Below are 56,784 nucleotides of genomic sequence, written 5' to 3'. Positions count from 1 at the left end.
AAATAGGCCGCGGCCACCGCACCGGACAACGCATCGAGATCTGCCGTAGCCACCGCACCTCCTTGTGTGGCGCATTCACGGTAACACCGGAAAGCAACCCCGCGGCCGCCCGCGCGGGCCGTTGCGCAATCCGGCCAGAGCCTTCGCGAAACGGATCGCCGCAGGTCAACGCCCTGCCTACGGTGACGCGCAGCACAGCCGCCGCATCGGCCCGAGGAGGTTCCGCCGACGATGACTCCCTTCATGCTCTCGGTTCAAGGACTGCTGGACGGCGAGGCGACGCCGGAACCGGCGACCGAACCGGCCCGTCCGGAGAAGGTGGCCGCCGCCGCCGACACCCAGGTGCTCGTGCGGTCGCTCGCCGAGCAGCTCGTCAGCGAGGCGAACGCGGTGCTCGGGCCCAGCCGCGAGCCGCTGACGCTGGTCGACGAGACCGGCCCCGGCGCGCTCGCCTTCACCGTGGGCCGGGCCGACCGCACGGCCCGGGTGCAGACGGTCGTCTCCGGCCGCACCGCCACAGCAGAACTGATCATCGGCGGCAGGCCCACCGGCGCCAGCCGGCGTCTCGCCGGCGAGGACGAGGTCCAGGCGCTGCTGCTCAGCCTCATCGCACACTCCTGAAAGGCCATCCCATGCAGTACGAACTGCGCTACCAGGTGATCGAACCCCGGCGGCAGACCTACCAGAACGTCGCGGACCGGCTCGGCGACCAGCCAGCCAGCCGCTACCTCGAGGGAACGCTCGACGTCGAGCCCCGCGAGAACTTCCACTACCGGCCGACCTGGGCCCGGGACCGCGAGCTCTACGACCCGCGCTACACCGCCCTGCGGCTCACCGATCCGTACGACTTCCTCGACCCGCGGCAGTACTACTACACCCCGTACGTGACGAACCGGGCGAACGCGCACGAAGAGTTCGGCAAGACGATCGGGTACCTCGAGAAGCGCGATCTGCTCAGCCGGCTGCCTCGGCAATGGCACCATCTCGTCGCCGAGGTCGTCGTGCCACTGCGCCACTTCGAGTCCGGCGCGCAGCTCGTCAGCGTCGCCGGCGCGCGGTTCGCCTACGGCACTTCGATCGAGCAGTGCTGCACCTATGCCGCGTTCGACCGGATCGGCAACGCGCAAATGCTTTCCCGACTCGGTCTCGCGCAGGGCAGCGGCACCGCGGACATCCTGCGCACCGCGAAGAACGCCTGGCTCGAAGCCGCACACCTCCAGCCCCTGCGCCGGCTGGTCGAAGAGGTCATGGCGCTCGGCGACTGGGCGGAAGCGTTGCTCGCGGTCGATGCCGTGGACAAGCTCGTCTACCCGCTTCTCTACGCCGGCCTCGACGAGGCCGCGCTGCTCGGCGGCGCGGGCGCCTACAGCCTGGTCGCGCAGCACTTCACCACCTGGTACGCCGACCAGCGGAAATGGCTCGACGCGCTGCGCGCCGCGTGGACCCGCGACCCCGACCACGGCACCGCCAACCAGGAAGTCCTCGAGCGCATCGGGCAGACCTGGGGAGCGCGCGCCGCGGAGGCCGTCGCACCGATCGAAGCGATCGTGCGCGAGCTCGAAGGGCAGGCGGCGTGAGCGCCCGGCCGGTCGGCATCGACCTCCAGGAATCGGAGGAGAACCGGGCCTTGATCGACGCGATCAAGCAGGACAACCCTGAGCTCACCCTGCGCCATCTGCCCGGCCTGGTGAAACTGTCCGCCCCCGGCGAGATCGTGATCAACCGGGAAACGGTCGAGGAGAAGCTCGGCCGCGAATGGGAAACCGGAGAGTTCCAGCTCGCCATCGTGTCCTACGCCGGCAATTTCTCCGAATGGGACGACGACCGAATCCTCGTGAAGTGGGAGCACTGACATGTCCGTTCAGCAGGACCAGCCCGTCGCCAAGAAGCCGCGCAAGCTGCCGCTCAAGGAGCGCTACTCGCTGCTCACCCGCGACCTGGACTGGGAGCCGTCCTACGTCGACAAGGCCGACCTTTACCCCTACACCAGCTACGAGGGCATCAAGATCCACGATTGGGACGGCTGGGAAGACCCCTTCCGGCTCACCGTCGACGCGTACTACAAGTACCAGGCGGAGAAGGACAAGCGGCTGTACGCGGTCCTCGATTCCTTCGCGCAAAGCCAGGGCCACCTCAGCCTCTCGGACGCGTCGTACCTGAATTCGATCAAGCTGTTCATCCAGGGCGTGACCCCGCTCGAATACGCCGCGCACCGTCATTTCGCCTATCTGGCGCGCTATCTCGAAGGCCCCGCTCCGCGCTTCGCGGCGCTGTGCCAGAGCGTGGACGAACTGCGGCATTGCCAGACGCAGATCCACACGATCAGCAACTACAACAAGTACTACGGCGGCTTCCATTCCTGGTCGAAGATGCACGACCGGGTCTGGTACCTCTCGGTCCCGAAGTCGCTGTTCGACGACGCGATGACGGCCGGCCCGTTCGAATTCCTGATCTCGATCTCGTTCAGCTTCGAATATCTGCTCACGAACCTGCTGTTCGTGCCGTTCATGAGCGGCGCGAGCTTCAACGGCGACATGCCGACGATGTCGTTCGGCTTTTCCGCGCAGTCCGACGAGAGCCGGCACATGACCCTCGGCCTGGAGGCGATCAAGTTCCTCCTGGAACAGGACGAGGACAACGTCCCGATCATCCAGGACTGGATCGACAAGTGGTTCTGGCGCGCGTACCGGATGTCCGCGCTGGTCGCCGGGATGATGGACTACATGCTGCCGAAACCGGTGATGAGCTGGCGGGAGGCGTTCGAGCTGTACTTCGAGGAGCAGATGCTCGGCGGCCTGTTCCCGGACCTGGAGTACTACGGCATCAAACCGCCGCGGCACGTGCGGGACGCGATCGCGGAAAAGGGCAAGCTCTCGCACGAGGTCTACCGGATCCTGCACAATTTCTCCTTCGCCGCGTCCTTCACCACGCAAACGCCGGACGAGAAGCACCTGGCGTGGCTTTCCGAGCAGTATCCGGACACTTTCGACCAGTACTACCGCCCGACGTGGGAGAAGCACGCCCGGATCGAAGCCGGGGGCGGCCGCGTTTTCTTCCAGGGCCTCCCGCAGCTGTGCCAGGTCTGCCAGATCCCGATGGCGTTCACCGAACCCGGCGACCCGGCCCGGATTTCCTTCCGCCGCTCGACTTTCCGCGACGAAACGTTCCACACCTGCAGCGACGGCTGCCAGTGGATCTTCGAGCGGGAGCCGGAGAAGTTCGTGCAGGCGTGGCTGCCCGTGCACCAGATCTACCAGGGCAACTGCGGCGGGCCGAGCGTGCCGGAAGTCCTCGAGTGGTACGGGATCCAGGAGGGCGACAACGGCGAGTACCAGGGTTCGCTCGACCACCAGCACTGGCTGAAGTGGCATTCGGACCACCCGACCGACCAGACCGGAGCGTGAAACCGTGGCTGTCAAAGCGCTGTACGACTACGACTTCCCTTCCGCGGACCGGGCCGAGGTCTTCGGCGACGACCAGCTCGTCTACGTCCACTGGATCGGCAACCCGCTGTTCTGCTCCGCCGCGTGCTTCCGGGTGCCGAAAGCCATGCCGTTCCGGGAGTTCCTGACCGGCGTCGTGCACCCGTGGGCGGCCACCGACCCCGAGTTCGACCCCGCGACCGTGACCGGCTGGCAGCTGTTCGACGCACCGCTGGCCGATCGTCCGGACGCGCCGCTGACCGAACTCGGGATCGGCCACAAAGCACTGCTGAAGTTCCAGACCGAGTGAGGCGTGCGATGACCGAGAGCTACACCGTGACGGTCGAACCGCTCGGCAGCGAGATCAGCTGCCGAGCGGACCAGACCATCCTCGACGCCTGCCTGCGCGAGGGAATCTGGCTGCCGCACGCCTGCACGCACGGCACCTGCGGCACCTGCAAGGCGGAAATCCTGGACGGCGAGGCAGACCTGGGCGACGCGTCGCCGTACGCGCTCCTGGAGAGCGAACGCGACGAAGGCGCCGCGCTGATCTGCGTCGCCACGCCGCGCAGCGACCTGGTGATCGAAGGCGAGGTCGACGTCGAGGACGGGATCGAGATCCACCCGGTCCGCGACTACGCCGGCACCCTCGAGGTGCTGGAGGACGTCGCGCCCGGCGTTCGCCGCCTGGTCATCGCGCTGGACACGCCGATGGCGTTCAACGCGGGCCAGTACGTCCAGCTGACCCTGCCCGGCGGCGGCACCCGGCCGTACTCGATCGCCAGCCCGCCGTCCCAGGCAGACCGGATCGAACTCCAGGTCAAGCGGACGGACGGCGGCGCCGCCACCGCCGGCTGGATCTTCGCCGGCCTGGCCGTCGGCGACCGGATCGCGGTGGCCGGACCGTACGGCCGGTTCTGCTTCAACCCGGCCCGCGAGGAACCGGTGCTTCTCCTCGGCACCGGCACCGGCCTGGCCCCGCTCGCCGCGATCGTGCGGACCATCCTGGACCTCGAGGAACAGCAGGGCTGGGAACGCCCGGTCGTCCTCTACCACGGCACGTCGACGGTGGAGGGTCTCTACGACCGCGCCTGGTACGAGGAACTGGCCGAGACCCGCGACTGGTTCGACTACCGGCCCGCGGTCTCGCAGGAGGACTGCGGCGGCCGACGCGGCCGAGTACCCGCGCTGATGGCGGCGGACTTCCCCCGCGCGTCCGGGCATGTCGCGTACGTCTGCGGCAGCCCGGCGATGGTCGAGGACACCATGAAAGCGCTGATGAAGGCTCGCCTGTTCCCTCGCTACATCTACCGGGAGGACTTCTTCGACGCCGCCGACCGCGCCAGCGGCGCCAACGTCGTGCGGAGCCCGCTGATCCGCCGTTGAACACCTGGCGGTGGCTCCGCTGGTCCCGCCGAGGCGATCGAGCGGGGTCAGTCCCCGGAGAGGGGGCCGCGGCGCGGGCGACGCAACTGGAACGTTTCGAACTTTTGGAGGCCGCCCGGTGCGGTGACGTTGTAGTAGGTCACGGTCATCGTGGTGTAGCCGTCGGCACCGCCCGGGTCTACCTCGAACGCGCCGAAGCCGTACGCGTGCGCGACATCGCGGACGGCGGACCATTTCGCGTCGCTGTCGTTGACATAGATCATCGACCGTTTTCCTGCCGCGTCCGGCGGAGTGAGGCCGACGATCACGTTGCACTGCGGCGGGTCGTAGAACACCGTGTTGGACGGCAGCGACGTGCCACCGCCTCCCAGAACCATGTGCACGGTGCCCTTGGTCGTGTCGATCACCGTGGTGTTGGTGTCCGCGGTGATCGGTGTGAGGGTCTGGTTCCGCACCTGGCCGCGGATCGGATGCGAACGCTCGTAGTGGTGTTCGTGTCCGCAGACCACGAGATCGACGCCGTATTTGTCGAACAGCGGGACAAATTCCTGCCGGATGCCCAGATCCGCGCCGTTGAATTTCTTCGCGGTGCTGATCACGCACTGGTGCATGCACACGACGATCCAGTCGATGTCCCGGTTTGCCCGCGCCGCGGCCAGTTCCTTGTCCAGCCACGCCTTTTGTTCGCCCTTGGAGTACCCGCGAATGTAGGTGTTGCCGCCGTCCTGGTAGCACACGTCGTCGTTCGCGATCGAGAGCACGCGCACCGCGCCGACGGTGAAGCTGTACCAGAGACCGCGCCAATCCGGGCTTTGCCCGGGCGGGGCCGGCAGTTCGAAATAGGTTTGGTAAGCCGCGTAGCCGATCGGTCCGTTGCCGAGTTCGTTCTCATGGTTGCCGGCCGAGGGCATCCACGGACGGTTGCGGGCGCTGCGCGAGTTGTTGTCCCAGAAGTCCCACCAGGTCAGCACGCGGTCATCAGCCACGTTGGCGTAGCACAGATCGCCGTTGAACAGGTGGAACATCGGCTGCACGCGTTCGACACCGGCCGTCGTGTCGCCGGCGGCGGGCGAGCCGCTGTTGTCGTTCGTCCACACCGTCTTCGTCGCACCCTGAAGGCCGAACGGGTTCTGGATGACGCGGTCGACCTTGCGCATCGTCGGAGTGCCCTGGTCGCCGAAGCTGGTGAACGTGACCCGGGAGCGGCCCTTCGGGCCGGTGGTGAACGTCCCGAACTCAGGGGTGGCCCCGTCGTGGACCGCGCCGTACAGGTAACCGGTCCGCGCCCGCAACCCGGTCAGGTGTGCGTGATGGGCGTAGACCGTCTGACCCGACTTGGCGTCTACGTAGCTCCGCGTCGTCGCATCGACGGACTTGTGGAAGTCTCCTTCGGGCCCGCCCAGGAGCACCCGAGCATTCCGGACCGGTTGCAGCGTGTGCCAGGAGACCACCATTTCGCGCGCCGCGTCAGCGCCGAATTGAAGGTGCAGGCCTGCGACGGCCGGGACGCTGATCGGGTCGGTCGCCGACAGAGATCCCGGGAGCCTGTCACCTGGACCACTCATCGGCGCCGGAGCAGCGGAGGCGGTTGTCCCGGCGACACTCGCAGCCGCGGCCAACCCCGCACCCAGAAGCAGGCGGCGGCGGGTGACGTCGGTATTCGCCGCGGCGCGGACCTCAGGTTCAGGCGACATGCGGGCGACGCTCGCAGAAGCACGTGAACTCGGGGCAACTCAGCCATGAAGGATCGCCGCACGCTGGCGTAACCGCGATCGAGTCGAGCGACCACGATGAGTCTGCCCCAAGGCCGACCCGCCGTCGCAACTCAGGTCTGAGACCGCGCCGGGGCGGTCCGCGCGGCGATGAGCCCGCCGTCGGCGATCAGGTCCACGCCGTTGATCCAGGAAGCGTCCGGCGACAGGAGGAAAGCGGCGGGCGCGGCGATCTCCTCGTCGCGGGCGTGCCTGCCGACGAGGTTCTCCGAGCGTTCCACGGACCCGTTCATCGACGCCTGGAAATCGCTGAGGATCGGGGTTTCCACGGGGCCGGGGCTGATCGTGTTGCTGCGCACGCCCTGCGGCAGCAGTCGGGCGGCGAGCACCTTCCCGTACCGGATCAGCAGTTTCTTCGACAGGTCATACGCGCTGGGCCCGGTCAGGCCTTCCTGTACGGCCCAGCTCTGGAGCGCGTCGTCGTCGAGTTCGGCGAGTTCGTCGATCTGGTCGGTGTAGTCCGGGTGATGGCCGGCGAGGGAGGCGATGCTGACGATCGCGCTGTCCCGCAAGGAAGGAGCGAGCGCGGCGGTGAGTTTTCGGGGCGCGAGCCAGTTGACGGCGAGGACGGTCGCGGCTGGTGCGGTGCCGGGGACTCCGGCGACGTGGGCGATGCCGCCGAGGCGTGGCGGCAACGCTTGGATCGCCGCGTCGATCGAGCCGGGGTCGGCGAGGTCGCAGCGGAGCGGTTCGACGCCGGCGGGCACGGCATCCGCGCGGTCGAGTCCGATGACGGGGCGGCCGTCGCGGACCAGCCGGGCGGCGAGGGCGGCGCCGATTCCCGACGCCGCACCGGTGACCAAGACGGGATGCGCGGTCATCTTGTCCTCCACAGTGGTCAGTTTCCGAGCAGTGGCACCGGAACCGGCGTGCCGTCGCGGTCGACGGCCTCGGGAATGCGAGTCGAACGGTAACGGGTCAGCGGCGATCCGGGTTGCAGGGTGTAAACGGCGCCGGGGGAGTGGTCCCCGACGATGGCTTCGGCTACGTCGGCGGGGGAGAGCAGCGGGAATCCGGCGGCGCGGAACTCGTCGGGGACGAGCGGGGTATCGACGAATCCTGGGCAGACCGCGGTCAGGCCGATGCCCTCGCCGGACAGTTCGTGCCCGAGCGCGCGGACCAGCCCGACGACCGCGTGCTTGCTGGCGGTGTACAGCGCGTCCTGCGGCCACCGGCTGAGCCCGGCGAGGGAAGCGGTGACGACGATCCGGCCGCCGCCGGTCCGGCGCAGCGCCGGCACCGCGGCGGACAATCCGTGCCAGGCGCCCTTGACGTTCACGTCGAGCAGCAGGTCCACTGTGGACTCGTCGAGGTCGAACGGCCGCGCGGTCGGGCGGGCGAGGCCGGCGCCGAGGTTCACGAACCGGAGCGGACCGAGCTCCTCGGCGGCGGCGACGGCGGCCGACATCTGGGCCGGGTCCCGGACGTCGGTGCGGACGAATCGCACGCCCAGTTCGTCTTCGAGCCGGTGTCCCCCGGGATCGAGGTCGGCGACCACGACCGGGTGGCCGCGGCCGGCCAGCAGGGCGGCGACCTCGCGGCCGATGCCGCCCGCCCCGCCGGTCACGAGCGCGGAGCCCGGATGCGCATGCGTCATGTTCTTCTCCTTGGAAAGCCGTGGCGGCCCGGGATGCCGCGGGCCGCCACGGCCGCTGGCGAGGACCGGCGGACGTCAGGCGCTGCCCGCGCTCATGCCGCCGTCCATGCGCAGATAGGCGCCGGTCATGTAAGAGGAATCGTCGCTGGCCAGGAACGCCACCGCGGCGGCGACCTCCTCCGGGGTGCCGTACCGGCCCATCGCGGTGAGCGCGGTGTAGGCCTGCTTGGCGGCGTCGGGCGCGCCGGGCGCCGCGCCCTCTTCGATGGTGCGCATCATGGGAGACTCGATGACGCCGGGCGCGACGGCGTTGACCCGCACGCCGGCGGCCGCGAGCTCGCCGGCCGCGGCCTTGGTCAGGCCGATGATCGCGTGCTTGCTGGCGGAGTAGCTGGCGATCAGCGGCACGCCCATCACCCCGGCGACCGACGCCATGTTGACGATCACGCCCGCGCCCTGTTCGGCCATGATCGGCCCGGCGTGCTTGATGCCCAGGAAGACGCTGCGGACGTTCACCGCCATGACGCGGTCCCAGTCCTCCTCCGGGAACTCCGCGATCGGCCCGATCGCGGCCTGGATGCCCGCGTTGTTGAACAGCACGTCGACCCGGCCGAAGGCTTCCTTGGCGCGGTCGAGGTACCTGCGCACGCCCTCGCTGGTCGCCACGTCGGCCTCGACGGCGATCACCTTGGCCCCTTCGGCTTCCGCCGCGGCCTGCGCCTCGTCCAGCGGCGTGCGGCCGCTGCCGACGAGGGTGAGGTTCGCGCCTTCGGCGGCGAGCCGGACCGCGGTGGCGCGGCCGAGTTCGCCGGCGGCTCCGGTGACGATGATGGACTTGCCCTCGAGTCGGTTCGTCATGGCGTCATTGCCTTTCGTCGGCTGTCGTGCGGGCACGACAGCATCGGGTGTTCTCTTGAGGGGGACTGCGAAAAGAGGCGGCGGTCAGCCGAGGATCGCGGTGGGCTCGGTGACCTCGTCGATGCCGAACCGGCCGAGTTCGCGGCCGAGGCCGGAGAGGCCGAATCCGCCGAACGGCGCGTCGAAGTGGTCGCGGGTGCGGACGCCGTTGATCTTGACCTGCCCGGTGCGCATGCGGCGGGCGAGCGAAAGGGCGCGGGCGCGGTCTGCCGACCACACTCCGCCGGAAAGGCCGAACTGGGTGCTGTTGGCGATGCGCACGGCGTCGTCCGGGTCGTCGTAGGGCTGGACGACGAGCACCGGCCCGAAGACTTCTTCCTGTGCGATCGCGAGATCGGAGGCGACGTCGGAGAAAACGGTCGGAGGCAGGTAGTACCCGGTGCTCAGGCCGTCCGGGGCTTCGGTTCCCCCGGTGAGCAAGCGCGCTCCGTCGCGCAGCGCCCCGGTGATGTGCCCGCGCACTGATTCCCGTTGTGCCGCATTGACTACCGGGCCCATGACGACTCCTGGTTCGAACGGATCCCCGACGACGATCCGTTCCACCTCGGCGACCAGTCTTTCCTCCACTTCGGACAGTCGGGACCGCGGGACCGCCAAGCGCGACAGCGCGTTGCAGGCCTGTCCGCTGTTGCCGAACGCCTGCGCGACCGCGCTCGGGACCGCGGCGTCGAGATCGGCGTCGTCGAGCAGGACGTTGGCGGATTTCCCGCCCAGCTCCAGGCAGACCTTCTTGATGCCGCGCGCGGCGACCTGGCCCACCCGGGCTCCTGATTCGACGCTGCCGGTCAACGACACCACGGCCACGAGCGGATGCGCGACCATGGTTTCGCCGACCACCGAGCCGCGTCCGGAGACCAGATTGAACACTCCGGGCGGAATCCCGGCCTCGTCGACGCATTCGGCGAACGCGAACGCGTTGAGCGGTGCGACACCGCTGGGCTTGAGCACCATCGTGCAGCCGGCCACGAGCGCCGGCCCGGCCTTCGCGGCGATCTGGTGCAACGGGAAGTTCCACGGAGTGATCGCGGCGACGACCCCGGCCGGTTGCCGCACCACCGCCGCGGCGCCGGCGCTCTCCTCCCACGGGTAGTCGTTCGCCGCGCGCACCGTCGCTTCCAGGACACCGACCGGCATCGTCGCCTGCGCGGCGATCGCCTGTTCCAGCGGCATGCCGACTTCGGTCGAGATCAGGCCGCCGAGCGCGTCGCGCCGCGCGGCCACGGCCGCGGCCAGCCGGCTGACCGCCGCGATCCGTTCTGCGGGCGGGGTCGCCGACCAGGCCGGAAACGCTTGGTGCGCGACCCGGACGGCCCGGTCGGTGTCCGCCTCGTCGGCTTCGGCGACGCGGGCGACGACTTGTTCGGTGGACGGGCTCTCGACCTCGGTGACGCCGCGCCCGTGCGGCCGGACCCAGGAGCCGCCGACGTAGATCAGGTCGCGGTCCCGTACTCCGGAGAGATCTGCCCCGATCGGGCGGGCGGCGGTCATGCCGGACCCGTCCGCCGGACCTCGACCGGCAGCGACTTGATGCCGCGGAACCAGTTCGACAGCAGCCGCACCGGCTCGCCGGCCAGCTCGAACCGCGTGCCGCGGTCCAGCAGCTCCTGGTAGAACGTGCGGATCTCCAGCCGGGCCAGGTGCGCGCCGAGGCAGAAGTGCGTGCCCGCGCCGAACGCCACGTGCCGGTTCGGGTCCCGGTCGAGCCGGAAGGTGTCGGGCTCGTCGAACACGCGCTCGTCCCGGTTGGCCGAGCTGAACCACAGCACGACCTTGTCCCCGGCGCGGACGGTCTTTCCGTGCAGTTCGGTGTCGGTCAGCGCGGTGCGCCGCATGTTGATCACCGGGCTGGTCCAGCGCAGCATCTCCTCGATGCCGGGCTTGAGCAGGCCGGGTTCGGCGGCGAGCCGGTCCCACTGGTCGGTCTCGCCGAGCACCGCCACCGAGCCGGAGAGCAGGTTCCGGGTGGTCTCGTTGCCGGCCACGGTCAGCAGCAGGAAGTACGGGTCGAGTTCGTCCGGCCGCAGCCGTTGTCCTTCGACCTCCGCGTGGACCAGGAGGCTCACCAGGTCGTCCCGCGGGTCTTTCCGGCGTTCTTCGGCCAGCGCGTGGAAATACGCGAACAGTTCGGTGCGGGCGGTGGCGAGGCTGTCCGGATCGGGCGCGTGGTCGGGGTCCTCGCTGGCGATCATGTTGGTCCAGCGCAGCAGCAGCGGCGCGTCCTCGCGGGGAACGCCGAGCATGGTGGCGAAGATCAGCAGCGGCAGTCGTTCGGAAACGACCTTGACGAAATCGAACTGCCCCCGCTCGGCGGCTTCGTCCAGCAGTGCCGTGGTCACCTCGTGGACCCGCCCGCGCCAGTTTTCCACCCGCTTCGCGGTGAAGCTGCCGATGGTGATCTTGCGCAGCAGCAGATGGCGCGGATCGTCCATGTTGTGCAGCGAATGCGCCTTGCCCTCGGCGCGGCGGCTTTGGATCTGGGTGCCGTCGGCGGAGGAGAAGACGGCCGCGTTCTTGGCGACCGCGTCCACGTCGGCGTGCCGGGTGACGGACCAGAAGCCCGGGCCGTCGTCCGGTTCGTCGTTCCAGAACAGCGGCGCCTGGTCGCGCAGGACCCGGAAGGCCGCGCCGTCCCGGCCCTGCGCGAACATCGCCATGTCCATCAGGTCGATGTCGGCGAGAGCGGGGCCGGTCCCCGGCGGGGCGGTGGTCGTTCCAGTCACAGCTTCCCCTAGTCCACAATCGTGACGGTGCCGGTGGCGCCGTCGACGGTCACCGTCTGGCCGTCGCGCAGCCGCCGGCTCGCGTCCGCGGCCGAAACGACGCACGGCACGCCCAGTTCGCGGCTGACGATGACGGCGTGGCTGACCGTCGCGCCTTGGTCGACCACGACGCCCGACGCGGCGACGAACAGCGGGGTCCACGACGAGTCGGTGATGCTCGTGACGAGGATTTCTCCCGGTTCCAGCCCGCGCGGGTCGGCCGGGTCGCGGACGATCCGCACCTTGCCGGTGACCGTGCCCGGGCATCCCGGGACGCCCTGCAGGACGTCGCCGGGCACGACCGGCGAGACGTCCGACGTGCGCCGCCGCCAAGTGTCGACCGGCGGCACCTCGCCCGCCACGATGAACGGAGGCTCGAGCGCGAGGAGTTCGCCGAGCTGCGCCTTGCGCTCGGAAACCAGGTGCGCCACCGAATCCGGGTCGGCGAGCAGTTTCGTCCACTCGTCGTCGGTCAGCAGGCCGAAGTCCTCGATCTCGGCGAAGAGCCCGCGCTCGACGAACCGGCGGCCGAGCTCGCGCATCGCCACCCGGCCTTCGTGGACCAGGGTGATCACGTTCGTCTTGGTGCGCTCCCGGCTGGTCAGGAACGTCTTCGCGGACTGTGCGCCGGCGAGGAACTGGCCCTGGACCTCCGGGTTGGCGGCGAGTTTTCCGGCGATCTGCTCGACGGTGGCCTCGCGTTCGGCGGCGAGCCGTTCGCGCGAGAGCGCGGGGTCCGATTCGTCCGGCGCGTTGCGCATCCGGTCGATCGCCGCCCAGGCCAGCTCCGGGTGGGTTTCGAAGGTGCGCGACCGCATTTCCCATTCGTTGAACCCGCGGGCGCCGAACTCGTAGACGAACTGGTCGAACGCGTCGAGGAAGGCCGGGCCTTCGGAACCGGCCGCGGCCACTCGCTCGCGAAGCCCGTCCAGCCCCGCGTCGAACGCGGCCGAAAGCGCGGAAGAACCGCGGACGGTCCGCGACAGCGCCCAGAGCGCGGACGCCGGACGGGCGCTGTCCACTTCTCCCAATCCGGAGATCAGCTTCGTGATCAGCGCGGGATCGCCCAGTTCCGTCGCGACCGCGGTGAGGATCCCCGGCGCGACGAGCGAGCAGTGGGTCATGAAGATGTGGTCCACCCACAGGTCCCGCCAGTAGGTGTTGATCAAGTGCCGGGTCCGCTCCAGCAGCTCCGCGTCGCTCAGCGTGGCGAGGTCGGGCCGCTCGGCGCGGATCTTCCTGATCCGGTCGCGCGTCGCGGCCAGTTCGGGCACCTCGGTGGCGGTGAGGATCCACTCCAGGGTCTTGCCGCTGCGTTCGGCGTGTTCGGCGCTTTCGTCGTTCGGCCCGGGCACGTAGGGCGGTGCGCTGGCCGCTTCCGCCCCGAAGAACGTGGCGTCAATGGCCTCGGGCGACAGGCCCGGCACGCGGGCTCCGAAGATGCGGGTGATGCTGACGTTCAGGTAGGCGTAGCCGCCGAAAACGCCGAGCGATTCCATGACGCCGGGCGTGAATTCGGCGGCGTCGACGGCGCCGAACCGTTCCAGCGCCTCGATCCATCCGGGCTCGGCGTGCGGGATTCCCCAGATCGTCCACGAGAACGGCGCGACTGGGTCGGGGAACACCTCTCCCACATTGCCCCGGGTGTAGATCGGGAACTTCGGACTCGGGTCGTTGTCGACAACCCAGCGCTGGACCATGAGGACTCCTTTGTCTCAAGCGGGCAGGGGGCCTGGCGGCAGTGGTTCAGGAAGGCAGGAAAGGAAGGGCGCGGTACCAGATGTCGCCCGCGGTGCGGCCCATCCGCGCGAGCTGCTCGGCGCGGGGCGCCTCCTGCGGGACGCCGATCTTGACGTAGGCGAGCTGGTCGACCATCGCGCCGAGCGATTCGCCGAGCATCTCCACGTCGCACTCGGGGTCGATCAGGCCGCGGCGGACGAGCGAGTTCATCCAGCGCACGTTGCGGCGGGTGAACTCGCCCCGGATGCGCAGCCACGACTCGGCGAATCCTTCCGGGTCCGCGGCCGAGGCCTCCCGGGTGACGCGCATGAGCCGGCGGTGCCGGGCGTAGGTGGTGAAGTAGGACGTCGTCGCGCGGATGAGGGCGGACCGCTCGTCCTCGCCGGGTTCGGACCGGCGGGAGGTCTCCAGCAGGTCGCGCACGCACGGCTCGACCACCGCGACGAGGATTTCGCCCTTGCTCGCGAAATGCCGGTAGAAGCTGCCGTGCGCGACGCCGGCGTTCTGCACGATGTCGGCGATGCGGGTGGGGTTGTACCCGAATTCGGCGAAGCAGGTGGTGGCCGCGGCCACCAGCGCGGCGCGGGTCTTCGCCCCTCGCTCGGTGGTCGCTCCCTTGCCGAACAGCTCGGCGACGTCGTCGTCCAGTCCGGCCGGTGCGGGGTCCGCACTGCTGTCCGCCAGAGCTTCTTTGCGACTCGTCGTCACTTTGTACCTCCTCAGGAGGCCCGATCGGACCGCCATCGACTGTGACGGCGGTAATTGACCCACGCCACATCGCGGTTGTCAAGGCTGCATACCTGCAATTCTCGGCGACTTCGCTCTTGCGTGCGGCCCATCGGGTGTGCTTCGCTATCCGGGTCAATGTGACTGCCAATCACATTCCTGGCCGATGAAGTCCGAGGTGTCGATGTATCCAGCGCAGCACGCGGCGAGCAGCCCCGACCGCCTTGCCGTGGTGATGGCGGGCAGCGGTGAATCGCGCAGTTATCGCGAGCTCGACGACAACAGCGCGCGGCTGGCCGGCTGGCTCCGCGACGCCGGGGTCGGGGCGGGCGAGGTCGTGCTGGTCTGCCTCGAGAACGACGTGCGATGGGGCGAGATCGTCTGGTCGTGCCTGCGCAGCGAGCGGTGGCTGGCCCCGGTGAACTGGCACCTGACCGCGTCTGAACTGGTCCCCCTCTTCGAGGACGCCGCGCCGGCGGCGGTCGTCACGTCGTCCGCGCTGCTGCCGAGGGCCGCCGAAGCCGCGCGGCGGGCCGGCCGGGATCCGGTGTGGCTGGTCGTCGGCGGGCCTGGCGCCGAAGCGGACTCCGCCGGCCTGCCGGCCGTCGCCGATTACGACGCGGCGCTCAGCGCGGCGCGGCCGCAGGACGCGGCGGACGACGTCGCCGGCTCGCGATTGTTGTTTAGCTCGGGAACCACCGGCCGCCCGAAACCCTTCCGGCAGCCGTTGCCGGGCGTGCGTCCCGCCGACCTTCCGGTCCGGCTGGGCCCGTTGCTGAGCCGGCTGCGGTTCGACGTCGGCGCACCGGAGTCGCTCGTCTATCTCTCGACCGGGCCGGCCTACCACGCGGCGCCCTTCGCCTTTCTGCAGACCGTGCACCAGCTGGGCGGCACCGTCGTGCTGATGGAGCGGTTCGACCCGCGGTCCGCGCTGGCCGCGATCGAACGCCATCGGGTCAGCCACAGCCAATGGGTGCCCACGATGTTCGTGCGCCTGCTGCGGCTGCCGGACGCCGAACGCCGGGAGTTCGACCTGAGCTCGCACCAGGTCGCGGTGCACGCGGGCGCCCCGTGCCCGCCGGAAGTCAAGCGCGCGATGCTCGACTGGTGGGGGCCGGTCCTCTACGAGTACTACGGCGCCTCGGAAGGGCATGGGCACACGACGATCGGACCGGCGGAGTGGCTCGCGCACCCGGGATCGGTGGGCACCCCGGTTTCCGGCCGGATCGAGATCCGAGCCGAGGACGGAACCGTGCTGCCGGCCGGGGAAACCGGCCGGGTCTGGTTCGTGCGGGAGACCGCCGAGGGGACCGTCGGCGACCTCGGGCACCTCGACGCCGACGGGTTTCTGTATCTGACCGGCCGGGTCGGGCACACGATCATCACCGGCGGGGTCAACGTGTACCCGCGCGAAGTCGAGGACGTGCTCGCCCTGCATCCCGCGGTCGCCGACCTCGCCGTGCTGGGCGTGCCGGACCCCGAGTTCGGCGAACAGGTCAAAGCCGTGGTGGAACCCCGGGACCCGGCGTCCGCGGGACCCGGGCTCGAACGCGAGCTGATCGAGTATTGCCGGGCCCGGCTGGCGCACTTCAAATGCCCCCGGTCGGTCGACTTCACCGAACGCCTGCCGCGCAACGACGCGGGGAAGGTCGTCGTCGCCGCGCTGCGCGACAAGTACTGGCCCGCCGCGGGCGCCTCCGAAAGGACCACCCGATGATGCAGCTGCTTCTCATCCGCCACGCCCAGCCGGTGCCGGCGTCCTCGGACACCGGCGGGGTCGACCCCGGGCTCACGCCCGGCGGACTGCAGCAGGCCGAGCGGCTCGCCGAATTCCTGACCCGGCCGCAGGCGCGGGAAATCCAGGCGGTCTACAGCAGTCCGATGGCGCGGGCCCGGGAAACCGCCGCGCCCCTGGCGAAACGGCTGGGGCTGGCGGTCGAGGAGCGCAGCGGTGTCGCGGAGTTCGACTACGGCGCGCCGGTGTACGTCCCGTCCGAGGACTACACCGGCGATCGGCGCCAGCAGTGGGAGGACCTGCTGCGGGGCAAGTGGCACGGATACGAGTTCGACATGGACGCGTTCCGGCGCCGTGCGGTGGAGGCGCTGGAAGGCATTGTCGGCGCGCACTCGAACGGCACGGTCGCGGTCGTCTGCCACGGCGGGGTCATCAACGTGTACCTGGCGCACATCCTCGGCACGGCGCTGCCGATGTTCTTCCAGCCCGACTACACCTCGGTCAGCCGGGTCGTCGCGGCGTCCGACGGCTACCGGACGCTGCGCACCGCGAACGACCGCGCGCATTTGCACTGGAGCCAGCCCGCGGCCGAGGCTGAGCGCTGATCGCTGTGAACGGATCTCGACGAGGAGGTTTCCGATGAGCACCCCCGAAACCGCCGGCCCGGCGACCGCGCCGGAGACGACGCGGCTGCACTGCCTGCACGTGCTCCGCATCGTCGGGCTCGCCGCGCCGGCCGCGGTGGCCGGCTGGACCGGGCTCGACGCCGACGCGGTGGAAGCCGAGCTGGCCGCGGCGGCCGAAAACGGGCTGTGCGTCCAGCGGGGCGGCCGGATAAGCGGGTACGTCCTGGCCCCGGCCGGGCGCGCCTGGCTCGAGGGCGAGCTGGCCGCCGAACTCGACCGCTACGGCGCCCGTGCCGCGGTGGAGCTGGCCGACGAACGGTTCGTCGAGTTGAACGGGCCGTTCAAACAGCTGTGCACCGACTGGCAGGTCCGCGACGGCTCGCCCAACGACCACAGCGACGCCGGACACGACGAACGCGTGCTCGCGCAGCTCGCCGACGTGCACACCGCCGCGGTCCGCCTGACCGAGGACGCGGCGCGCTCGCTTCCCCGGTACGGCTGGTACGCCCCGCGGCTGACCCAGGCGTGGCAGCGGATCCAAGACGGCGACGCGCGGGCGTTCACCGCGCCGATGTCGGACAGCTATCACGACGTGTGGATGGCGCTGCACCAGGACTTGATGAGCACGCTCGGCAGGCATCGCAGCGCGACGGACGGACATTGAGGCGGCTACCCGTGACTGACATGATCTCCGTGGAACCGGCTTCGGACCGCTCGGCGGCCGCGTACGCGTTCGACCATCGCCACTCCCGCCCGCCTCGCGAACTCGCCGGTCTTCTCGGCGGCAAAGGGGCCGGCCTGGCCGAGATGACCTCGGTGCTGGGCCTGCCGGTGCCGCCCGGGTTCACGCTGACCGTCGACGTGTGCCGCGCCTATCTGCGCGAGGGCTGGCCGGCGGGACTGGACGACACGGTGCGCTCCCACTGCGAGCGCTTGGAGGCGAACGTCGGGCGCCGCCTGGGAGATCCGGCCGACCCGCTGTTGCTCGCCGTGCGCAGCGGCGCGCCGAAATCCATGCCCGGCATGCTCGACACCGTCCTGAATCTCGGGCTCAATGACGAAACCGTCGAAGGACTGGCCGCGGTGTCGGGCGACCCGCAGTTCGCCTGGGACAGCTACCGGCGTTTCCTGCGCATGTTCGCCACGACCGTTCTCGGCGTTCCCGCCGAGCAGTTGGGCGCGGCGACCGACGGGGCCGATCCTCGGGCCGAGGTCGTCGTGTTGAAGAAGCGGATCGCGGCGGCGGCCGGCCAGGAAGTCCCCGCGGACCCCGCCGAGCAACTGCGCGCCGCGATCGAGGCCGTGTTCCGTTCGTGGCGGAGCCCGCGCGCCCGCGCCTACCGCAAGCACGAGAACGTCCCGGACGATCTCGGCACCGCCGTCAACGTGCAGGCGATGGTCTTCGGCAACCGGGACCAGGACTCCGGGACAGGCGTCGTTTTCACCCGGGACCCCTCGACCGGGCACGAAGGTCTCTACGGCGACTACCTGCCGAAGGCACAAGGCGAAGATGTCGTGGCCGGTACCGCGCGCACGCTGCCGGTGTCCGCGCTGGCCGACCAGCTGCCCGGCGTCGCCGCCGAGCTTCGCGGTCATCTGCGGACGCTGGAGCGGCATTACCGGGACCTGTGCGACGTCGAGTTCACCGTCGAGTCCGGTCGCCTGTGGGTGCTCCAGACCCGCGTCGGGAAGCGGGGCGCGGTCGCGGCGGTGCGCACGGCGGTCGCCCTCACCCGAGACCCGGAAATCGCGCTCACCCCTCGCGAAGCGGTGGCTCGGGTGCCGGCCGAGACCCGCGCCAAAGCGCGCGCCGAGGTGCTCGCGGCGGCGAATCTCGGGAACGCCGGAAACGGCTCGGCGGTGACCGTCGGCCTGGGCGCTTCGCCGGGCCGGGTCAGCGGGGCGGCGGTCCTCGACCTCGACGCGGCGATGACCGCGGAGGGCGAATTCGTTCTTGTGCGGCCGGAAACCAGCCCGGAAGACGTCGCCGCGATGTCGGTCGCCGCCGGCATCCTCACCGGCCGCGGCGGACTGGTCAGCCACGCGGCCGTCGTCGCCCGCGGCTGGGGCATCCCGGCGGTGGTCGGTGCCGAGGCACTGCGGTTCGCGGACGGCGCGGTCACGGTCGGGGAGAACGGTCCGGTCATCCGGCCCGGCGACGAGATCACCGTGGACGGCACCACCGGGGAAGTCTGGCTCGGCCGGGTCGGCGCCGGAGAAACGCGCGCCGATGACGACGACGCGACGCTGGCCGCGGAACTGCCGGAACTCGCCGTGCTGGAAGCGTGGGCGGCCGATTCCGGCGCTGGCGCGCAGTCGTGATCCCGGCCCTGGGCCGCCGTTTTCGAGAGGGAGCAAGCACATGACCGCACACGCGGTGATCGTCGACGCCGTGCGCACGCCGTCCGGCAAGGGAAAGCCGGGCGGGCAGCTGTCCGGCGTCCATCCCGCTGATCTGCTCGCGCACGTCCTGCGGGCTTTGGTCGAGCGCAACGGGCTCGATCCCGCGACGGTGGACGACGTCATCGGCGGATGCGTCGGCCAAGCGGGGGAGCAGTCGCTCAACATCACCCGCAACGCCGTTCTCGGGGCCGGTTTCCCGGAAGCCGTTCCCGCCACCACCGTGGACCGGCAGTGCGGCTCCAGTCAGCAGGCCGCGCAGTTCGCCGCCCAAGGCGTCGTCGCGGGCGGCTACGACATCGCGATCGCCTGCGGGGTCGAGTCGATGAGCCGGGTGCCGATGGGCACCGCCACGCTCGGGCAGGACCCGTACGGCTCGGCCATGGCCGCTCGTTTTCCCGCCGGATTGGTCGGCCAGGGCGTTTCGGCGGAGCTCATCTCCGCGCGGTGGAAACTGGACCGGGACGTGCTGGACGAGTTCTCCGCCCGGTCCCACGCGCGGGCCGCGGAGACGGCGGCGGCAGGCGGGTTCGACGATGAGATCGTCGCCGTTCCCGGACCGGACGGAACCGCCGCGGTCGCGGACGAGACGATCCGCCCGGCCACCACCGCCGAGGGGCTGCGCGCGCTGAAGCCCGCCTTCGCCGATCCGGGGTTGCCGGAACGGTTTCCGGAGATCGACTGGCGCATCACGGCGGGCAACTCGTCGCCGTTGACCGACGGCGCGTCCGCGGTGCTGATCATGAGCGAGGCGAAAGCGAACGCGCTCGGGCTGCGGCCGAAGGCACGGTTCCACTCCTTCGCGGTGACCGGCAGCGATCCGTTGCTGATGTTGACCGGTGTCGTGCCCGCCACCGAGAAAGTCCTGCGCCGCGCGAACCTCTCCATCGACCAGGTGGATGCGTACGAGGTCAACGAAGCGTTCGCCCCGGTACCGCTGGTGTGGCAGCAAGAACTGCGCGCGGACGGCGAGCGGCTCAATCCGCGCGGCGGAGCCATCGCGCTGGGCCATCCCCTCGGCGCGTCCGGGACGCGTCTGCTGACCACGCTCGTGCACCACTTGCAGGCCACTGGCGGTCGCTACGGCCTGCAGACCATGTGCGAGGCCGGCGGGATGGCCAACGCGACCGTCATCGAACGCCTCTGACCCAGAATCGCCACCACGAAAGGGATTTGCCATGAAGGTCACTGTCGATCGCAGCAAGTGCACCGGGCTCGGCATCTGCGAAGCCATGGCGCCAGAGGTCTTCGAGGTCGACGAGAACGGCGATCTGATGCTGCTGACCGAAACCGTCGACGACGATCGCCTCGACGAGGTGCGCGCGGCCGTCGAAGGCTGCCCCACCGAAGCGCTCCGATTGGCCGAGCAGTGACCGAGCGGTTGGTTGTCGTCGGTGCCTCCCTGGCCGGGCTGCGTGCGGTGGAAGGCGCCCGCAAAGCCGGGTTCACCGGCGCCGTCACGCTGATCGGCGACGAGGAACACCTCCCTTACGACCGTCCTCCGTTGTCGAAGGCGTACCTCGACGCTGACGAAAAGCCCGACGTGACTTTCCGGGAAGAACGCCACCTGCGCGACGAACTCGGAGTCGACCTCCGGCTCGGAACGCCCGCCGAGGCGGTCGACCCGGCCGACCAGGCGGTCCTGGCCGGGGGAGGCGAGATCCGGTACGACGCACTGGTCATCGCCACCGGGGCGACGGCCCGGCGGCTGCCCGGCACGGAAGGCATCGCCGGCGTGCACACCCTTCGGACTCTCGACGACGCCGTCGCGGTGCGCGCCGCTCTCGACTCCGGTGCCCGCACGGTGGTCATCGGTTCGGGGTTCATCGGCTCCGAGGTCGCCTCGGGGGCGCGTAAACGCGGCTTGCCGGTCACGATCGTGGAAGCCGCGCCGACGCCGCTGGTCCGGGCGATCGGCGAGGAACTGGGCGAGGCGGTGGCTGGCCTGCACCACCGGGCCGGCACTGATTTGCGCTGCGGCGTGGCGGTGCGGGAGATCACGAGCACGGCCGGGAAGGTCACCGGGGTGCGGCTCGCGGACGGAACCGTGCTGCCCGCCGACCTGGTGGTGGCGGGGATCGGCGCCGATCCGGCTACCGGGTGGCTCGCCGGGTCCGGACTGGACATCGGCAACGGCGTCCGGTGCGACGCGTCGCTGGCCGCCGAGGGCGCGACCGGCGTCTTCGCCGCCGGGGACGTGGCGCGCTGGCACAACCCGCTCTTCGACGAGGTCATGCGGATCGAGCACTGGACCAGCGCGGCGGAACAAGGCGCCGCCGCGGCCCGCAACGCGCTGGATCCGGCGAACGCGAAGCCTTATTCGACGGTGCCGTACTTCTGGTCGGACTGGTACGGGAGCCGCATCCAGTTCGTCGGCGTGCCCGGCGCGGACGAGGTCCGGGTGGTGTCCGGGGATCCCGAGACAGACCGGTTCGTCGCGCTCTACCGCCGCGGCGACCGGCTCACCGGCGTGCTGACGCTGAACGGGCAATCCGTGGTGATGAAGTACCGCGCTCTCCTTGCCCGAGGCGCCGCTTGGGCCGACGCGCTCGAGTTCGCCGCGCGGCGAGCCGCGGCGCGCGCCGGAACCTGACCGCGGCGCTTTCCCTGTGTACCAAGCGAATCCTCTGAGGAGAACCTGTGCCAGTGCAGTTCGACGTCTCGCCTGACGTCGCGGACATCGTGCGCCGCATCGAAAACCTCGTCCGCGACGTCGTGCTTCCGGTGGAGACCGAGCACCGCGGGTCCGCGCACGACGCCCCCGACTCGGTCCGCCGGGCATTGCAGGAGGCGGCCCGCGAGGCGAAGGTGTTCAGCCCGCACGTCAGCGCCGAATACGGAGGACTGGGGCTGGACATGCGCGACCGCGCGCCGGTTTTCGAGGCGGCGGGCTACTCGCTGTTCGGTCCGCTCGCGCTGAACTGCGCGGCACCGGACGAGGGCAACATGCATCTGCTGGAGCGGGTGGCCACGCCGGAGCAACGCGAACGCTACCTCCGGCCGCTGGCCGCGGGCGCCGCCCGATCCTGCTTCGCGATGACCGAACCCGCACCCGGCGCCGGTTCGGACCCGAGCGCGCTGCGGACCACCGCGGAACGCACCTCCGCGGGCTGGCTCATCAACGGCCACAAGTGGTTCATCACCGGCGCCCGGGACGCCGACTTCGCCATCGTGATGGCCCGGACGAGCGGCGAGCCGGGCTCCCGCGGCGGCGCCACGATGTTCCTCGTCGACGCGGGCGCAGCGGGCTTCACGCGGGTGCGGGACATCGAAACCCTGGACGAGAGCATGTTCGCCGGCCACGCGGAACTGCGCTTCACCGATCTGGAAGTCCCCGCCGACGCGGTCCTCGGCGAACCGGACAAGGGGTTCGAGTACGCACAGGTCCGGCTCGGACCGGCCCGGACGACGCACTGCATGCGGTGGCTGGGCACGGCCCGCCGGGCGGCCGACCTCGCCGCGGAACGGGCCGCCACCCGGAAAGCGTTCGGCGGCCGGCTCGGCGATCTTGGCATGGCGCAGCAGCTGCTCGCCGACAACGAGATCGACATCGAGACGAGCCGGGCACTGATCCTCAAGGCCTGCTGGGACATCGACACCGGCGCGCCCGCCGGGCACATCACCTCGATCGCCAAGACGTTCGTCGCCGAGGCCGTCAACCGGGTCGTGGACCGTTCCCTGCAGGTCTGCGGCGCGCTCGGCATCTCCGGCGACGCCCCGTTGTCGCGGCTCTACCGGGAGGTCCGGCCGTTCCGGATCTACGACGGTCCGTCGGAAACCCACCGCTGGTCGATCGCGCGCCGCGTGATTCGCCGTGCGCAGCGCCGACTGGAGGAGGGCCGGTGACGCTGCCCGGCATCGACCTTCCCGCGCTGCGGAAGTTCTTCGACGCCCACGTGCCCGGGGCGGCGGGGAAGCTCAGCCTCCGCCTGTTGACCGGCGGAAAGTCGAACCTGACGTATCTGGTCACCGACGGTGCCGCGCGGTGGGTGCTGCGCCGCCCGCCGCTCGGCGTTCTCACCCCGACCGCGCACGACATGGCCCGGGAGTTCCGCGTCGTCGCCGCACTCGCCGGCACCGGGGTGCCGGTCGCCGAGGCGGTCGCGTTGTGCGAAGACCCGGACGTGCTCGGTGTCCCCTTCTCCGTCGTGTCCTATGTAGAGGGACGGACGCTGCAGGACGGACACGAGGCGGCCGTCCTGCAGCCCGAAGAGGCGCGCCGCTGCTCGATCGCGCTCGTCGAAGCGCTCACCCGGCTGCACGCGGTGCCCTGCGAGGAGATCGGACTGGGCGATTTCGGCCGCCCGGCCGGATATCTGAACCGCCAGCTGCGGCGCTGGCGCGGCCAATGGGACCGGGTGGCGACCCGGGACCTGCCCGAGCTGACGGCACTGCACGACCGGCTGGCCGCGGCCGTGCCGGCGCGGTCGGAAGCGGCGATCGTGCACGGGGATTACCGGCTGGACAACACGATCCTCGACCGGTCGGACGCCGGCCGGATCGCGGCGATCGTCGACTGGGAGATGGCGACCCTCGGCGATCCGCTGGCCGATCTCGGCCTGTTGCTGGTGTACTGGGACCCGGTCAGCGAGCCGGTGCTCGGCGCCCGGCACGCGCCCAGTGCCAACCCGGGTTTCCTGTCGCCCGAGGAACTCGCGGCGGCGTATGCGAGCGCGAGCGGCCGTTCCCTCGCCGACCTGGAGTTCTACCGGGCACTGGGCTATTTCAAACTCGCCGTCATCGCCGAGGGAATCCACCAGCGCCACCTCGCGGGCGAGACGGTCGGCGAGGGCTTCGACACCGTCGGCGAAGCCGTGCCCGCCCTCGTGCGATCGGGCCACCACACCCTGAAAGCAGGACTCGCATGAACCGACCCGTCGCTCTCGTCACCGGCGCCTCCCGCGGCATCGGACGGGAAATCGCGCGCCGGCTCGCCCTCGAGGGCTATGCGCTCACCCTTTCCGCGCGCCGGGAAGAAGGGCTGCTCCGCACCGCAGGAGAAATCGCAGCGGAAACCGGCGCCGAGGTTACCCCTGTCGTGGCGAACCTCGCGTCCGACGACGATCTCCGCGCTCTCGTCGACGCGCACCGGTCCGGCGCCGACCGGCTGGACCTGCTCGTCCTCAACGGAGGCGTCGGCGCGGAGGGCCCGCTCGCCGAGATGCCGATGAAGACTTACGACCTGGTGCTGAACGTGAACCTGCGCGCCCAGTTCCAGCTGATTCAGTTGTGCCTGCCGGTATTGCGCGAGACAGCCGCGCTCAACCCGGCGTCGGGCGCGAAGATTGTCGCGCTCGCGTCTATCACCGGCGTGGCGGGAGAGCCCGGTCTCGCCGCATACGGGGCCAGCAAAGCCGGGCTGATCTCGCTGTGCGAGACAGTGACCCTCGAGGAGCACGCGAACGGCGTCACCGCGACCGCGCTCAGTCCCGGCTACGTCGATACCGATCTGACGGCGTGGAAACGAGACTCTCTCGCCCGCGACGCGATGCTCACCGCAGGGGATGTCGCGGAACTGACGCTCGCGATCACTCGTCTGTCGGCGCACGCCGCCGTGCCGAACGTGGTGCTGACTCGCGCGGGGGACCAGATCTGGCGGGCATGACTCCTTCTCCAAACTGAGCGAGCAGCGGTTGCTGGCCCGCATCTAGTCGGCGCGCGCGGCGGTTCGGTCATCCTGACCAGGTCACCGAGCAGACTTTCGGAGTGAACGGCGGCTTGCCTTCCGGCGGATGGCAAGCCGCGACCGGAGGTCGGTTACGCCGACTCGCGTGCGGCACCGGGCTCATGCTCGGCGGCTGGTGGTGATCGGCGCCGGATTCCTCGGCCTCGAAGTGGCCTGTGCGGCCCAGAATCTCGGGCTGACCGTCGATGTCGTGGAAATGGACCACCGGGTAATGGCGCGCGCGGTGTCTCCGGACCTGGCGGTCCGGCTGGGAGACGCCCACGTCGAGCGCGGACTGCGGATCCGTTTCGGTCTCGCTGTCGTGGGGTTCGACGTCGGCCACGACGGCCGCGTGAGCGCGGTACAGCTGTCCGACGGAGCGCACCTGGCCGCCGACGTGGTGGTTTCGAGCATCGGCGTGGTCCCCAACTCGGAGCTGGCCGCAGCAGCGGGATTGCCGGTGGACAACGGGATCTGCGTCGATCGCCGCCTCGCGACGCCCGCCCCGGATGTCTACGCGATCGGCGATTGCGCCGCGTTTCCCGTCGACGAGACCGGTCGGCTGGTGCGGCTTGAAGCGGTGTCGAACGCGCTGGACCAGGGGGCGCATGTGGCAGCGGCGATCCTCGGCGATCCCCGGCCGTACGAGGGGGTTCCCTTTGAAGAATCGGGACTTCAGGATCGCACCGTGATTGCGGTCGACAGGATCCTTGGCCATGCTGGTGGACCACCTGGACGACGAAAACACGGAGCTGGAGGCTATCGAGATCGGCCGGCGGGAGCTGAATTCTCTGCTGGTCGCACGAACCGGATGAGTTGCCGACGCCGCTGGCTCAGGTGGTAGCGAGGAAGTCGATGAGGTGGGTGGTGAAGACGTCGTTGTCGTCGCCGGCGACCATGTGTCCCGCGTGGACTTCTTCGAATCGCGCCGACGGCACGAGTTTGCGGAGGTCTTCGACGCTTTCGGCGGTGACGACGTCGGATTCGCTGCCGCGCACGAGCATGGTGGGGATTCGCAGGGCGCGGGCGGCGTCGGCGAGCCGGTTGGCTTCGGTGTTGCGGCTGGGTTCGTCCCCGAAGTCGAGGAATTTCGGGTCCCAGTGCCAGTACCAGCGGCCGTTTTCCCGTTGCCGGACGTTCTTGCGGAGCCCGTCGAGGTTGCGGGGGCGGCGGCGGTGCGGGTTGTAGGCGTGGACGGCGTCGGCGACTTCGTCGAGCGTGGCGAATCCGTCGGGGGCACCGGCCATGAATTCGATGATGCGGGCGCGTCCGGCGGTCGAGATGCGGGGTGCGACGTCGACCAGGACCAGCCCGGCGGCGCATCCGGGGTGTTCTCCGGCGGCGGACAGGGCGGTGATGCCGCCGAGCGAGGCCCCGACGAGCACCGGGGTTTCGGGCAGGTCGTCGAGCACTGCGCGCAGGTCGCCGACGAAGGCGTCGAGGGTGTAGCGGCCGTCGGGGGCCCATGCGCTGTCGCCGTGCCCGCGGGCGTCGAGGGCGAGGGTGGTCCATCCGCTCCGGGCGACGCGTTCGGCGGCCTTGCCCCAGGAGTGCCGGGTCTGCCCGCCTCCGTGCAGGAAGACCACCGTGCCGCGGGCGGTGCCGTCGGGGACGCGGCGGTCGCCGACCAGGCGGACACCGTCGCTGTGGAAGGACACCAACTCGTTCCGTACGCTCGGCGCGGGCACGCGCACTCCATTCTCAGGGGGACTGGCTAACAAGTATAATATATTCCATCATCCGGGGTGTCGGGTGGTGTCAAGATTCACGTACGGCTCCAGGTGCTCGCGGCCGGGCTCCGGGTGCGGGCTTGGTGCGCGATTGGCTGGTCGGCCCGCACGCCGATAGGGTGCCGTCGCCGACGCCCCGGAGGCGGGGATGGTGCTGGGCGGCGAGCGGTTCTGCGAGCATCTCGACCGCGACGACCGGGTCGAGTTCGTGCCGATCCCGGCCGCAGTTCACTCGTGGAGGCGATCGCAGAGCGTCGAGGCCGATCCGCACGGACATCCGAACTCCGAGATAGCCAGCGGCCAAGCCGAGTTCCTTCCGTACAACACAGCCTGGTGTGCGGGCGCGATCCGGTCGCCCGCACACCAGGGCGCTGGTCAGAGGTGCTCGCCGAAGAAACCGGTCAGCTTCGCGACCGCCGGTGTGACGTGCTCGTCCTTGTCGTAGAGGCTGATGTGGGTCGCGCCGTCGACGACGAAGAGTTCCTTCGGCTCGTCGGCCTTCTCGACGGCTTCGCGGCTGAAGTAGCCGGTGTCGGCGTCCGAACCGATGATCATCAGCAGCGGGCGCGGCGCGATCAGCTTGATCATCGCGTAGGGGTCGAACTGGGCGATCTGGTCGATGCTGCGCAGCGGCCACTCGTTCGTGGAGTTGCAGTGCCCGCCGCGGGGAGTGCGGTAGTAGTCCTGTGCCTCGCGGTACAGCGTCGGCGCCTCTTCCAGGCCCTCGGGGCTTTCCGGCGCCCAGTTCTGCGTGACCGGCGCTTCGCCGCGGGCTTCGGCGGTGCGCAGCGCGCCGGCCTGGTCCAGCATCGCCTGCAGGACCTCCGGGCCCTGGGTGCGGCCGAGGCCTTCGACCAGCAGGCTGCGGATGTCCACCGCGCTGACCGTGGCGACGGCCTTGATCCGGTGGTCGGTCTGCGCGGCGAACGGCACGTAGCCGCCGGACGCGCAGATGCCCAGCGCGCCGATGCGGGTCGGGTCGATGTCGTCGCGGGTGGTCAGGTAGGTGACCGCGGCGCGGACGTCCTCGCCGCGCTGGAACGGGTTCTCCAGCCCGCGCGGTTCGCCTTCGCTCTCGCCCTGGTAGGCAGCGTCGAACACGAGTGCCGCGTAGCCCTCGCGGGCCAGGCGCTCGGCGTAGATGCTGGCGGTCTGTTCCTTGACGCCGCCGCCGGGGTGGGACACGACGACCGCGGGAAGCGGGGCGCCGGTGTGGTCGTCGGGGGTGAACAGCAGGCCGGCCAGGCTGAGGCCGGCGCTGGGGAAGCGCACGTTCGTCTTCATCGTCTCTCGTCTTCTTTCCCGTGTTGCCAAGGGGTTTCGGCCGGGTCGGATGCTCCGGCCGCTGTCTTCGACGATGCCGCGCGGCAACGGACCCGACAATGGGCCGGTTTCAGCCTGGGACAGGGCTGTCCCAGGGACAGGATCGGCCGCGGCAACCCGGCCGATCCGCTGCGACACTGAAGGCATGAGCAGCGAAGGCAACAGCGAACTGGGGCAGTTCCTCAAGGCCCGCCGGGCGGAGGTGAGCCCGAGCGCGGTCGGGCTGCCCGAGACCGGGGCGCAGCGGCGGGTGAAGGGCCTGCGCCGCGAGGAGGTCGCGCTGCTGGCTTCGATCAGCCCGGACTATTACACCCGCATCGAGCAGGGCCGCAGGCAGGCGTCCGCGCCGGTGCTCGACACGCTCGCCCGGGTGCTGCGGCTCAACGACGAGGAACGCGCCTACCTGTTCGAGCTGGCCGGCAAGGACGCGGCCCGCCCGCGGCGCCGTTCCGCGCGGAAGGTGCTGCCGGCGTTGCGGCGGATGCTGGACGAGCTGACCACCAGCCCGGCGTTCGTCCTGGGCCGCGGCATGGACGTGCTCGCCTGGAACCGCATGGCCACCGTCCTGCTCGCCGATTTCGAGCGGCTGCCGGAGAAACAGCGCAACTACGTCTGGCTGCTGTTCTCCGATCCGGTCTTCAAGTCGTTGCACCGGGACTGGGAGCCGATGGCCCGCACCGCGGTGGCGATGCTGCGGATGGAGGCCGGCCGCGACCCGCACGACCAGCGGATGGCCGCGCTGGTGGGCGAGCTTTCCTTGCGGGACGAGGATTTCCGCCGCTGGTGGAGCGATCACCGGGTGACTGCCCGCGACCGCGGCAGCAAGGTGCTCAAGCATCCGGTCGCCGGCGAGCTGACCCTCGACTGGGACGCGCTGACCTGCGCCGCGGACCCGGAGCAGCAGCTGGTGGTGTGGACCGCGGAACCCGGCAGCCCGTCCCACGACGGCCTGCTGCTGCTGTCCTCCTGGGCCGCCAGCACCGACAGTTCGGCAGCCGATCGCTGACGGTTTCGCTCCGGAACGGGGAGGAGCATCCGACGCCGCCCGCGGGAGCGAAGTACGGTACCTCCCGGAGGTGGTTCACCGTGCCGCTGTGGTTCGAGGATTTCGCGGCGATGGGGGAGGACGACGAACTGGTTTCGCCCGGTCGCACGGTGACCGAAGCGGACGTGGTGTCGTTCGCCGCCACGACCGGGGACTACAACCCGATGCACACCGACGCGGTCGCCGCGGCGGAAGGGCGCTTCGGCGAACGGGTCGCGCACGGCGCGCTCGGATTGTCGTGGTGCCTCGGCCTCAGTTCGCGGACCGGTGCGTTCGAGGGTTCCGCGCTGGCGTTGCTGGGCATCGAGAACTGGGAATTCCAGGCGCCGCTTCGGTTCGGCGACACCGTGCACACGAGGGCGCGGGTGATCGGCACGCGGAGGACCGGCCGCGGCGACGCCGGGGTCGTCCGGGTGCGGTACGACCTGGTGACTCAGGACGGCGTCGTCGCGCAGACCGGTCTGCTGTCCTACTTGATCCGCAATCGTCCCTAGCCGGCGTGCGGGGCGATCATCACGTGCACCGCGTCCTCCCCGGGCACGCGTCCGGCCAGTGTCTCCACGGCTTGTGCGACGGAGCCGAGGCCGAAGGTGTGGGTGTGCATCTGCATCAGCGGGTACTTGCCGGATTCGATCAGCCGCAGTGCGGGCTCGAACGCGCGAATGTCCTGTGACCACAGGCCTTTCACGGTGAGCTCCTTGGTGATCACCGCGTCCGGCAGGAAGCCGGGAACAGTCGCGCCGGAGCCTTTGACCCCGGCCAGCACGACGGTCGCGCCGGGTTTGGCGACGGCGATCGCGTCCACAATGGGCTGAGTCGAGACCGCGGTGACGTCCACGACCACGTCGGCTCCTTCGCCCCCGGTGTGCTCGGCGACCGCGGCGACAGTGTCCTCCTCGTCGGCGACCACCGTGACGTCCGCGCCGAAAAGCTTGGCCAGCTCCAATTTGTGCGCGTCGCGGGCCAGGCCGGTCACGATGATCCGGCCGGCGCCGGCGTCGCGCGCGGCGACGATCCCGGCCAGACCGCGTTGCCCGGAACCGAGGATCACTACGGTGTCTCCGCTGCGCAGCCCGGAATCGTGGGCGAACCAGCGGATCCCGGCGGCCATCGGCTGGTAGAGCGCGGCCAGTTCCAGGGGCAGATCGTCGCGCAGCTTGTGCAGCACGGTGCGCGGGTGCAGATACAGGTATTCGGCGTAGCCGCCCCACAGGCTCGGCGTCAGCGCGGTCGGCAGGTAGCCGTAGGCGTTGATCGCCGCGCCGTTGCCGGATCCCTTGCACCGGCGGTAAGAACCGGTGAGGCAGGCCCGGCAGGAACCGCAGCCGAGCACCGGTTCGACGGCGACCCGGTCCCCGGCGCGCACGCCCCAGCGACGCGCGGCCTCGGGCCCGATTTCGGCGACGGTGCCGATCGGTTCGTGGCCGGGGATGACCGGATAGGTCACGCCGAGCGCGGCGAATCCTCCGTCGTACTGTTCGACGTCGCTGCCGCACATGCCGCACGCGTCCACCCGCAGAAGCGCTTCCTCGGGGCCGATCCGGGGCACGTCGAATTCTTCGATCTCGAATCGCCGGTCGGCGACCTGGACCGCGGCGCGGGCTTTCATTTCGCTCCCATCAGGTCCGCACGGCCGGGGCCGGTCACGAAATCGGCGTCGCGGCGGGCGCCTTGGACGAACGCTCCGCTGGCGACGCTGCCCAGCGCCCATGGCGCGAGCACGGTGGAACCGCTCCAGTCGTGGATCATCTGCCGGTAGGCGATGCGCCAGCTCCCGTCGCGTCGTTCGACGCGGTCGACGTAGCGGCCGCAGAAGACGTTGATCTCGTCCTGGTCCTTCTGTTTCTGGAAGGTCAGCACGATCGCTTCGGAGAACGCGCGGTCGCCGTCGAGTTCGACGAGGTGGTTGGTGACCGCGTGCGTGGTCCATTCCGTGGTCGCGAGTTTCGCCGCGACGATCCGGTCCGCGAATTCCCATGCCGGGCCCGCGTCCGCGCCGTGGTTGTCGTAGGCGTCCGGCCAGAACGCCTGCTTGACCAGGTCGGCGTCGCAGCGGTCGATGCCGCGGCAGTACCCGAGCAGCAGGTCGGCGATTTCCTGTTTCGCGGAGAGTTCTTCGTGGGTCAGCACGTCAGGACTCCTTCGGCCGGGGCGAGAGTTCGGCTCCGACGTAGCCCGCGGTCCAGCCGCCGTCGACCGGGATGACGGCGCCGTTGACGAACCGGGCTCGCGGGCCGCACAGGAACACGACCGGCTCGGCGATCTCCGCCGGGCCGCACCAGCGCCGCATCGGGGTGTTCGCGCGGATCGAGGCGGTCAGGTCGGCGGAGCCGAAGAACGAACTGGTCATCGGGGTCTCGACGACGCCCGGGGCGACGGCGTTGCACCGGATGCCCTGGTCGCCGCACTCCACGGCGATCACTTTCGTGAGCATGATCAGCCCCGCCTTGGCGCTGCTGTAGGCGGCTCGGTCGCGGAACGCGGCGAGCCCGGCCATCGACGCGATGTTGACGATCTTCCCGCCGCCCTGGGCGATCATGCCCGGGATCGCCGCCCGCGCCAGCGTGAACGGCGCGACCAGGTCGATGTCGAGCGTGCGCCGCCACTGGTCGGGCGTGAGGTCGAGCAGCGGGAGCACCTCGCGGACCCCGGCGTTGTTGACCAGGATGTCCAGTCCGCCGAAGCGCTCGCGCACCCGCTCTGGCAGTTCGGCGGTCTTCCGGTCGTCGGCGAGGTCGGCCGCGAACGACGCGAGGTCGTCGCCGGGGCCCAAGTCCGCGACGGTGCGTTCGAGTGCGGCTTCGTCGACGTCGGCGAGTGCGACCCGGATCCCGGCGGCGCGCAGCGCACGGCAGATTTCCGCGCCGATCGCGCCTCCCGCGCCGGTGACGAGTGCGACTTCGCTGTCGGCTGTGCCCATGGAGGCTCCCTTCGTCTCCCTATTAGTATCATAGTTAGCGGCCTTGACAGCCTCCTCTGACGGCGCTTATTAGTATAAGAGTTATCCGAGGAGGTATCGACGTGAACGAACCGAAGGAAGCCTCCGGCGGACCGACGGTGGCGTCCGTGCTGCTGCGCGGCCACCGGGAATTCGCGGACCTGCCTGCGATCCTGGAGCGCGACGGGCGCACCGTGTCTTACCGCGAGCTGGGTTCGCTGGCCCGGCGGCTGGTCGGCGGGCTGCGCTCGCTCGGGCTGACCAAGGGCGACCGGGTCGTGGTGCTGACGAAGAACCGGCCCGAATGCTTCGTCCTCGACCACGCGCTGGCGATCGGCGGGTTCGTCCGCGTCGCGCTGAGCTACCGGCTGCATCCGCGCGAAGTGGCCGAGATCGTGACGGACTGCGGCGCCCGTGCGGTGATCGTCGACGGGGAGCGCCTCGCCGAAATCAGCGCGGTGGTCGGCGGAACGCTCGTCGCGCTCGACGAACCCGCCGGCGACGCGGTCCCGTTCCAGGACCTTTTCCCCGAGCGGGAGGCGGAACCGGCGGAGGTCTGGCCGGGAGACCTCGCGTGGATGCCATACACCTCGGGCACCAGCGGGAAGCCGAAGGGCGTGGTGCACACGCACCGGAGCCTGCTGTCGATCATCCGGAACGTGCTGGTGGAGCTGCCCGGCGCGGCGAGTTCCGACGTCCTGGCGCACACCGCGCCGCTGACCCATCTCAGCGGCTACGCGATGCTGGCGTACTTCATGCGCGGCGCGAGCCAGCTCGCCCTGGACCGCTTCGACGCCGAAGAGCTCGCCGCGCTGGTCGAGAAGCACCGGGTGACCGTACTGCCGCTCGTGCCGACGATGATCAACCTGATGCTCCCGGTGCTGGAGTCCGGCAAATACGACGTGTCGAGCGTGCACACCGTGCTCTACGGCGGCTCGCCGATCGCGCCGGACCGGCTCGCCCGCGCCATTGCCGTGCTCGGCCCGGTGTTCGTGCAGTCCTACGGGCTCACCGAGATGCCGTGGTCCTCGTGGCTGCCGAAACAGGACCATCTCTTCGACCCCGGCGGCGAGCTGCCGCCCCGGCTGGGCTCGGCCGGCCGGGTGAGCCCGTTCATCGAGATGCGGCTCGTGGACGGCGCCGGGCAGCCGGTCGCGGACGGCGAGGCGGGCGAAATCCAGCTGCGCGGGGACGCGGGGATGGCCGGGTACTGGAACCTGCCGGAGGAGACCGCGGAGACGATCCTCGACGGCGGCTGGATCGCGACCGGCGACGTCGGCCGGATGGTCGACGGGTTCCTGCGGATCGTGGACCGCAAGAAGGACATGATCGTCAGCGGCGGGTTCAACGTGTACCCGACCGAGGTGGAGAACGCGATCTACACGCTGCCCGGCGTCGCGGAGGTCGCCGTGGTCGGCGTGCCGGACGACCGGTGGGGCGAGACGGTGCGCGCGGTCGTGGTCCCGCGCGCGGGAGCGGCGGTGACCGCGGCGGAGATCGAGCAGGTCTGCCTCGACACGATCGCCGCCTACAAACGGCCGCGCACGGTGGAATTCGTCGACGAACTGCCCAAGACCGGCACCGGGAAGATCATGCGCCGCGAACTGAAGGCGCGGTACTGGGCGGGCCGCGACCGGCTGGTCAACGGATGACGGGCGACGGGAAAGGACGCTGCGCGATGCACGAAACGTTCGCGGCGACAGTGCGTGCGGCGGTCCGGGACGCGAACGTGCCCACGCTGCTGATGGTCCTGGTGCAGCTCACCGGCGACCAGCGGTGGCTGGAAGCGCCGTACCGGCCGACCCGCGGGCGCGGACTGGACGAGAACGACACCGGCGGCCTGCCCGAGCAGGTGGGGGACGAGATCCGGCAAGCCGCCGCCGACGCGATCATCGCGTGGCGCCAAGGGAAACCCGTGGCGCTGCCGGATCCGGGCGAGGAACTGCTCACCCGGATGCTTTCGGTCGCCATGGGCGAGTCCGTCCCGGCCGAGTACGGCCCGATGATCGCCGACGACCTGGGCATCGCCACGCGCGGCGAGGATCCGGTCCACGAAACGGCCGTGCCCGCGGGCTTCACCGCGATCGTCGTCGGCGCCGGGATATCCGGCCTGCTGGCCGCCCACCGGCTCGGTGCCGCGGGGGTGGAGTGCACGGTCGTGGAGAAGAACGACCACGTGGGCGGCACCTGGTGGCACAACCGCTATCCGGGATGCGGCGTCGACGTGCCGAGCCATCTCTACTCGTACTCGACCGTCGTGGCGGACTGGCCGCGTTACTACGCCTCCCGCGACCAACTGCACGACTATCTCGAAGACGTCGCCGACCAATGGCGGCTGCGCGACCGCATCCGACTGTCCACTGTGGTCCTTTCCGCGGCCTGGGACGAATCGGCGCGAATGTGGACGGTCGAGGTCGAGGGCCCGCGAGGACGGGAAACGCTCCGGGCCAACATCCTGATCAGCGGGGTCGGGGCGTTCGGCACGCCGAAGCTGCCGGACCTGCCCGGGCTGGCCGAGTTCGCCGGGGAGTCGTGCCACACCGCGCAGTGGCCGGAAGGGCTCGACCTCGCGGGCAAACGGGTCGGCGTGATCGGCAACGGAGCGAGCGCGATGCAGGTGGTGCCCGCGATCGCCGGCACGGCCGCGTCGCTGACGCTGTTCCAGCGGTCGGCGCACTGGGTGGCTCCGTTCGCGAAGTTCCAGCAGGACATCCCCGAACCGGTCCGGTTTCTGCTGCGCGAAGTCCCGCTTTACCGGTTCTGGTACCGGGAACGGCTCGCCTGGGTGCTCAACGACACGCTGTACGAATCCCTGCAACGGGATCCGGAGTGGCCGCATCCGGAGCGGTCGATCAACGCGATCAACGACGGGCACCGCCGGTTCTTCACCCGCTACCTGGAAAGCGAACTCGCCGGCCGTCCCGACCTGATCGAGAAGGCCACCCCGGACTACCCGCCGTTCGGCAAGCGCATCCTGCTCGACAACGGCTGGTACCGCACGCTGCGCCGGGACGACGTCGAGCTGGTCACCGACCCGATCGAGCGGATCCTGCCGACCGGAGCGCGGCTGAAATCCGGCCGCGAGGTCGAGTTCGACGTGCTGATCTTCGCGACCGGCTTCGACGTCGTGCGGTTCCTCGCGTCGTTCGAGGTGACCGGCCGGGACGGGCGGACGCTGCGCGAGGTGTGGGACGACGATGACGCGCAGGCCTACCTGGGCGCCGCGATCCCGGGTTTCCCGAACCTGTTCTGCCTGTACGGCCCGAACACCCAGGCCGGGCACGGCGGCAGCCTGATCTTCTACCTCGAATGCCAGATGCGGTACGTGCTGAGCCTGCTGGACCGGATGGGCCGGGCGGGCGCGACCGTCGCCGACTGCCGCCCGGAGGTCAGCGAGAAGTACAACGCCGAGGTCGCCGCCGCGCACGAGCGGATGATCTGGACCCATCCGGGCATCACGACCTACTACCGCAATGCGCGCGGCCGGGTCGTGGTGAGCAATCCGTGGCGGGTGCTCGACTGGTGGCGCATGACGAAGGAAGCCGACCTGGCGGACTACCGGATCGACGGTCCGGCGGAAGGACGATGATGAGCAAGCGGTTCGACGGAAAAGTGGCGATGGTCAACGCGGCGGCCGGCGCCGGGATCGGCGGGGTCGTCGCGCGGCGGCTGCTCGCCGAGGGGGCGCGCGTGGTCGTCACCGACCTGAGCGCGAAGCGGCTGGACCGGCTCCAGGACGAACTGACCGCGGCGGCGGGCGAGGAGAACGTGCTCGCCCGAACGCTGGACGCGGCCGACGAAGCGGGCGTGCGGACGTTGTTCGCCGACGTGACCGAGACGTTCGGGCAGCTGGACGTCCTGGTCAACAGCGTCGGCCTGAACCAGCTGGCTCCGTTTCCGGACACCAGCCTGGAGAACTGGAACCGGGTGCTGTCCACCTCCTTGACGGCGCACTTCCTGCACGCCCGCGCCGCGTGGCCGTTGCTGCGGCAGTCGGCCGCCCCGGCGATCGTGAACGTGTCCTCGCTGGCCGCGGAATCCCCGGCGCCGTTCGGCGAAGTCGCTTACGCCGCGGCGAAAGCCGGGGTGCTCGGCCTTACCCGGGCGTTGGCCAAGGAAGGCGCCGCGGACGGGATCCGGGCCAATGCGGTGATGCCGGGCCTGATCTGGAACGACAGCCTCACGAAAGCCGTCGCGGCGGACTACGTCCAGGCGTACCGCGACGTGCAGCCGCTCGGCCGCGACGGCGAACCGGCCGAGGTCGCCGACGTGATCCTGTTCCTCGCCTCGGCCGACAGCAGGCACGTCACCGGGCAGACGATCCGGGTCGCCGCCTGATGCCGGAAATCCCGCTCCCGCCGGAACTTCTGGAGTTCCAGCGGACCCTCGTGCCTCCCGCCGCGGGCGACGCGAAGGAACTCCTCGCCTCGTTCGACGCCTACACCAACCAGGGCATGCCCGAGGTCGGCGGGATCGAGCTGAAGGTGCCCCTTCGCGAGGCGAACGGGTGGCAGGTCACCGCTGACGTGTACCGGCCGGTGGGCGAACCTCCGTTCCCGACCCTGGTGTACCTGCACGGCGGCGCGTGGGTGATGGGCGCGCCGGCCACCCATCGGCGCCTCGCCGCGGACCTCGCGACGCTCGGCCTGCTGACCCTGGTCGTCGACTACCGGCGCGCGCCGCGGCACCGGTTCCCGGCCGCGGTCGAGGACACGCTGCACGCCGTCGCCTGGGCTCGTTCGGCGGCGGCGAGGTTCGGGGGAGACCCGGACCGGCTGCTGCTCGGCGGGGACTCGGCAGGCGCGAACCTCGCGGCGGCGGCACTGGCGACCGGCGCCGCGGGGCCGGTCGAGGCCGCTTTGCTGTGCTACGGCATCTACGACGTCCAGCGGTCGCTGCCGGTGGTGGAGCATCTGGTCGGCGGGCGCGACCCGGACACGCAGCTCTACCTGGAGCCCGAAGACGCGCGGCAGCTGCTCGACGATCCGCGGCTGCATCCCGAACGCCACTGTGCCGGGTTCCCGCCCAGCCTCGTCCTCGTCGGCGACCAGGATCCGCTGCTCGGCGAATCCCGCTCGCTCGCCGAACGGCTCGCCGCCGCCGCGGTCCCGCACGAACTGGCGGTGGTCGCCGGGGCTCCGCACGGCTTCCTGCAGCTGCCGACCCTGCCCGCGCACGCCGAGGGGCTGAGCCGGATCGCCCGGTTCCTGGCCGCCCGCGGACTCGCCGTCGCGCCCGGCGCCCCGGCTGCGGGCGGGTAATCGATACACTAGTTGGCACGGCGCGAGCGGGGAGGGAAGCCATGACGGCGACAGAGCCGACGATCCGCCGGGGCTCGCTGCCCGCGAGCACGGCACGGCGGATCGTGCGGGATTTCCTGGCGCGAGGGCTCGAACCGGGCTCCGCGCTCGCGGACGAGGCGACGCTGATCGAGCGGTACGGCGTCTCGCGCGGCACCTTGCGGGAAGCGTTGCGGCTGCTCACTTTCCTGGGCGCGGTCGTGGTCAAGGCAGGCCCGCGCGGCGGCCCGCGGCTGGTGACGCCCGGACCATCGGTAGTCGGCAGCGCGCTGGGCATGGTGGTGCAGTTCCGCGGGGCGACGCTGCGCACGGTGTTCGAATCGCGGCTGGCGATCGAACCCGAGGTCGCCGCGCTGGCCGCGGCGCACCGGAAGGACGCCGATCTGGAGCTGCTGGACGAGTCCGTCGCGTCGCTGCGCTCGGCCCGCCGCAGGCGCGGCCCGGAATTCGCCGCGCACAGCGGGCGCTACCACCTGCGGGTGGCGGAGGCGTCGCACAACGACGTGCTGGCCGCCATCGTGCCCGCGCTGGCGGTGATGACCACGACGGTGCCGTGGCGATTCCCGAAGGGCAGCCGCGACGAGCTGACCGACCGGATCGCAACCGTAGTGGCCGCAATCCGCGCGGGCGACGGCGCGTCCGCCCGAGCGATCACGCACGTGATGATCAAGTCGGTGGTGGACGGACTGCAGAAGGACCAGCCGGCGAGCCTGGAAAGCCGGATCCTGTGGCCGGACGTGGACGAGGTCCTGTCCGGGGACCGGGAAGCTTGAGCAGGGTCCCTCGGCCGGAGGGTCGGTGGTGTCCCGCTGCAATTGGTGTCATAGTTTATGGGTGGATGCGGCGGTCGCATTCGCGTGAGCGTTCCTTCGCGTACGAGCCAGAGTTTCTCGTGACTGCGCTCCCTGTGCCGGGTCTCTTCGGAGCCAGGTCAGCGAGACGTGCAGATGATCGCCCAGTTGTCGGGGCCGCACTCAGCGATCCGACGACGGCGGTCCCAGGAACCGCGTTCCGCGTAGGTGCGGCACCGGCAACGTCTCGCCCTGCTCCCTCAGCCCTCCAGCGCGGCTCGAGGGCTTCCGCGAGCCAGGAACTCAGGACGGGCGGGTCGGTCCGGCGCCGCGAGCGCGCTGCAACGGGTAAGCAGTGGCGACGCGGAAACGTCGATGCGCGACCCAATCACCAGCCTTGGCGTCACGGGCTGCCAAGGCGTCGCGGACGAAACCCGACTGGCGCACGGAATCCGGGCACTGTCACCCTCGGCCGGATGCCGCCGCGGCGAAGGACGCGGTCAGCCATGCCGGGTCGGTGATCGCGGTGCCGACGACCACGGCGGTCGCTCCGCTGGCCAGCGCGGCGGCTACTGAATCCGGCGTGTGGTAACGGCCTTCGGCGATGATCGGTTCGTCCGGCAGCGCTTTCCGCAAGGCCGCGACGAGGTCGAGGTCGGGCCCGTCCCGGCGCGGGGAATTGGCGGTGTATCCGGAAAGTGTGGTGGCGACCAGATCGGCCCCTGCTTCGACGGCTGCGATCCCTTCCGCCGCAGTCGACACGTCGGCGAGCACGAGGCCGCCGCGATCGTGGACTGCGCGCACGATGTCCGCGAAAACGGAACCGTCGGGTCGGGGGCGTTGCGTGCCGTCGCTGGCGACTACGGCCGCGCCGGCGTCGAGCACGGCGTGCGCGGCCGCGACGGTCGGGGTGATGTACACGCCTTCGGTACCGTCCTTGGTCAGCCCGAGCACCGGGACGTCGACCGCAGCGCTCACCGCGGCCACGTCCGGCGCACCGCCGACGCCTCCGCATCGGATCGCGACGGCTCCGCCTCGGACAGCGGCCAGTGCCATCCGGACGATCGCCTCGGTGTCCCGCAATGGATGCCCGGCCGGGGCCTGGCAGGAGACGATCAGCCGGCCGTCGATCGCGGTGACGAATTCTTCCCGGGTCAATCGCATTACCTTGCTCCTTGCTCCAGCGCCAGCAGCGCGGCGCCGACGATCGGGGCCTCGGTGCCCAGCAGTGCCGGTCGCACTTCCACGGGCCGGCCGGACGGCCGCACTTCTGAACGCAGGGCCTCGGCGACGGCGCGGACGAACGGCTCGCCGAGGCCGAGTCCGGCACCTCCGCCGAGGACGACCGCGTCGGCGTCGATGGCCGTCACGAATCCGGCCAGCACTCGCCCGAGCAGCCGGCCCGTCTCCGTCACGACCGCGGTTGCGGCCGAGTCGCCGGACCGCATCCGGGTCGCGACCTCCGGGAGGGAAACCGGTTCGCCCCCGGCGCGGGTCGAGTACGCGGCCGCGATTGCCGGTCCGGCGGCGATCGCCTCGAGGTGATCCAAACGGCCGCAGCCGCACGGCACCGCGCCGCGCACGGGGGTCAGCAAGTGCGCGACCTCTCCCGCGCTCCCGTGCGCGCCGTGCACGAGGGCACCGCGGCGGGTCAGGGCACCGCCGAGGCCGGTGCCGACCGAGACGTACAGTACGAGTCCATCCCGGCTTCCGGCACCATGCCGGGATTCCCCGAATGCCATCGCGCGTACGTCGTTGTCCACCGCCACGGGCACACCGAACTGGGCGGACAACCGTTCCCGTACGCGGGCTCCCGCCCATCCGGGCACGACATCCGTTGCCGAGACGACCGTCCCGTCGCGCACGATGCCGGGCGAGCCGACCCCGATGGCCGCGAACGGTTCGGCCAGCTCGCCCAGCATCGTCGCGACCCGGTCGAGCACCGCGGCGGCCCCTCCGGCCGGCGTCGGCCTCCGGAGGACTCGCACGACCTCGCCGTCGTCGACGAGTCCGGCGGCGATTTTCGTGCCTCCGATGTCGACGCCCGCGGTCCGGGTCACCGGAGGCCGCTCTCGGCGAGGCGGATGCGGACGTGCTCGATTTCGTCCGCGCGCAAGGGAATCTGCGGGGGAGCGGTGACCGGGCAGGCGATGACGCCGAGCAGGTGCAGCGCCGTTTTGAAGGCGCCGAGCGCGGACGACCCGCGGCCCATCCGGTCGGTCGCTCCCGCGTTGACGAGGTCGAACAGCCGGATCAGCCGTTCCTGTTCCTTAGCCGCCGCGTCCCATTCATCGGCCGCGCAATGGCGGTAAAGCCGGACGTAGCCGTGCGGATCCACATTCCCGAGGCCGGGCACCACGCCGTGCACTCCCATCCGCAGCGCGGTGTCCACTGTGGTCTCGGACCCGGTGAGGACGCTGAACGCCGGTGCCGAATCCCGGGTCGCGATCGCCACCGACCGCATGGCCGACTCGTCGCCGCTGGAGTCCTTCAGCCCGGCCAGGACGCCGTCGGCGGCCCAGGCGCACAGCAGGTCGGCGGGCAGCTTCGTGTGCACCGAAACCGGGAGGTCGTACGCGAAAACCGGGACTGGGCTGTGCTCGGCGACCAGCCGGAAGTGCCGGTCGATCTCGGCCGGATGGGTGCGCGTGTAGAACGGCGCGGTGACGACGACACCGTCGCAGCCCGCCGCGGCCGCTGCCCGCACCTGGTCGAGAACGCGCAGCGTCGTCATGTCGATCGCGCCGGCCAGCACCGGGACCTGACCCGCGGTGCGCGCGACGGCCACCTCCAGCACAGTGCGCCGGTGCGCATCGGGCAGGAACGCGATTTCGCTGGTGGAGCCGAGCACGAAGAGGCCGTCGACCTCGGCGTCGAGCAGGTGGTCCAGAAGCCGTTCCAGCGACGGCACGTCGACTTCGAAGTCGGCGGTGAGCGGGGTGCAGACCGGCGGAACGACGCCGCGCAGCGGTGCGGTGATCACAGGGTTTCCTTGCTGTTCGAGAGCGGGTGGTTCAGTGCGCTGGCCCGGGCGGCCGGGCGGGTCCTGCCGTCGACCGCGTCAGTGGCCCAGGCCGCGTCCGGGCGCAGCAGCCGCTGGAGCCGGGTCGGGGCGTCGATCGCGATGAGAATCAGGACGACGAAGGTCAGCGAGAACGACAGGACGGCCAGCGCGGTCCCGAGGGTCAGATGGGTGGCCAGGCTCGCGCCGAGCACGGGGGCAACCGCTCCGCCGAGCGCGCCGACGTTGTAGGTGAAGCCGAGTCCCGCCGCGCGGTGGTGGACGTCGAAGTACCCGGCGATCCATTTCGGCAGCAGCCCGGAAATGCCCTGGCCGAACACCTGCTGCAGGAACAGCAGCACGCCGAGCAGGACGAGCCGCTGTCCGCCGAGCGCGAACACCGGGAAGATCAGCACCTGGGAGATCAGCAGGCTGACCCAGTAGGCCCGCGCGGTGCCGAAGCGGTCGCCGGTGAAGCCGGCCACCCAGCAGCCGACCGCCGCGCCGAATCCGGCGAAGAACAGGACCGTGCTGGTATGCGCCGGGTCGTAGCCGAGGCTGGTCTTGAGGTAGGTGGGCAGCAGCGACTGGATCGGCCAGGAGTAGAGGAACGCGCAGAACACGATCACCATCACGGTGATCCCGGTCGGCCACCGCTTTCCGGAGAACTGCACCATGTAGGCGACGAAGACCGCGGCCGTGACGAGCGCGAGCGGGACCACCAGCACCGCCGAATTCGCGATGTGCGTGAAGATCAGCACGAGCGAGGTCAGCGCGACCGCGCCGAGCACCAGGTTGACCGCTGCGCGACGGCCGCGGAAAAGGATGTCCAGCACGGTAGGTTGGCCGGTTTTCTCCGCCTCGGCCCAGTCGCGGGCTTCGGGCAGGCTCCGCCGCAGCCACACCGCGACGGCGATGGGCGCCAGCCCGATCCAGAACAGCGCGCGCCAACCCCAAGCGGGCACGACCAGCGCGTATGCGCCGGCCGCGACGACCGTGCCGATCGAGTAGCCGGAGATGAGGAACCCGCTGGCCTTGTTGCGCAGGTGCTGCGGCCAGGACTCGATCACGTAGGTGGAGCTGGCACCGTATTCCCCGGCCATGCCGAGACCGATCACCAGCCGGGCCGCGAAGAGCACCCCGTAGGACGGGGCGAACCCGCAGACGAGGGTGCCGGCCGAGAACAGCACGATCGACGCGATCATCGCGGTCCGCCTGCCGTACCGGTCGCCGAGCGCGCCGATCACCAGGCCGCCGACCCACCGGGAGACGAACGCGGCCGAGACGAGTGCGGCTCCTTCCGCGGTGGTCAGGTGGAACGTGTCCTTGACCTCGGTCAGCACGAGCGTGATGAGGACGAAGTCGAATCCGTCGAGCAGGTAGCCGAGCCACGCGGCGGCGAACGCCTTCCACTGGCTGCGGTCGATCTGGCGGTACCACCGCGCGGGCACTTCGGTGTGCGTCATTGCTCCTCCAGGGCCGATCAACGTTGGACGTTGGACGTCCAACGTTGTGAGGTAGAGTAGAGGCGCTTCGGTCTCAAGTAAAGGGCGAGTTCCGGGAGAGAGGTTGCGATGACCCGAACCACGGCAGGCAGGAGGCGTCCGGCGAGCGGGGATCCGCTCGCGGCCGAAATCCTGCGGTTGATTCGCGAGCGCGGCCTGCGCGCCGGCGACCCGATGCCCACCGAGCTGGAACTCATCGACCATCTCGAGGTATCGCGCAACACCGTGCGAGAAGCGATCCGCGGCCTGCGGGCGCTGGGCATCGTCGACATCCGGCACGGGCACGGGACGTTCGTCGGAGAAGGTTCGCTGACGGTGCTTGCGCCGTCGCTGGTGTTCCGGACCCTGACCGACGGGGGACCGGCCGGTCTGCTCAACCTGGTCGACATCCGCGAACTCGTCGAAGTCGGCACGATGGACACGCTGGCAGGCGCGCTGCCCGCCGGGACGCTGGCGCGGCTAGACGAGTTGTGCGACGAGATGGTCCGGACCTCCCTGGACCCGGAAGTCGACCGGGAGTTCCACCGCACGCTGTACGCCGGCCTCGCGAATCCGCTGGTAGGCCAGCTAGTGGATCTGTTCTGGGACTCTTACCACGCGGCCGAGTCCGCGCTGACGCTGGCGACGGACGAGCAGAACGTCGCGCACACTGCCGAGCAGCACCGGGCGATCGTTCGGGCGTTGCGTGCGGGTGATCCGCGCCTCGCCCGGACCGCGATGACCGAACATTTCGCGGACATCCGGGAGCGGCTGACGGGGTTGAGCGAGTCCGGAGTCGAATCCTGACACTGTGAACAGGTTCGCTCTCTGGAGCATCTGGCCGGCTGCTCGCGCCGCCTTCGTGTCCCCGTGCTGATCGGGCGCTTCCTTCGTCGAGAAGCTCCGGGGCGTTGCCGGATACCGAGACCGAATGGCTTACCTCGGCCATTCGAGGGCTTCGTTTACGCAGGCCTCGTCTTCGACAGCGCCGCTAGTTTCGGCGTTGCTGCGGCACCAGTAGGGGTTGGCCGGCCTGCGGGATCGGTGCTGCGGTCAGGAGCGCTATGGTCCGCAGCATCGCGCTTGTCTGCCGAGTGACAGTCTTCAAGCGACATGCCTGCCTGATCATTCACGCTGGATCATTGTCGGCCTTCCGCAGATTCTGGAACCGGACCTGCCCGCGCGCGACAAGGATCCCGTGCGTGTCGTTGACGAATACCTGCCACAGTTGTTGCGAGCGACCACGGTGCAGGGGCAGAGCCTCGCCGAACTGGATGCCTTCGTCTTGGGCGCGCAGGAAGTCGGTGGTGTTGCTGACCCCTACTACGCGTCCGGACGGCCCGAACCACACCGAAGCGCCGATGCTTGCGAGGGATTCGACCACGGTGCAGTAGGCGCCGCCGTGCACTATTCCGTGTGCCTGGTGCATTGACGGCGCAAGTTTCCATTGCGCACGGACCACGTCGCCGGTCGTCTCGGTGAACTCGATGCCGATTCCGCCCGCGAAACCTGCGCGGACGGTTTCGGTAATCTCCCGCGGCGTCATTTCGTGCATGCCGCGGGCCGGGGCTGTGGTGCGGTCGGGCATCGTTCTTCCCATCAGTTTCCGGAGGACAGGCGTTCGGCCGGGGCTTCCCGGTCGCGGTCTCGATCGGCGGCGGAACGCAGGCTCACTCCCCGGGTTTCCGGTGTCCGCAGCGCGACCAGCAGGCCGAGCACCGCGGCCGCCATCAGGTAGAACGCGGGGGCGAGCGTCGAGCCGGTGCCGGACACGAGGGCGGAAGCGATCAGCGGAGTCGTTCCGCCGAAGACCGCGAAACCGAGGTTGTACGCCAGGGCGTGGCCCGAATAGCGGGTGGCGGTGGGGAAAAGTTCCAGCATGGCCACGAATCCGCCGGCATGGACCGAGGCGATTCCGATCGCGAGCACGACCTGTCCGGCGAACGCGCCGGCGACAGTTCCCGAACTGGCGAGTTTCATCGCCGGGTACGCGCCGGCCAGCAACCAGAGCGTTCCTCCGATCAGCAAGGGTTTCCGGCCGATGCGGTCGGAGAGCGCCCCGCCCACCGGGAGAAGCACGAAGACCACGACGATGGCCGCGGCGTTGGACAACAGGGCCGCTGTCGCGCCGAGCCGGGCGGTGCCGACCAGGAAAGTGTAAAAATAGCTGCTGAGCAGATAACCGGAGACGGCCATTACCGAAATCAGCAATACGACGGTGGTGATCGATTTCAGCCGGAGTTTCCGGCTCGGCCGATCCGGCGAGTCGTGTTGTGCTTCGCGCGACGCCTCGAGGAATTCCTCCGGATCGTCGAGGCGTCGGCGCAGCCACAGGCCGACGACGGCGAGCAGTGCGCCGGCGAGAAACGGGATCCGCCAGGCCCAGGTGAGGTAACCCTGATCCCCGAAGGCGTTCCGCAGCGCCAGGACGAACAGCGCGGCTACCGCGGCGGGAAGGAACGCGGTCGCGCCGACTACGCCGACCCACCGTCCGCGGCGGTCGGGCGGTGCGGACTCGAGGACGTAGCTCATTCCGCCGCTCGTCTCGCCGCCGACGGCGAAGCCTTGCACGAGACGGCACAACAGCAGCAGCGCCGTTGCCCACAGGCCCACCGAGCCGTAGGTGGGGAGAAGCCCCATCACCATCGTGGCGGCGCCCATCGACAGCACCGTGACCGAGAGGATCGGGACGCGCCCGTGCCGATCGCCGAGGCGGCCGAAGAAGAGCCCGCCGAGCGGGCGCATGAAGAACGCGATGGCGTAGATGCCGAACGTGCCCAGCAGCGAGGCGACTTCGTTCGAAGCGGGAAAGAAGTGCCGGGCCAGCACCGGGGCCGACAGCGAATAGATAAGAAAATCGTACCATTCGACAAAAGTTCCGATGGAACCGCCGATGATCCGGTGGTGAGGTCTTACGGTCGTCATTGACGCGCCTTTCTTGCGGATGCCGGACGGTCAGGCCTTGGCGGGCAGTCCGAGCATGGGCGGCACGACGGCGGCGAGTTCCTCCGGCGTCCAGCGGCCTTGTTTGCGGATCATCCGGCTGCCCCGCAGGTCGAGCTGATCGCCGTAGAGGATGAGGTCGCCGCCGGAGGCGTAGACGATCCTCCCGCTGATGTCCTCCGCATCGGGTCCGCAGAGGAACACGACGGACGGCGCGACGTCGTCCGGATCGAGCGAGGTGGACGCGGGCACCCCGCCCACCATGCGCGGTTTGCTCTCCGGGAACAGCTGGGTCGTCGCGCTCGGGAGCAGGCAGTTCACCGTGATGCCGGTGTCCCACAGCTCCACGGCGAGCGTCGTGGTGAGGCCCATGATCCCGGCTTTCGCGGCGCTGTAGGGCGTGCTCGGCGGCTGGCGCTGGTCCCTCGGCTCGCGTTTGTTCGCCGGCACCTGGAAGAAAGCGCCGCGCGAAGCGACGGTGACGATACGGCCGCTGTTCTGCGCCAGCAGGTGCGGCAGTGCCGCCCGGCAGCTGAGGAAATGCCCCTTCAGGTGCAGGTTGATCAGGGAGTCCCACTGCTGTTCGGTGAGCTCCTGAAGCGGGCCGCGGACCATGTTGCCCGCGCAGTTGACCAGGATGTCGAGCCGGCCGAACTTCTCGACGGTGCGGCTCACCATCGCCTCGGCTCCCGCGGAAGTCGTCACGTCCTCCGCCAGGGCGAGCGCCTGCCCGCCGGTCGTTTCGATCTCGTCCGCGGTGGCTTCGGCAGCGCTCACGCCCGCCTCGTCGCGGTAGATGTCGTCGATCGCGACAGCGGCGCCCTCGGCGGCGAGCGCGCGGGAGACGCTCCGGCCGAGTCCTCGTCCGCCGCCGGTGACGAGCGCGACCTGTCCGTTCAGGCTGCCCATCGGACCCCTTCCTTCCTGCGATGCACTAAAGTTTACTGATCGATTGAAGTCTGACATTCGCACCTTAAGGGTGGTCCGGGAGAACGTCAACGGTGGTGCTCCGTTCGGTTTCCGGTTCGGTGAACCCGGTCCATCCATCCGGCACCAGAGGCTTGACAGGGTGTGCTCGGACGAGGTGTACTGCGGCCGACACACTAAATGTCAGGCAATATCGACACAGTCAAGAAGTGACCTGGAGGACCTGGTGGAAGACTGCCGGCAGCACCTGGTGGGCGGGGAGTGGCGGCCCGGGTCGGGCGGCGAGTTCGAGTCGGTGGATCCCTACCTGCGCAAGCCCTGGGCTCAGCTGACGACCGCTTCCGCTGCGGACGTGGACTTGGCTGTCGCCGCCGCCCGCGCGGCGTTCCCGGCCTGGCGACGCACCCCGGCGCACGACCGCGCGGCGCTGTTGTTCCGGCTCGCGGAGCTGATCGAGCGCGACGCCGACGCGCTGGCCGAACTCGACGCCCGCGACAACGGCAAGGTCTTCCGCGAACACCGGAGCCAGAACGTCTTCGCCGCGCGGAACACGCGGTTCGTCGCCGGCGCGGCGGACAAGGTGCTCGGCGAGACAAAGCCGCAGGACAGCTACGATGTCATCGACTTCACCGTCCGCGAGCCGCTCGGGGTGATTGCGGCGATCAGCGCGTGGAACTCGCCGCTGCAGAACGCCGCGAACAAACTGTCGCCGGCAGTCGCGGCAGGGAACACGATCGTCCTCAAACCGTCGGAATTCACCAGCGCGAGCGCACTCGCGCTGGGCCGGCTGGCGATGGAGGCCGGTTTCCCGCCCGGCGTCGTCAATGTGGTCACCGGCGCCGCCGAAACGGGACAAGCGCTGACCAGTCACCCCGGCATCGACAAGGTGGCGTTCACCGGCGGGATCGAGGCGGCGCGCCGGATCGCGGCGAACACCGCGCGGCACATGGTGCCGGGCCTGTTCGAGCTGGGCGGGAAATCGGCGAACATCATTTTTCCGGACGCGGACCTGGCGCGCGCGATTCCCGGTGCGGTGTCGGGGATTTTCGCTGCCGCCGGGCAGACGTGCGTGGCCGGGTCGCGGCTGCTGGTGCACGAGAGCATTCACGACGAGGTGGTGGACGGCATCGCCAAGCTGGCCGGGAAGATCGTTTTCGGCAACCCGTTCGACCCGGCGACCCAGGTCGGACCCGTCGCGCACGCAGGGCACTTCGCCCGCATTCAAGAGGCCGTGGCGGCCGCGGCCGAAGACGGGGCGAAGCTGGTCTTCGGGGGCGGAAACCCGGAGGGTTTCGAAGGCACGTTGTTCGCCGCGCCGACGCTGTTCGCCGACGTAACGCCGGAAATGCGCCTGGCGCAACAGGAAGTGTTCGGCCCTGTCCTCGCGGTGCTGCGGTACTCCGACGAGGACGAGGCGGTCGCCATTGCGAACGGGACCGATTACGGCCTCGCCGCGGGGATCTGGACGACCGATTTCGCCCGGGCGCACCGGGTGGGCCGGGAGCTGACCGCGGGCACCGTGTGGGTCAACACCTACCGGACGATCAGCGCCACCGCGCCGTTCGGCGGGTTCAAGCGAAGCGGCTACGGCCGCGAACGCGGCACTGACGTGCTGCTCGAGTACACGGCCACCAAGAACATGATGCTGGACATCTCCAGCGGCGCCCGCGACCCGTTCGTGGTGGGGACCGGGAAATGACCGCGCGCCAACCGATCGCGGGGCAGGAGGCGGAAAACCATGACTGAACGACGCCGGGCGGACAGCCGCAGGCGATACCTAGAACGCAAACCGGTCGAAGGCTCCTGCCCGCACTGCAGGTCCGAGGACCTCGCCCACTATCCGGTCAACACGGAGGGCGGGTGGTACCTGACGGTGAAGTGCCAGCAGTGCCTGCACTCGATCCACCGCGAACCGTGGTCCCGGCTCGGCCCGGTCCATCTGCTCTCCGACACGCTGTAAGGGCGGACCTCATGAATGACACAGGGATGATCGCCGTCGACGTCGGCGGGACGTTCACCGACGTGGTGGCCTTGCGGGACGGGGAAATCCTCACCGCGAAGGTGTCGACGGACTACGCCGAGGTGTGCCGCCCGGTGCTGGCCGGCGCGGAACTGCTCGGCGTCTCGGGCGCGCGGATCTTCAACCACGCGAGCACGCACGGGCTCAACGCCGTGATCACCCGGCAGCTGCCGAAGATCGCGTTCCTCACCACCGAAGGGCATCGCGACATCCTCGACATCGGCCGCGTCTGGCGGCCCGCCGAAGCGCTGCTCGACCCGCACTGGCGGCGCAGCTTCGGCGACGCCGACCGGCCGCTGGTGCCGAGGTACCTGCGGCGCGGCGTCCGCGAACGATTGCTCGCCGACGGCTCGGCGTTGTTCGAACTGGACGAGGACCACGCGCGGACACAGCTCGAAGTGCTCGCGCGTTGCGGCGTGGACGGCGTGGCGATCTGCCTCATCAACTCCTACGTCAATCCCGCACACGAGATCCGGTTGCGCGAACTCGTGCGCGAGGTGCTCGGCGACGGGGTCGCGTGCTCGATCTCAGCGGAGGTCTCGCCGCTGGCCAAGGAATACCCGAGGGCGTCGACGACAGTGATCGACACCTTCATGAAGATCATCTACGGCGACTACACCGCGAAACTCGAAGCGGGCCTCGCCGAACTCGGCTTCGCCGGGGAACTGAACTTCGCCGACTGCGCCGCGACTCTGGTCCCGGTCGAGCGAGCCATGGAGCATCCGTTCCGCATCGTGTTCTCCGGGCCGTCGGCGGGCACCGTCGCTTCGGCGCACTTCGGCGCACTGATCGGGGAGGACCGGCTGCTGTGCGCGGACATCGGCGGGACGTCGTGCGACATCAGCGTCGTGGCCGGCGGCAGCCCGCACGTCAACACGACGTTCGAGCTGGAACACGACCTGGTCGTCAACGCGCTCGCCAATGACATCACCGCGATCGGCGCGGGTGGCGGGAGTCTCGTCGCGATCGGCCCGACCGGCGAGATCCAGGTCGGTCCGGGCAGTGCCGGGTCGACGCCCGGACCGGCGTGCTACGGCCGGGGCGGCACGCAGCCGACCACCACCGACACCTGCCTGATGATCGGGATTCTCGAACCGGGCCCGTTCGCCGGCGGCGAGGTCTCGCTGGACGTCGAGCGCTCGCGTGCGGCGTTCGCCGCTCTGGACACGGATTTCCCGCTCGCGCAAAGGGTTCGCTACGCCTACGAGATGGCGATCAACAACATCGCCGAAGGCCTGTTCAACGTCGCGATCAAGCACGGGGTCGACCCGCGCGACCACAGTCTGGTGGCCTACGGCGCGGCCGGCCCGATGCTGCTGCCGGCCGTCCTGGACGTGCTCAAGTGCAAGCAAGTCATCGTGCCGCCCAACCCCGGGCTGTTCTCCGCGCTGGGCCTTCTCTCGGCGGATCAGGTGTTCACGGTCAACCGCAGCGCGTACACCGTGCTCGACGGCGAGGCCGCGTCGCGGATCGACGCGCTGTTCGAAGAGATGGAAACTGAGCTGCGAGAAGGACTTCCGGCCGGCGCGAAGGCGACGTTCCAGCGCAGCTTCGACGCGCACCTGGTCGGACAGAGCTGGGATACCCCGTTCGTGCCGGTGCGAGAGGGGACGATCGACGCGGACGCGGTCGCCGAGATGATCGCCTCCTTCCACGACACTTACGAAACGCGGTCGGGCAACCGTTTCGAAAGCGTCGCGGTGGAAGGGGTGACGTTCCGCGTCGGCGCTGTCCTGGACACCCCGAAGGTGGAGTACCCGGAGGTGCCGAAGCGGGAGGGCGAACCGCTCGTGCCTCTGCGCCGTACGCGATTGCGCTATCTCGACGGCATGGGCGAGGACGGGGCGGACGCCAGCGTCTACGACCGCACGGCGTTGCGCGCGGGCGACGTGCTGCCCGGACCGGCGATCGTCACCGAGAAGCTGTCGACCACGTTCGTCGCTCCGGGCCAGGAGGCAGCCGTCGGCCGGTACGGCGAACTGATCATCCGCAAGAGGAGCGCGGCATGAACCACGAGGAAACAGCCGAGCCGCGCTTGCGCGAACTGACTGACGAGGCGTTTTCCCAGCGGTACGGGTGCGACCGGTTCACGGCTTCGGTGATCGTGAACCGCCTGCGCTACGCCGTCGAGCACATGTCGACCGGGTTCCTGCGCGAAGCGTTCTCGCCGATCATCCGGGACTGGTACGACTTCGCTTGCACGATCAGCGGCCCGGCGGACGCCGGGTACCCGATGAGCGTGGTGAGCAACGGTCTTCCGGTGTTCACCGGGACCATGGCCGACGCGGTGCGCAACACCGTCGAGGAGTACGGACCGGAGAACCTGGCCGAGGGCGACGTGCTGATCTGCAACGACCCGTACCGGGCCGGGACCCACGTCAACGACGTCTGTTTCATCCGCCCGGTGTTCGCGGACGGGAAGCCGGTCTCCTTCGTGAATCTGCGGGCTCACCAGCTCGACATCGGCGGCGTGGTGCCCGGCGGGTTTTCGGCCACTAAGAAGGACGTCTACGAAAACGGTCTCGTCATCCCGCCGATGCTGCTGTGGTCGGGGGGCGAGCCGGTGCGCTCGACGTTCAGCCTCATCTTCGACAACTCCCGCTTCGGCGAACTGCTGCTGCCCGACTTCATGAGCATCAACCAGCAGCTGAAGCTCGGCGAGAGCCTGGTGCGGGAGAACATCGGACGCTATGGGCTCGACGCGTACCTCGGGACGCTGCGCTACGCGTGCGACGTGTCGGCGGAGCAGATGCGGGCCGCCATCGAGCGGATTCCGGACGGCGATTACGTGGGCCACAGCCTGATCGACGCCGACGGGAAGGACGACACGCTGGAGTTCCCGGTGCAGGTGACGATCCGCAAGCGCGGCAGGCACCTCGAAGCCGACCTGTCCGGCACGTCGGAGCAGGGGCGCACCAGCATCAACGCGGGCGTCCTGGACGCGAAGACGGCGATCGGCGTCGCGCTGACCCTTTTGCTGGACCCGACCACGCCGTTCACTTCGGGCACCTGGCGCGGCGTCGACGTGGTCGTGCCGGAAGGAACGTTGTTGTCCGCGGTGCCGCCGGACGGTCCGACCATGCTGTTCTGGGAGGCGAGCGCGGCGCTCGGCAGCGCGGTGTTCGATGCGCTGAACCCCGTGCTGGGCGAGCAGGCGGTGGCGGGCGACTACGGCTCGACGAACAACCACACCGCGCACGGTTCGTTCCCGGACGGCACGCGGTGGACGCGGGCCGGGCAGCTGGGCGGCGGGAGCGGGCCGCGCGGCGCGACGAGCACCGGCGACGGCGACAGCTGCTCGACGCTGTTCACCCTCAACACGATGGACCCGGCCACCGAGGCGATCGAACACGACGCCCCGGTGGTGGTGCTGCGCAAGGAACGGCTCATCGACAGCGGGGGAGCGGGGGCCAACCGGGGCGGTGCCGCGAGCGTGAAGGACACCCTCTATCGCACGGACGCGGAGCATTACAGCAATCCGTCGCGCACGAAGGTCCCGTCCGGAGTGGGCGCCAACGGCGGAAAACCGGGCCCGAACGGGGCAGTGTGGATCTTCCCTCCGGAGGAGCCGGGGGCGGGGCCTGCCGGGCTGATCGGCACGGAGCCGGAGGTCTACGCACGGACGGTGCCGGTCGCCGGAGTGCTCGACCCGCGGACGAAAGCCCTCGATCCGGACGGCGTCTACCACTACCGGGCGAGCGAACCGGTGTGGCGGACGAAGGCGGGTTCGGTGTTCCGGTACCTCACGAACGGAGGCGGCGGCTGGGGCGATCCGCTGAGGCGGGATCCGCAGCGCGTGCTTCGGGACGTGCGCGACGAGTACGTGAGCGTCGACGCGGCAGCGCGCGAGTACGGCGTCGTCGTGCTGGGCGACCCGCAGGCCGATCCTGAAGGGCTGCAGGTGGACGAAGAAGCGACGAAAGCGTTGCGAGCCAAGGCAGCGGCCGAATGACGGCCGTCGAACCGCTGGCCCTCGACACGGATCCGAAGGCGTACTCGGCACTGCACGACCTGCTGGACGAACCGGTCGCGGACGCGGCGCTCACCGATCGCGAGCGGGAGATCCGGGCGCGCACCCGGGATCTGGTGGCGCGCGAGGTCGTTCCGCGCAGTGCGGAAACCGACCGGACGCACGGGTTCGTCCACGACGGCGTGCAGATGCTGGCTTCCGCCGGCCTGTGCGGCCTGCTGTTCCCCGAGCACCTGGGCGGCACCGCGGACACGAATGTCGCGTACGCGGTCGCGATGGAGGAAATCACCGCCGGCTGCGCGGCGACGAGCCTGGTGTTCATGACCCAGATGCACGCGGCGTATCCGATTCTGCTGGCCGGCTCCGAGGAGATGCAGCGCCGCTACATTCCGGGTCTGCTCGACGGATCTCGCTACGGATCTCTCGGCATCACCGAGCCGGGGGCCGGGTCGGACGCCGCGAGTCTCGCGACCGTTGCCACGCCGACCGCTCAGGGGTGGTCGCTGTCCGGGCAGAAGACCTTCATCACGACCGGAGACCGGGCCGACGTCATCATTTGTTTCGCGACCGTCGACCGTTCCGCCGGCCGCGACGGAATCACCGCGTTCGTCGTGGACGGCAGCTGGCCGGGCGTTACCCGGGGCCGGCCGTTCGACAAGCTGGGCATGCACGGGTCGAGCACCGCCGAGCTGTTCTTCGACCAGGTCGAGGTGCCGCGGGAAAACCTCCTCGGCGAGGCCGGAGGCGGCTGGTCCGTGGTGCTGAGCGCGGTAGTGAAGTCCCGGATCAGTGCGGCCGCGCAGGGCGTCGGGCTCGCGAGGGCGGCCTATGCGCGCACGCTGGCGGCGTTGACCCGGCTGCACGGCAAGCGGCTTCCCGACGAGCAGACCTTCGCGCTGGCCCAGTTGCGCGGACGGATCCTGCAGGGACGGCTGCTGCTGCACGCGGTTGCCCGCCAGGCGGACGCGGATCCGGGCATCTCGCCAGGGCAGATCGGGATCATGAAACAGGTTTGCACCGATCTCGGGTTCGAGACCGCCGTCGAGGCGACGCGCCTGCTCGGGCCGTATGGCGATCTGGCGGTGCTGGGCGTCGAACGCTGTCTGCGGGACGCCAAGGTCACCCAGATCTACGACGGCACCAACGAGATCCAGCGGCTGCTGATCGGCAGGGAGACGACGCGGGCGATGGCGGGCCTGTCATGACCCCGACGCAGGAGGAGCAAGTGCACCAGGAAAAGAAGACCGTCGCCGTGCTCGGCGCCGGCACGATGGGCTCGGGCATCGCGACGGTGATGGCTCGCGCCGGACACCGAACATTCCTGTACGACGTCAGCGAAGACAACCTCAAGCGCGGGGTCGCCTCCGTACACGGCTTCTTCGACAAGAGCGTTTCTCTCGGCAAGCTGACCGGCGAGGCAGGCGAAGCCGCGAAGGGCGCGCTGGTCGCGACGACGCGGCTGGCCGACCTCGCCGCGTGCGACGTGGTGGTCGAAGCGGTGTTCGAGGATCTCGGGCTGAAGAAACAGCTCTGGGGCGAACTCGACGAGATCGTCCCGGACACCACGCTGTTCCACACCAACACGTCCACGCTGTCGGTCACCGGCATCGCGAGCGGATCCCGCCTCCCGGAACGCGTCGTGGGCACGCACTACTGCAATCCCGCGCCGCTGATGAAACTCGTCGAGGTCGCCGACGGCAGGCACACCGCGGACTGGGCGCACAAGGCGACCGTCGAATTCCTGTCCTCGCTGGGCAAGACCAGCGTGTCGACCAAGGACCGGCCGGGTTTCATCGTGAACCGCTTCCTCATTCCCTGGGAGAACGACTGCATCCGCGCGCTGGAGGCCGGGGCGGGCACCGTCGAGTCGATCGACGCCGCGGTGCCCGGCGCGCTCGGCCATCCGATGGGACCGTTCCGGCTGCTCGACATCGTGGGCATGGACATCCACCAGCAGGTCGCGACGCGGTTGTACGAGCAGTTGCGCGATCCGCGGTTCTTCCCGCCGCCGATGGTCGGCCGGATGGTCTCGGCGGGCGATCTCGGCCGCAAGACCGGACGCGGCTTCTACACCTACGACGACACCCGGCTTTTCGGGTCCTGAACGGGGGTTCGCGATGAATCGCAGCACCGATTTCGCCGTGGTCGCGGTGGCCGGGGACGGAGCGGCCGGCCGCGCGCTGGCGGACGCGCTCGCGCGGTCCGGACGACGGGTGACGGCCGGCGACGTGCCGGCTGAGGCCGAGCTCGTGGTGGCCGACGGCAGCGATCTGGCCGCGACAACCGCGCTGCTGCTGCAGGCGGCAGGACGAGTCGGCGAGGACGTACCGCTCGTGACGACCTCTTCCGCCGTTTCGGTGACGGAGGTCGCCGCGGCACTGCCGAATCCGGGGCGGGTCGCGGGTCTGCGGCTGTTCGAAAACGGGCCGGGCCGCGGCACCGTCGAGGTCGTGCGCGGGCTGCGCACTGAAGAGTCCATTGTGGACCGATTGGCCGCACTTGCCGACGACCTGCCGGACGCGACCGCTGTCGTGGTCGGGGACCGGCCCGGATTCCTGCTCGATGCCCTCTTCCTGCCGTATCTGAACGACGTGATCCAGGAACTCGACGACGGCCTCGCCACCGCCGAGGACATCGATCTCGCGCTGCGACTGGGCCTCGGCTACGCGGCCGGTCCATTCGAATTGCTCGATCGGATGGGGCTCGACGTCCACCTGCGCGCCACCCAGGCGGTGTACGAGGCCACCGGCGACGCCCGCTACGCGCCGCCGCCGCTGCTGCGCCGGATGGCCGCGGCGGGTCGCGCGTTCCGTTCCGCCGAGACCCCCGAGAACTGACGAGGAGCCAGAACCCCATGCAGTACGAAGACATCCGCACCGACATCGACGACGCGGTCCTCACCGTCACCCTCGACCGGCCCGGCAGCGGCAACAAGTTCCGGCACCGCACGTGCCTCGAACTGTTCGACGCGCTGCAGCGGTTCCGCCTCGACCCGGGGCTGCGGGCCGCGGTGCTCACCGGCAGCGGGGACAAGTTCTTCTGCATCGGCGGCGAGCACGATCCGCTGACCTCGCTCGACCAGTCGCAGGTGCTCCCGATCATCGACGTGTACCAGGCGATCGACACCATCCCGAAACCGGTCGTCGCCGCGGTCAACGGCTTCGCGGTGGGCGGCGGCAATGTGCTGCACAACGTCTGCGATCTCACTGTCGCCGCGGAGCACGCGGTGTTCCGGCAGGTCGGCCCGATGGTCGGCAGCTTCGACGCCGGGTACGGGTCGTGGTACCTGGAGGACACGATCGGCCGCAAGCGGGCCAAGGAGATGTGGTACCTGAACCGGAAGTACACCGCCGCGCAGGCACTCGCCATGGGCCTGGTCAACGAAGTGGTGCCGGGCGATCAGCTGCGTGAACGAGCCGCGGAGGTCGCGCGCGAGATCGCGACGCGCAGCCCGCTGGCGATCGGCGGTCTGAAGGCCGCGTTCTCCGCGCGGCACAACGGGGTTTCCGGGCAGGCGCGGATGGCACACGACCAGCAGCTCACCCTGTACCTGCAGACGGCGGAAGCACACGAGGTGTCCGCCGCGTTCAGCGAGCGGCGCGCGCCCAAGACCGAGAGCTTCTGGTCGTGACCTGGCGCGGCCCGGAGCTCGACGCGGAACAACGGGCCCTCGCCGAAATGCTCGACGCGCTCGCGGCCCGCCGTTCGACGGCTCTTTCGGACGAGACGGCCGACGCGGTGCCGGCTCTGGTCCGGGAGCTCGCCGGACTGGGAATCTGGACGATCGGCACCGCGGAGTCGGCTGGCGGGGGCGGTGCGGATCAGGTGACCGCGGCGCTGGCGTGGGAGCGCCTGGGCCGGTACTGGCCCGCGCTCGGCTGGGCGTCGGTGCAGACCCATGCGGCGGTCGACCTCCTGAGCAGCGACCCGGGAGCGAGTGGCCTGGTGACGTCCTTGCACGAAGGCGGGGACGCCGTGGCGGTAGTGGACAGCGCGTCGGTGCACGTCCGGCTCGAGGCGGCCGGTAACGGCCTGCGCGGTCAGGTCGACCGGGTGGATGCCGCGCATCCGCGACCGCATCTCCTAGTGCTCGACGGACCCGCGGCCTACCTCGTGGCACCAGCTGACCTCGACGGCCGGCCGCTGCGCCGCACCGGGCTCGGCGGTGCGCAGACCTGCTCGCTGACCGTCGACGCACCTGAAGTGCGCCGGGTCGACAGCGGGACGGCACGGGTGCGCCTGAGCCTGGGGGCGGCCTCGGTCGCCGCGGGCATCGCTGGTGCCGCGGCGGACGCGGCGATCGAGTACGCGGCCGGACGGAGGCAGTTCGGTGCTGCCTTGACCGCGCTGCCCGCCGTTCGGCAAGCGTTGCTCGACCAGGCATCCCGCGTCGCGGTGAGCGTGTGCGGGGCTGCTTCGGCCCCAGGTGGCGAAGTCGAGGCATGGTCGATTCTGCGCGCGGCGTGCGACTGCGCGGTCGAGGTCGCTGCTGCGGCACTGCAATCTCACGGCGGCTATGGCTACCTCACCGAATACCCGGCTGAACGGTTCCTGCGCGATGCCGTT

General features: G+C 70.1%; 55 protein-coding genes (2 of these 55 cut by a window edge). 34 read left to right on the top strand and 21 right to left on the bottom strand.

Annotation, left to right across the window (positions count from 1 at the left end; genetic code table 11):
* On the bottom strand, positions 1–53 hold the beginning of the coding sequence (locus tag L942_RS08935; RefSeq protein ID WP_037357353.1) for an AraC family transcriptional regulator. It extends 856 nt beyond the left edge of the window; 53 of the gene's 909 nt are visible here — the first part of the coding sequence; the start codon lies at positions 51–53; its stop codon lies beyond the left edge, outside the window.
* A gap of 178 nt (positions 54–231) precedes the next feature.
* Between L942_RS08935 and L942_RS08930 the strand changes: the two genes are divergently transcribed.
* Genes L942_RS08930 through L942_RS08905 form a run of 6 tightly spaced genes read left to right on the top strand, consistent with a single transcriptional unit; the run spans position 232 to position 4,808 of the window.
* Positions 232–621 carry a hypothetical protein gene (locus L942_RS08930; RefSeq protein WP_037357351.1) on the top strand — a complete coding sequence of 130 codons (390 nt, stop codon included), beginning with the start codon at positions 232–234 and terminating at the stop codon, positions 619–621.
* An 11-nt stretch (positions 622–632) separates the two neighbouring features.
* Positions 633–1,577 (top strand): phenol 2-monooxygenase, encoded by a 945-nt coding sequence (locus tag L942_RS08925; RefSeq protein ID WP_037357342.1) that lies wholly within the window; start codon positions 633–635, stop codon positions 1,575–1,577.
* On the top strand, positions 1,574–1,852 hold the full coding sequence (locus L942_RS08920) for an MmoB/DmpM family protein (protein ID WP_037357340.1): 279 nt from the start codon (positions 1,574–1,576) through the stop codon (positions 1,850–1,852). The genes L942_RS08925 and L942_RS08920 overlap by 4 nt, the downstream gene beginning before the upstream one ends.
* Position 1,853: 1 nt before the next feature.
* Entirely contained in the window at positions 1,854–3,404 is a 1,551-nt protein-coding gene (locus tag L942_RS08915) for a YHS domain-containing protein (RefSeq protein ID WP_051165821.1), read from the top strand.
* 4 nt (positions 3,405–3,408) lie between these two features.
* Positions 3,409–3,732 (top strand): phenol hydroxylase subunit P4, encoded by a 324-nt coding sequence (locus tag L942_RS08910; RefSeq protein ID WP_037357338.1) that lies wholly within the window; start codon positions 3,409–3,411, stop codon positions 3,730–3,732.
* Between the two features lie 8 nt (positions 3,733–3,740).
* Entirely contained in the window at positions 3,741–4,808 is a 1,068-nt protein-coding gene (locus L942_RS08905) for a 2Fe-2S iron-sulfur cluster-binding protein (RefSeq protein ID WP_037357336.1), read from the top strand.
* A gap of 47 nt (positions 4,809–4,855) precedes the next feature.
* Here the strand turns inward: L942_RS08905 and L942_RS08900 are convergent, their stop codons facing one another.
* From L942_RS08900 to L942_RS08865, 8 genes are all read right to left on the bottom strand, one after another.
* Positions 4,856–6,502, bottom strand: coding sequence for a purple acid phosphatase family protein (locus tag L942_RS08900; protein ID WP_037357334.1), 1,647 nt, complete (start codon positions 6,500–6,502; stop codon positions 4,856–4,858).
* A 131-nt stretch (positions 6,503–6,633) separates the two neighbouring features.
* Positions 6,634–7,401, bottom strand: a complete 768-nt coding sequence (locus tag L942_RS08895; protein WP_037357480.1) for an SDR family oxidoreductase — start codon at positions 7,399–7,401, stop codon at positions 6,634–6,636.
* A gap of 17 nt (positions 7,402–7,418) precedes the next feature.
* Positions 7,419–8,177 (bottom strand): SDR family oxidoreductase, encoded by a 759-nt coding sequence (locus tag L942_RS08890; RefSeq protein WP_051165820.1) that lies wholly within the window; start codon positions 8,175–8,177, stop codon positions 7,419–7,421.
* Between the two features lie 75 nt (positions 8,178–8,252).
* On the bottom strand, positions 8,253–9,035 hold the full coding sequence (locus L942_RS08885) for an SDR family NAD(P)-dependent oxidoreductase (RefSeq protein WP_037357332.1): 783 nt from the start codon (positions 9,033–9,035) through the stop codon (positions 8,253–8,255).
* A gap of 84 nt (positions 9,036–9,119) precedes the next feature.
* Entirely contained in the window at positions 9,120–10,583 is a 1,464-nt protein-coding gene (locus L942_RS08880; protein WP_051165819.1) for an aldehyde dehydrogenase family protein, read from the bottom strand.
* Positions 10,580–11,815, bottom strand: a complete 1,236-nt coding sequence (locus L942_RS08875; protein WP_235078974.1) for a cytochrome P450 — start codon at positions 11,813–11,815, stop codon at positions 10,580–10,582. Before L942_RS08875 ends, L942_RS08880 begins: the two co-directional genes overlap by 4 nt.
* Positions 11,816–11,823: 8 nt before the next feature.
* Positions 11,824–13,554, bottom strand: coding sequence for a PEP-utilizing enzyme (locus L942_RS08870; protein ID WP_037357330.1), 1,731 nt, complete (start codon positions 13,552–13,554; stop codon positions 11,824–11,826).
* Positions 13,555–13,600: 46 nt separating this feature from the next.
* Complete coding sequence (locus L942_RS08865) at positions 13,601–14,302, bottom strand: TetR/AcrR family transcriptional regulator (protein ID WP_158684444.1); 702 nt, start codon at positions 14,300–14,302, stop codon at positions 13,601–13,603.
* Positions 14,303–14,486: 184 nt separating this feature from the next.
* Between L942_RS08865 and L942_RS08860 the strand changes: the two genes are divergently transcribed.
* The 11 genes from L942_RS08860 (at position 14,487) to L942_RS42765 (ending at position 25,590) form a co-directional block, all read left to right on the top strand.
* Positions 14,487–16,037, top strand: a complete 1,551-nt coding sequence (locus tag L942_RS08860; protein ID WP_051165818.1) for an AMP-binding protein — start codon at positions 14,487–14,489, stop codon at positions 16,035–16,037.
* A complete protein-coding gene (locus L942_RS08855) occupies positions 16,034–16,660 on the top strand; it encodes a histidine phosphatase family protein (RefSeq protein WP_051165817.1) in 627 nt (208 codons plus the stop codon). Before L942_RS08860 ends, L942_RS08855 begins: the two co-directional genes overlap by 4 nt.
* Positions 16,661–16,694: 34 nt before the next feature.
* A complete protein-coding gene (locus tag L942_RS08850; protein WP_051165816.1) occupies positions 16,695–17,345 on the top strand; it encodes a hypothetical protein in 651 nt (216 codons plus the stop codon).
* Positions 17,346–17,365: 20 nt separating this feature from the next.
* The gene (locus L942_RS08845; protein WP_051165815.1) at positions 17,366–19,003 is read left to right on the top strand and encodes a pyruvate, phosphate dikinase; all 1,638 of its coding nucleotides are present in this window, start codon (positions 17,366–17,368) and stop codon (positions 19,001–19,003) included.
* Positions 19,004–19,043: 40 nt separating this feature from the next.
* Positions 19,044–20,228, top strand: a complete 1,185-nt coding sequence (locus L942_RS08840) for a thiolase family protein (RefSeq protein WP_037357329.1) — start codon at positions 19,044–19,046, stop codon at positions 20,226–20,228.
* A 31-nt stretch (positions 20,229–20,259) separates the two neighbouring features.
* Complete coding sequence (locus L942_RS08835) at positions 20,260–20,454, top strand: ferredoxin (protein ID WP_037357327.1); 195 nt, start codon at positions 20,260–20,262, stop codon at positions 20,452–20,454.
* Positions 20,451–21,674: an NAD(P)/FAD-dependent oxidoreductase gene (locus L942_RS08830; RefSeq protein ID WP_037357325.1), complete on the top strand. Its 1,224-nt coding sequence runs from the start codon at positions 20,451–20,453 to the stop codon at positions 21,672–21,674. The genes L942_RS08835 and L942_RS08830 overlap by 4 nt, the downstream gene beginning before the upstream one ends.
* 47 nt (positions 21,675–21,721) lie before the next feature.
* The gene (locus L942_RS08825) at positions 21,722–22,927 is read left to right on the top strand and encodes an acyl-CoA dehydrogenase family protein (protein ID WP_037357323.1); all 1,206 of its coding nucleotides are present in this window, start codon (positions 21,722–21,724) and stop codon (positions 22,925–22,927) included.
* Positions 22,924–23,949, top strand: coding sequence for a phosphotransferase family protein (locus L942_RS08820; RefSeq protein ID WP_037357321.1), 1,026 nt, complete (start codon positions 22,924–22,926; stop codon positions 23,947–23,949). Before L942_RS08825 ends, L942_RS08820 begins: the two co-directional genes overlap by 4 nt.
* Positions 23,946–24,686 (top strand): SDR family NAD(P)-dependent oxidoreductase, encoded by a 741-nt coding sequence (locus tag L942_RS08815; protein ID WP_037357319.1) that lies wholly within the window; start codon positions 23,946–23,948, stop codon positions 24,684–24,686. The genes L942_RS08820 and L942_RS08815 overlap by 4 nt, the downstream gene beginning before the upstream one ends.
* A gap of 127 nt (positions 24,687–24,813) precedes the next feature.
* Positions 24,814–25,590 carry an FAD-dependent oxidoreductase gene (locus tag L942_RS42765; RefSeq protein ID WP_081654994.1) on the top strand — a complete coding sequence of 259 codons (777 nt, stop codon included), beginning with the start codon at positions 24,814–24,816 and terminating at the stop codon, positions 25,588–25,590.
* Here the strand turns inward: L942_RS42765 and L942_RS08805 are convergent.
* Positions 25,580–26,434, bottom strand: coding sequence for an alpha/beta fold hydrolase (locus L942_RS08805; RefSeq protein ID WP_037357315.1), 855 nt, complete (start codon positions 26,432–26,434; stop codon positions 25,580–25,582). The genes L942_RS42765 and L942_RS08805 overlap by 11 nt on opposite strands.
* Before the next feature lie 417 nt (positions 26,435–26,851).
* Positions 26,852–27,760, bottom strand: a complete 909-nt coding sequence (locus L942_RS08800) for an alpha/beta hydrolase (protein WP_037357313.1) — start codon at positions 27,758–27,760, stop codon at positions 26,852–26,854.
* 184 nt (positions 27,761–27,944) lie between these two features.
* Between L942_RS08800 and L942_RS08795 the strand changes: the two genes are divergently transcribed.
* The gene (locus L942_RS08795) at positions 27,945–28,805 is read left to right on the top strand and encodes a helix-turn-helix domain-containing protein (RefSeq protein ID WP_037357311.1); all 861 of its coding nucleotides are present in this window, start codon (positions 27,945–27,947) and stop codon (positions 28,803–28,805) included.
* An 80-nt stretch (positions 28,806–28,885) separates the two neighbouring features.
* Positions 28,886–29,338, top strand: a complete 453-nt coding sequence (locus tag L942_RS08790) for a MaoC/PaaZ C-terminal domain-containing protein (RefSeq protein WP_037357309.1) — start codon at positions 28,886–28,888, stop codon at positions 29,336–29,338.
* On the opposite strand, the gene L942_RS08785 is transcribed toward L942_RS08790, so the two are convergent.
* Genes L942_RS08785 through L942_RS08775 form a run of 3 tightly spaced genes read right to left on the bottom strand, consistent with a single transcriptional unit; the run spans position 29,335 to position 31,764 of the window.
* On the bottom strand, positions 29,335–30,453 hold the full coding sequence (locus tag L942_RS08785; RefSeq protein ID WP_037357307.1) for a zinc-dependent alcohol dehydrogenase: 1,119 nt from the start codon (positions 30,451–30,453) through the stop codon (positions 29,335–29,337). The two genes, L942_RS08790 and L942_RS08785, sit on opposite strands and share 4 nt — an antisense overlap.
* The gene (locus L942_RS08780; protein WP_051165814.1) at positions 30,450–30,974 is read right to left on the bottom strand and encodes a nuclear transport factor 2 family protein; all 525 of its coding nucleotides are present in this window, start codon (positions 30,972–30,974) and stop codon (positions 30,450–30,452) included. Before L942_RS08780 ends, L942_RS08785 begins: the two co-directional genes overlap by 4 nt.
* A gap of 1 nt (position 30,975) precedes the next feature.
* The gene (locus L942_RS08775; protein ID WP_037357305.1) at positions 30,976–31,764 is read right to left on the bottom strand and encodes an SDR family NAD(P)-dependent oxidoreductase; all 789 of its coding nucleotides are present in this window, start codon (positions 31,762–31,764) and stop codon (positions 30,976–30,978) included.
* A 101-nt stretch (positions 31,765–31,865) separates the two neighbouring features.
* On the opposite strand from L942_RS08775, the gene L942_RS08770 reads away from it, so the two are divergent.
* The 5 genes from L942_RS08770 to L942_RS41930 are packed head-to-tail and all read left to right on the top strand — an operon-like array spanning position 31,866 to position 37,855.
* Positions 31,866–33,434: a class I adenylate-forming enzyme family protein gene (locus L942_RS08770; protein ID WP_081654992.1), complete on the top strand. Its 1,569-nt coding sequence runs from the start codon at positions 31,866–31,868 to the stop codon at positions 33,432–33,434.
* 26 nt (positions 33,435–33,460) lie between these two features.
* Positions 33,461–35,371, top strand: a complete 1,911-nt coding sequence (locus L942_RS08765) for a flavin-containing monooxygenase (protein ID WP_037357303.1) — start codon at positions 33,461–33,463, stop codon at positions 35,369–35,371.
* Complete coding sequence (locus L942_RS08760) at positions 35,371–36,120, top strand: SDR family NAD(P)-dependent oxidoreductase (RefSeq protein WP_051165813.1); 750 nt, start codon at positions 35,371–35,373, stop codon at positions 36,118–36,120. Before L942_RS08765 ends, L942_RS08760 begins: the two co-directional genes overlap by 1 nt.
* Complete coding sequence (locus L942_RS41935; RefSeq protein WP_051165812.1) at positions 36,120–37,043, top strand: alpha/beta hydrolase; 924 nt, start codon at positions 36,120–36,122, stop codon at positions 37,041–37,043. Before L942_RS08760 ends, L942_RS41935 begins: the two co-directional genes overlap by 1 nt.
* 41 nt (positions 37,044–37,084) lie before the next feature.
* The gene (locus L942_RS41930; RefSeq protein WP_051165811.1) at positions 37,085–37,855 is read left to right on the top strand and encodes a FadR/GntR family transcriptional regulator; all 771 of its coding nucleotides are present in this window, start codon (positions 37,085–37,087) and stop codon (positions 37,853–37,855) included.
* Between the two features lie 480 nt (positions 37,856–38,335).
* Here the strand turns inward: L942_RS41930 and L942_RS08745 are convergent, their stop codons facing one another.
* From L942_RS08745 to L942_RS08730, 4 genes are read right to left on the bottom strand one after another with little or no spacing between them, the layout of a single operon-like run.
* Positions 38,336–39,037, bottom strand: a complete 702-nt coding sequence (locus L942_RS08745) for an N-acetylmannosamine-6-phosphate 2-epimerase (protein WP_037357300.1) — start codon at positions 39,035–39,037, stop codon at positions 38,336–38,338.
* A complete protein-coding gene (locus L942_RS08740; protein WP_037357297.1) occupies positions 39,037–39,933 on the bottom strand; it encodes an ROK family protein in 897 nt (298 codons plus the stop codon). The genes L942_RS08745 and L942_RS08740 overlap by 1 nt, the downstream gene beginning before the upstream one ends.
* Complete coding sequence (locus L942_RS08735) at positions 39,930–40,856, bottom strand: dihydrodipicolinate synthase family protein (protein ID WP_200862748.1); 927 nt, start codon at positions 40,854–40,856, stop codon at positions 39,930–39,932. Before L942_RS08735 ends, L942_RS08740 begins: the two co-directional genes overlap by 4 nt.
* A complete protein-coding gene (locus L942_RS08730) occupies positions 40,853–42,340 on the bottom strand; it encodes an MFS transporter (protein WP_037357295.1) in 1,488 nt (495 codons plus the stop codon). Before L942_RS08730 ends, L942_RS08735 begins: the two co-directional genes overlap by 4 nt.
* 108 nt (positions 42,341–42,448) lie before the next feature.
* Here L942_RS08730 and L942_RS08725 point away from each other — a divergent pair, with 108 nt between their 5' ends.
* Positions 42,449–43,165: a FadR/GntR family transcriptional regulator gene (locus tag L942_RS08725; protein WP_051165810.1), complete on the top strand. Its 717-nt coding sequence runs from the start codon at positions 42,449–42,451 to the stop codon at positions 43,163–43,165.
* Positions 43,166–43,487: 322 nt separating this feature from the next.
* Here the strand turns inward: L942_RS08725 and L942_RS08720 are convergent, their stop codons facing one another.
* Genes L942_RS08720 through L942_RS08710 form a run of 3 tightly spaced genes read right to left on the bottom strand, consistent with a single transcriptional unit; the run spans position 43,488 to position 46,210 of the window.
* Positions 43,488–43,946, bottom strand: a complete 459-nt coding sequence (locus L942_RS08720; protein WP_081654991.1) for a PaaI family thioesterase — start codon at positions 43,944–43,946, stop codon at positions 43,488–43,490.
* Positions 43,947–43,957: 11 nt separating this feature from the next.
* The gene (locus L942_RS08715) at positions 43,958–45,283 is read right to left on the bottom strand and encodes an MFS transporter (RefSeq protein WP_037357291.1); all 1,326 of its coding nucleotides are present in this window, start codon (positions 45,281–45,283) and stop codon (positions 43,958–43,960) included.
* A gap of 30 nt (positions 45,284–45,313) precedes the next feature.
* Positions 45,314–46,210, bottom strand: coding sequence for an SDR family NAD(P)-dependent oxidoreductase (locus L942_RS08710; RefSeq protein ID WP_051165809.1), 897 nt, complete (start codon positions 46,208–46,210; stop codon positions 45,314–45,316).
* A 43-nt stretch (positions 46,211–46,253) separates the two neighbouring features.
* On the opposite strand from L942_RS08710, the gene L942_RS08705 reads away from it, so the two are divergent.
* The 9 genes in view from L942_RS08705 to L942_RS08665 are tightly spaced (at most 39 nt apart) and all read left to right on the top strand, a layout consistent with a single transcriptional unit that may run on beyond the window.
* Positions 46,254–47,927 (top strand): aldehyde dehydrogenase family protein, encoded by a 1,674-nt coding sequence (locus L942_RS08705; RefSeq protein ID WP_200862747.1) that lies wholly within the window; start codon positions 46,254–46,256, stop codon positions 47,925–47,927.
* A 39-nt stretch (positions 47,928–47,966) separates the two neighbouring features.
* Positions 47,967–48,188 carry a hypothetical protein gene (locus L942_RS08700; RefSeq protein ID WP_037357289.1) on the top strand — a complete coding sequence of 74 codons (222 nt, stop codon included), beginning with the start codon at positions 47,967–47,969 and terminating at the stop codon, positions 48,186–48,188.
* An 11-nt stretch (positions 48,189–48,199) separates the two neighbouring features.
* Positions 48,200–50,257 carry a hydantoinase/oxoprolinase family protein gene (locus L942_RS08695; protein WP_235078966.1) on the top strand — a complete coding sequence of 686 codons (2,058 nt, stop codon included), beginning with the start codon at positions 48,200–48,202 and terminating at the stop codon, positions 50,255–50,257.
* On the top strand, positions 50,254–52,200 hold the full coding sequence (locus L942_RS08690) for a hydantoinase B/oxoprolinase family protein (protein WP_037357285.1): 1,947 nt from the start codon (positions 50,254–50,256) through the stop codon (positions 52,198–52,200). The genes L942_RS08695 and L942_RS08690 overlap by 4 nt, the downstream gene beginning before the upstream one ends.
* On the top strand, positions 52,197–53,423 hold the full coding sequence (locus tag L942_RS08685) for an acyl-CoA dehydrogenase family protein (protein WP_037357283.1): 1,227 nt from the start codon (positions 52,197–52,199) through the stop codon (positions 53,421–53,423). The genes L942_RS08690 and L942_RS08685 overlap by 4 nt, the downstream gene beginning before the upstream one ends.
* A complete protein-coding gene (locus L942_RS08680) occupies positions 53,420–54,322 on the top strand; it encodes a 3-hydroxyacyl-CoA dehydrogenase family protein (RefSeq protein WP_051165808.1) in 903 nt (300 codons plus the stop codon). The genes L942_RS08685 and L942_RS08680 overlap by 4 nt, the downstream gene beginning before the upstream one ends.
* A 13-nt stretch (positions 54,323–54,335) precedes the next feature.
* Entirely contained in the window at positions 54,336–55,055 is a 720-nt protein-coding gene (locus L942_RS08675; protein ID WP_037357281.1) for a 3-hydroxyacyl-CoA dehydrogenase family protein, read from the top strand.
* 17 nt (positions 55,056–55,072) lie between these two features.
* Entirely contained in the window at positions 55,073–55,849 is a 777-nt protein-coding gene (locus L942_RS08670) for an enoyl-CoA hydratase-related protein (RefSeq protein WP_037357279.1), read from the top strand.
* Positions 55,846–56,784, top strand: the 5' portion of a protein-coding gene (locus L942_RS08665) for an acyl-CoA dehydrogenase family protein (RefSeq protein WP_051165807.1). The gene runs 105 nt beyond the window's last position; only the first 939 of its 1,044 coding nucleotides appear in the window; it begins with the start codon at positions 55,846–55,848; its stop codon lies off the right edge, out of view. Before L942_RS08670 ends, L942_RS08665 begins: the two co-directional genes overlap by 4 nt.

It is taken from the genome of Amycolatopsis orientalis DSM 43388 (assembly GCF_000411975.1).
Taxonomy (GTDB): Bacteria; Actinomycetota; Actinomycetes; order Mycobacteriales; family Pseudonocardiaceae; genus Amycolatopsis; species Amycolatopsis orientalis_D.
This window is presented reverse-complemented; position numbering and strand designations above follow the sequence as displayed.

Excerpts from the sequence above, each read along its gene's own strand:
- L942_RS08690 (WP_037357285.1), top strand. The coding sequence starts at position 50,254 with ATGAACCACGAGGAAACAGCCGAGCCGCGCTTGCGCGAACTGACTGAC.
- L942_RS08700 (WP_037357289.1), top strand. The coding sequence starts at position 47,967 with ATGACTGAACGACGCCGGGCGGACAGCCGCAGGCGATACCTAGAACGC.
- L942_RS08715 (WP_037357291.1), bottom strand. The coding sequence starts at position 45,283 with ATGACGACCGTAAGACCTCACCACCGGATCATCGGCGGTTCCATCGGA.
- L942_RS08680 (WP_051165808.1), top strand. The coding sequence starts at position 53,420 with ATGACCCCGACGCAGGAGGAGCAAGTGCACCAGGAAAAGAAGACCGTC.
- L942_RS08760 (WP_051165813.1), top strand. The coding sequence starts at position 35,371 with ATGAGCAAGCGGTTCGACGGAAAAGTGGCGATGGTCAACGCGGCGGCC.
- L942_RS08905 (WP_037357336.1), top strand. The coding sequence starts at position 3,741 with ATGACCGAGAGCTACACCGTGACGGTCGAACCGCTCGGCAGCGAGATC.
- L942_RS42765 (WP_081654994.1), top strand. The coding sequence starts at position 24,814 with ATGGCAAGCCGCGACCGGAGGTCGGTTACGCCGACTCGCGTGCGGCAC.
- L942_RS08795 (WP_037357311.1), top strand. The coding sequence starts at position 27,945 with ATGAGCAGCGAAGGCAACAGCGAACTGGGGCAGTTCCTCAAGGCCCGC.
- L942_RS08895 (WP_037357480.1), bottom strand. The coding sequence starts at position 7,401 with ATGACCGCGCATCCCGTCTTGGTCACCGGTGCGGCGTCGGGAATCGGC.
- L942_RS08860 (WP_051165818.1), top strand. The coding sequence starts at position 14,487 with ATGAAGTCCGAGGTGTCGATGTATCCAGCGCAGCACGCGGCGAGCAGC.
- L942_RS08815 (WP_037357319.1), top strand. The coding sequence starts at position 23,946 with ATGAACCGACCCGTCGCTCTCGTCACCGGCGCCTCCCGCGGCATCGGA.
- L942_RS08675 (WP_037357281.1), top strand. The coding sequence starts at position 54,336 with ATGAATCGCAGCACCGATTTCGCCGTGGTCGCGGTGGCCGGGGACGGA.
- L942_RS08765 (WP_037357303.1), top strand. The coding sequence starts at position 33,461 with ATGCACGAAACGTTCGCGGCGACAGTGCGTGCGGCGGTCCGGGACGCG.
- L942_RS08800 (WP_037357313.1), bottom strand. The coding sequence starts at position 27,760 with ATGAAGACGAACGTGCGCTTCCCCAGCGCCGGCCTCAGCCTGGCCGGC.
- L942_RS08695 (WP_235078966.1), top strand. The coding sequence starts at position 48,200 with ATGAATGACACAGGGATGATCGCCGTCGACGTCGGCGGGACGTTCACC.
- L942_RS08855 (WP_051165817.1), top strand. The coding sequence starts at position 16,034 with ATGATGCAGCTGCTTCTCATCCGCCACGCCCAGCCGGTGCCGGCGTCC.
- L942_RS08775 (WP_037357305.1), bottom strand. The coding sequence starts at position 31,764 with ATGGGCACAGCCGACAGCGAAGTCGCACTCGTCACCGGCGCGGGAGGC.
- L942_RS08725 (WP_051165810.1), top strand. The coding sequence starts at position 42,449 with ATGACCCGAACCACGGCAGGCAGGAGGCGTCCGGCGAGCGGGGATCCG.
- L942_RS08730 (WP_037357295.1), bottom strand. The coding sequence starts at position 42,340 with ATGACGCACACCGAAGTGCCCGCGCGGTGGTACCGCCAGATCGACCGC.
- L942_RS08845 (WP_051165815.1), top strand. The coding sequence starts at position 17,366 with ATGATCTCCGTGGAACCGGCTTCGGACCGCTCGGCGGCCGCGTACGCG.
- L942_RS08885 (WP_037357332.1), bottom strand. The coding sequence starts at position 9,035 with ATGACGAACCGACTCGAGGGCAAGTCCATCATCGTCACCGGAGCCGCC.
- L942_RS08720 (WP_081654991.1), bottom strand. The coding sequence starts at position 43,946 with ATGCCCGACCGCACCACAGCCCCGGCCCGCGGCATGCACGAAATGACG.
- L942_RS08850 (WP_051165816.1), top strand. The coding sequence starts at position 16,695 with ATGAGCACCCCCGAAACCGCCGGCCCGGCGACCGCGCCGGAGACGACG.
- L942_RS08785 (WP_037357307.1), bottom strand. The coding sequence starts at position 30,453 with ATGAAAGCCCGCGCCGCGGTCCAGGTCGCCGACCGGCGATTCGAGATC.
- L942_RS08670 (WP_037357279.1), top strand. The coding sequence starts at position 55,073 with ATGCAGTACGAAGACATCCGCACCGACATCGACGACGCGGTCCTCACC.
- L942_RS08880 (WP_051165819.1), bottom strand. The coding sequence starts at position 10,583 with ATGACCGCCGCCCGCCCGATCGGGGCAGATCTCTCCGGAGTACGGGAC.
- L942_RS41935 (WP_051165812.1), top strand. The coding sequence starts at position 36,120 with ATGCCGGAAATCCCGCTCCCGCCGGAACTTCTGGAGTTCCAGCGGACC.
- L942_RS08925 (WP_037357342.1), top strand. The coding sequence starts at position 633 with ATGCAGTACGAACTGCGCTACCAGGTGATCGAACCCCGGCGGCAGACC.
- L942_RS08915 (WP_051165821.1), top strand. The coding sequence starts at position 1,854 with ATGTCCGTTCAGCAGGACCAGCCCGTCGCCAAGAAGCCGCGCAAGCTG.
- L942_RS08835 (WP_037357327.1), top strand. The coding sequence starts at position 20,260 with ATGAAGGTCACTGTCGATCGCAGCAAGTGCACCGGGCTCGGCATCTGC.
- L942_RS08745 (WP_037357300.1), bottom strand. The coding sequence starts at position 39,037 with ATGCGATTGACCCGGGAAGAATTCGTCACCGCGATCGACGGCCGGCTG.
- L942_RS08870 (WP_037357330.1), bottom strand. The coding sequence starts at position 13,554 with ATGGTCCAGCGCTGGGTTGTCGACAACGACCCGAGTCCGAAGTTCCCG.
- L942_RS08840 (WP_037357329.1), top strand. The coding sequence starts at position 19,044 with ATGACCGCACACGCGGTGATCGTCGACGCCGTGCGCACGCCGTCCGGC.
- L942_RS08710 (WP_051165809.1), bottom strand. The coding sequence starts at position 46,210 with ATGGGCAGCCTGAACGGACAGGTCGCGCTCGTCACCGGCGGCGGACGA.
- L942_RS08890 (WP_051165820.1), bottom strand. The coding sequence starts at position 8,177 with ATGACGCATGCGCATCCGGGCTCCGCGCTCGTGACCGGCGGGGCGGGC.
- L942_RS08930 (WP_037357351.1), top strand. The coding sequence starts at position 232 with ATGACTCCCTTCATGCTCTCGGTTCAAGGACTGCTGGACGGCGAGGCG.
- L942_RS08900 (WP_037357334.1), bottom strand. The coding sequence starts at position 6,502 with ATGTCGCCTGAACCTGAGGTCCGCGCCGCGGCGAATACCGACGTCACC.
- L942_RS41930 (WP_051165811.1), top strand. The coding sequence starts at position 37,085 with ATGACGGCGACAGAGCCGACGATCCGCCGGGGCTCGCTGCCCGCGAGC.
- L942_RS08685 (WP_037357283.1), top strand. The coding sequence starts at position 52,197 with ATGACGGCCGTCGAACCGCTGGCCCTCGACACGGATCCGAAGGCGTAC.